The organism is Cohnella lubricantis, assembly GCF_014212015.1.
GTDB classification, from domain to species: domain Bacteria; phylum Bacillota; class Bacilli; order Paenibacillales; family Paenibacillaceae; genus Cohnella; species Cohnella lubricantis.
Window position 1 is genome coordinate 1 of record NZ_JACJVN010000052.1, and the last position, 52416, is coordinate 52416.

50 protein-coding genes, 1 tRNA gene, 1 pseudogene and 2 riboswitches are annotated in these 52416 nt (G+C 56.9%); of the genes and pseudogenes, 11 read left to right on the top strand and 41 right to left on the bottom strand.

Annotated elements, in window-relative coordinates; genetic code table 11:
• Nucleotides 1-91: 91 nt before the first annotated feature.
• Nucleotides 92-179: riboswitch (cyclic di-GMP riboswitch) on the bottom strand.
• A gap of 477 nt (nucleotides 180-656) precedes the next feature.
• The 12 genes from H4Q31_RS12920 to H4Q31_RS12975 form a co-directional block, all read right to left on the bottom strand.
• Nucleotides 657-2186, bottom strand: coding sequence for a M23 family metallopeptidase (locus tag H4Q31_RS12920; RefSeq protein WP_185179479.1), 1530 nt, complete (start codon nucleotides 2184-2186; stop codon nucleotides 657-659).
• Nucleotides 2187-2369: 183 nt separating this feature from the next.
• On the bottom strand, nucleotides 2370-3185 hold the full coding sequence (locus H4Q31_RS12925) for a hypothetical protein (protein ID WP_185179480.1): 816 nt from the start codon (nucleotides 3183-3185) through the stop codon (nucleotides 2370-2372).
• A 306-nt stretch (nucleotides 3186-3491) separates the two neighbouring features.
• Nucleotides 3492-4778, bottom strand: coding sequence for an adenylosuccinate synthase (locus tag H4Q31_RS12930; RefSeq protein ID WP_185179481.1), 1287 nt, complete (start codon nucleotides 4776-4778; stop codon nucleotides 3492-3494).
• A 171-nt stretch (nucleotides 4779-4949) separates the two neighbouring features.
• Entirely contained in the window at nucleotides 4950-6308 is a 1359-nt protein-coding gene (gene dnaB / locus H4Q31_RS12935; RefSeq protein WP_185179482.1) for a replicative DNA helicase, read from the bottom strand.
• 4 nt (nucleotides 6309-6312) lie between these two features.
• Entirely contained in the window at nucleotides 6313-6756 is a 444-nt protein-coding gene (rplI, locus tag H4Q31_RS12940) for a 50S ribosomal protein L9 (RefSeq protein ID WP_185179483.1), read from the bottom strand.
• The gene (locus tag H4Q31_RS12945; protein WP_185179484.1) at nucleotides 6753-8723 is read right to left on the bottom strand and encodes a DHH family phosphoesterase; all 1971 of its coding nucleotides are present in this window, start codon (nucleotides 8721-8723) and stop codon (nucleotides 6753-6755) included. Before H4Q31_RS12945 ends, rplI begins: the two co-directional genes overlap by 4 nt.
• Nucleotides 8724-8792: 69 nt before the next feature.
• Nucleotides 8793-9698 (bottom strand): DUF2232 domain-containing protein, encoded by a 906-nt coding sequence (locus H4Q31_RS12950; protein WP_185179485.1) that lies wholly within the window; start codon nucleotides 9696-9698, stop codon nucleotides 8793-8795.
• A 5-nt stretch (nucleotides 9699-9703) separates the two neighbouring features.
• Nucleotides 9704-10006: a MazG-like family protein gene (locus H4Q31_RS12955; RefSeq protein WP_185179486.1), complete on the bottom strand. Its 303-nt coding sequence runs from the start codon at nucleotides 10004-10006 to the stop codon at nucleotides 9704-9706.
• A 578-nt stretch (nucleotides 10007-10584) separates the two neighbouring features.
• Nucleotides 10585-12564: an amidohydrolase family protein gene (locus H4Q31_RS12960; RefSeq protein WP_245347485.1), complete on the bottom strand. Its 1980-nt coding sequence runs from the start codon at nucleotides 12562-12564 to the stop codon at nucleotides 10585-10587.
• A gap of 73 nt (nucleotides 12565-12637) precedes the next feature.
• Entirely contained in the window at nucleotides 12638-13078 is a 441-nt protein-coding gene (locus H4Q31_RS12965) for a CBS domain-containing protein (protein ID WP_185179487.1), read from the bottom strand.
• Between the two features lie 128 nt (nucleotides 13079-13206).
• Entirely contained in the window at nucleotides 13207-14265 is a 1059-nt protein-coding gene (locus tag H4Q31_RS12970) for an LCP family protein (protein ID WP_185179488.1), read from the bottom strand.
• 129 nt (nucleotides 14266-14394) lie between these two features.
• Nucleotides 14395-15162 carry a helix-turn-helix transcriptional regulator gene (locus H4Q31_RS12975; protein WP_185179489.1) on the bottom strand — a complete coding sequence of 256 codons (768 nt, stop codon included), beginning with the start codon at nucleotides 15160-15162 and terminating at the stop codon, nucleotides 14395-14397.
• Nucleotides 15163-15283: 121 nt separating this feature from the next.
• Between H4Q31_RS12975 and pyk the strand changes: the two genes are divergently transcribed.
• Complete coding sequence (gene pyk, locus H4Q31_RS12980; protein ID WP_185179490.1) at nucleotides 15284-16702, top strand: pyruvate kinase; 1419 nt, start codon at nucleotides 15284-15286, stop codon at nucleotides 16700-16702.
• Between the two features lie 70 nt (nucleotides 16703-16772).
• Here the strand turns inward: pyk and H4Q31_RS12985 are convergent, their stop codons facing one another.
• From H4Q31_RS12985 to rpsF, 12 genes are all read right to left on the bottom strand, one after another.
• Nucleotides 16773-17972, bottom strand: coding sequence for a KamA family radical SAM protein (locus H4Q31_RS12985; protein ID WP_185179491.1), 1200 nt, complete (start codon nucleotides 17970-17972; stop codon nucleotides 16773-16775).
• A gap of 192 nt (nucleotides 17973-18164) precedes the next feature.
• Nucleotides 18165-18310: riboswitch (cyclic di-AMP (ydaO/yuaA leader) on the bottom strand.
• Between the two features lie 119 nt (nucleotides 18311-18429).
• On the bottom strand, nucleotides 18430-19320 hold the full coding sequence (thpD, locus tag H4Q31_RS12990; RefSeq protein ID WP_185179492.1) for an ectoine hydroxylase: 891 nt from the start codon (nucleotides 19318-19320) through the stop codon (nucleotides 18430-18432).
• 24 nt (nucleotides 19321-19344) lie between these two features.
• Nucleotides 19345-19737, bottom strand: a complete 393-nt coding sequence (locus tag H4Q31_RS12995) for an ectoine synthase (RefSeq protein WP_185179493.1) — start codon at nucleotides 19735-19737, stop codon at nucleotides 19345-19347.
• A gap of 45 nt (nucleotides 19738-19782) precedes the next feature.
• On the bottom strand, nucleotides 19783-21081 hold the full coding sequence (gene ectB, locus H4Q31_RS13000) for a diaminobutyrate--2-oxoglutarate transaminase (RefSeq protein WP_185179494.1): 1299 nt from the start codon (nucleotides 21079-21081) through the stop codon (nucleotides 19783-19785).
• A gap of 21 nt (nucleotides 21082-21102) precedes the next feature.
• Nucleotides 21103-21615: a diaminobutyrate acetyltransferase gene (ectA, locus tag H4Q31_RS13005; RefSeq protein WP_185179495.1), complete on the bottom strand. Its 513-nt coding sequence runs from the start codon at nucleotides 21613-21615 to the stop codon at nucleotides 21103-21105.
• A complete protein-coding gene (gene ehuA, locus H4Q31_RS13010) occupies nucleotides 21612-22454 on the bottom strand; it encodes an ectoine/hydroxyectoine ABC transporter ATP-binding protein EhuA (RefSeq protein WP_221626834.1) in 843 nt (280 codons plus the stop codon). Before ehuA ends, ectA begins: the two co-directional genes overlap by 4 nt.
• On the bottom strand, nucleotides 22444-23124 hold the full coding sequence (ehuD, locus tag H4Q31_RS13015; protein ID WP_185179496.1) for an ectoine/hydroxyectoine ABC transporter permease subunit EhuD: 681 nt from the start codon (nucleotides 23122-23124) through the stop codon (nucleotides 22444-22446). The genes ehuA and ehuD overlap by 11 nt, the downstream gene beginning before the upstream one ends.
• Before the next feature lies 1 nt (nucleotide 23125).
• Nucleotides 23126-23764: an ectoine/hydroxyectoine ABC transporter permease subunit EhuC gene (ehuC, locus tag H4Q31_RS13020; RefSeq protein ID WP_185179497.1), complete on the bottom strand. Its 639-nt coding sequence runs from the start codon at nucleotides 23762-23764 to the stop codon at nucleotides 23126-23128.
• A gap of 12 nt (nucleotides 23765-23776) precedes the next feature.
• Nucleotides 23777-24697: an ectoine/hydroxyectoine ABC transporter substrate-binding protein EhuB gene (gene ehuB / locus H4Q31_RS13025; RefSeq protein WP_185179498.1), complete on the bottom strand. Its 921-nt coding sequence runs from the start codon at nucleotides 24695-24697 to the stop codon at nucleotides 23777-23779.
• 526 nt (nucleotides 24698-25223) lie between these two features.
• Nucleotides 25224-25550, bottom strand: a complete 327-nt coding sequence (gene rpsR / locus H4Q31_RS13030) for a 30S ribosomal protein S18 (protein ID WP_185179499.1) — start codon at nucleotides 25548-25550, stop codon at nucleotides 25224-25226.
• A 22-nt stretch (nucleotides 25551-25572) separates the two neighbouring features.
• Nucleotides 25573-26091, bottom strand: a complete 519-nt coding sequence (gene ssb, locus H4Q31_RS13035) for a single-stranded DNA-binding protein (RefSeq protein ID WP_185179500.1) — start codon at nucleotides 26089-26091, stop codon at nucleotides 25573-25575.
• A 70-nt stretch (nucleotides 26092-26161) separates the two neighbouring features.
• Nucleotides 26162-26449, bottom strand: a complete 288-nt coding sequence (gene rpsF / locus H4Q31_RS13040; protein ID WP_185179501.1) for a 30S ribosomal protein S6 — start codon at nucleotides 26447-26449, stop codon at nucleotides 26162-26164.
• 270 nt (nucleotides 26450-26719) lie between these two features.
• Between rpsF and H4Q31_RS13045 the strand changes: the two genes are divergently transcribed.
• Nucleotides 26720-26908 carry a YjzC family protein gene (locus H4Q31_RS13045; RefSeq protein ID WP_185179502.1) on the top strand — a complete coding sequence of 63 codons (189 nt, stop codon included), beginning with the start codon at nucleotides 26720-26722 and terminating at the stop codon, nucleotides 26906-26908.
• A gap of 416 nt (nucleotides 26909-27324) precedes the next feature.
• On the opposite strand, the gene H4Q31_RS13050 is transcribed toward H4Q31_RS13045, so the two are convergent.
• The 4 genes from H4Q31_RS13050 to H4Q31_RS13065 all read right to left on the bottom strand — a co-directional run bounded on the left by H4Q31_RS13050 (nucleotide 27325) and on the right by H4Q31_RS13065 (nucleotide 29014).
• A tRNA-Ser gene (locus tag H4Q31_RS13050) sits at nucleotides 27325-27415 on the bottom strand.
• Nucleotides 27416-27574: 159 nt separating this feature from the next.
• Complete coding sequence (locus H4Q31_RS13055) at nucleotides 27575-27820, bottom strand: DUF951 domain-containing protein (protein ID WP_185179503.1); 246 nt, start codon at nucleotides 27818-27820, stop codon at nucleotides 27575-27577.
• A 7-nt stretch (nucleotides 27821-27827) separates the two neighbouring features.
• Nucleotides 27828-28745: a mechanosensitive ion channel family protein gene (locus tag H4Q31_RS13060; RefSeq protein WP_245347486.1), complete on the bottom strand. Its 918-nt coding sequence runs from the start codon at nucleotides 28743-28745 to the stop codon at nucleotides 27828-27830.
• Nucleotides 28746-28765: 20 nt separating this feature from the next.
• On the bottom strand, nucleotides 28766-29014 hold the full coding sequence (locus H4Q31_RS13065; protein WP_185179504.1) for a putative Se/S carrier protein: 249 nt from the start codon (nucleotides 29012-29014) through the stop codon (nucleotides 28766-28768).
• A gap of 167 nt (nucleotides 29015-29181) precedes the next feature.
• Here H4Q31_RS13065 and yyaC point away from each other — a divergent pair, with 167 nt between their 5' ends.
• Nucleotides 29182-29799 carry a spore protease YyaC gene (gene yyaC, locus H4Q31_RS13070; RefSeq protein ID WP_185179505.1) on the top strand — a complete coding sequence of 206 codons (618 nt, stop codon included), beginning with the start codon at nucleotides 29182-29184 and terminating at the stop codon, nucleotides 29797-29799.
• Here yyaC and H4Q31_RS13075 read toward each other — a convergent pair.
• The 12 genes and pseudogenes from H4Q31_RS13075 to rpmH form a co-directional block, all read right to left on the bottom strand.
• Nucleotides 29774-30265 carry a DUF4446 family protein gene (locus tag H4Q31_RS13075; protein ID WP_185179506.1) on the bottom strand — a complete coding sequence of 164 codons (492 nt, stop codon included), beginning with the start codon at nucleotides 30263-30265 and terminating at the stop codon, nucleotides 29774-29776. The genes yyaC and H4Q31_RS13075 overlap by 26 nt on opposite strands.
• Before the next feature lie 50 nt (nucleotides 30266-30315).
• Entirely contained in the window at nucleotides 30316-31488 is a 1173-nt protein-coding gene (locus H4Q31_RS13080) for an aminotransferase class V-fold PLP-dependent enzyme (protein ID WP_376698244.1), read from the bottom strand.
• A gap of 99 nt (nucleotides 31489-31587) precedes the next feature.
• The gene (locus H4Q31_RS13085; protein WP_185179507.1) at nucleotides 31588-32439 is read right to left on the bottom strand and encodes a ParB/RepB/Spo0J family partition protein; all 852 of its coding nucleotides are present in this window, start codon (nucleotides 32437-32439) and stop codon (nucleotides 31588-31590) included.
• Nucleotides 32420-33193, bottom strand: a complete 774-nt coding sequence (locus H4Q31_RS13090) for a ParA family protein (protein WP_185179508.1) — start codon at nucleotides 33191-33193, stop codon at nucleotides 32420-32422. The genes H4Q31_RS13085 and H4Q31_RS13090 overlap by 20 nt, the downstream gene beginning before the upstream one ends.
• A 117-nt stretch (nucleotides 33194-33310) precedes the next feature.
• Entirely contained in the window at nucleotides 33311-34129 is an 819-nt protein-coding gene (gene noc / locus H4Q31_RS13095; RefSeq protein WP_185179509.1) for a nucleoid occlusion protein, read from the bottom strand.
• A gap of 234 nt (nucleotides 34130-34363) precedes the next feature.
• A complete protein-coding gene (gene rsmG / locus H4Q31_RS13100) occupies nucleotides 34364-35089 on the bottom strand; it encodes a 16S rRNA (guanine(527)-N(7))-methyltransferase RsmG (RefSeq protein ID WP_185179510.1) in 726 nt (241 codons plus the stop codon).
• Between the two features lies 1 nt (nucleotide 35090).
• On the bottom strand, nucleotides 35091-36989 hold the full coding sequence (gene mnmG / locus H4Q31_RS13105; RefSeq protein WP_185179511.1) for a tRNA uridine-5-carboxymethylaminomethyl(34) synthesis enzyme MnmG: 1899 nt from the start codon (nucleotides 36987-36989) through the stop codon (nucleotides 35091-35093).
• Between the two features lie 52 nt (nucleotides 36990-37041).
• On the bottom strand, nucleotides 37042-38418 hold the full coding sequence (mnmE, locus tag H4Q31_RS13110) for a tRNA uridine-5-carboxymethylaminomethyl(34) synthesis GTPase MnmE (RefSeq protein WP_185179512.1): 1377 nt from the start codon (nucleotides 38416-38418) through the stop codon (nucleotides 37042-37044).
• Between the two features lie 144 nt (nucleotides 38419-38562).
• Entirely contained in the window at nucleotides 38563-39180 is a 618-nt protein-coding gene (gene jag, locus H4Q31_RS13115) for an RNA-binding cell elongation regulator Jag/EloR (protein ID WP_185179513.1), read from the bottom strand.
• Nucleotides 39107-39913, bottom strand: coding sequence for a YidC/Oxa1 family membrane protein insertase (locus H4Q31_RS13120; protein WP_185179529.1), 807 nt, complete (start codon nucleotides 39911-39913; stop codon nucleotides 39107-39109). Before H4Q31_RS13120 ends, jag begins: the two co-directional genes overlap by 74 nt.
• A 247-nt stretch (nucleotides 39914-40160) precedes the next feature.
• A pseudogene (gene rnpA / locus H4Q31_RS13125) lies at nucleotides 40161-40502 on the bottom strand (ribonuclease P protein component); the annotation flags it as partial.
• Between the two features lie 86 nt (nucleotides 40503-40588).
• Nucleotides 40589-40723 (bottom strand): 50S ribosomal protein L34, encoded by a 135-nt coding sequence (gene rpmH / locus H4Q31_RS13130; RefSeq protein WP_185179515.1) that lies wholly within the window; start codon nucleotides 40721-40723, stop codon nucleotides 40589-40591.
• 510 nt (nucleotides 40724-41233) lie between these two features.
• Here rpmH and dnaA point away from each other — a divergent pair.
• The 6 genes from dnaA (at nucleotide 41234) to gyrB (ending at nucleotide 47546) form a co-directional block, all read left to right on the top strand.
• Nucleotides 41234-42586 (top strand): chromosomal replication initiator protein DnaA, encoded by a 1353-nt coding sequence (dnaA, locus tag H4Q31_RS13135; RefSeq protein WP_185179516.1) that lies wholly within the window; start codon nucleotides 41234-41236, stop codon nucleotides 42584-42586.
• A 180-nt stretch (nucleotides 42587-42766) separates the two neighbouring features.
• On the top strand, nucleotides 42767-43906 hold the full coding sequence (dnaN, locus tag H4Q31_RS13140) for a DNA polymerase III subunit beta (protein ID WP_185179517.1): 1140 nt from the start codon (nucleotides 42767-42769) through the stop codon (nucleotides 43904-43906).
• Between the two features lie 11 nt (nucleotides 43907-43917).
• Entirely contained in the window at nucleotides 43918-44133 is a 216-nt protein-coding gene (gene yaaA, locus H4Q31_RS13145; RefSeq protein WP_185179518.1) for a S4 domain-containing protein YaaA, read from the top strand.
• Nucleotides 44134-44154: 21 nt separating this feature from the next.
• Nucleotides 44155-45273, top strand: a complete 1119-nt coding sequence (recF, locus tag H4Q31_RS13150) for a DNA replication/repair protein RecF (protein WP_185179519.1) — start codon at nucleotides 44155-44157, stop codon at nucleotides 45271-45273.
• A gap of 22 nt (nucleotides 45274-45295) precedes the next feature.
• Complete coding sequence (gene remB / locus H4Q31_RS13155; protein ID WP_185179520.1) at nucleotides 45296-45544, top strand: extracellular matrix regulator RemB; 249 nt, start codon at nucleotides 45296-45298, stop codon at nucleotides 45542-45544.
• Between the two features lie 91 nt (nucleotides 45545-45635).
• Nucleotides 45636-47546 (top strand): DNA topoisomerase (ATP-hydrolyzing) subunit B, encoded by a 1911-nt coding sequence (gene gyrB, locus H4Q31_RS13160; protein WP_209703642.1) that lies wholly within the window; start codon nucleotides 45636-45638, stop codon nucleotides 47544-47546.
• Nucleotides 47547-47675: 129 nt separating this feature from the next.
• Here the strand turns inward: gyrB and H4Q31_RS13165 are convergent, their stop codons facing one another.
• Nucleotides 47676-48461 (bottom strand): YheC/YheD family protein, encoded by a 786-nt coding sequence (locus H4Q31_RS13165; protein WP_185179522.1) that lies wholly within the window; start codon nucleotides 48459-48461, stop codon nucleotides 47676-47678.
• 161 nt (nucleotides 48462-48622) lie between these two features.
• Here H4Q31_RS13165 and gyrA point away from each other — a divergent pair, with 161 nt between their 5' ends.
• Both gyrA and H4Q31_RS13175 read left to right on the top strand, forming a co-directional pair.
• Entirely contained in the window at nucleotides 48623-51088 is a 2466-nt protein-coding gene (gyrA, locus tag H4Q31_RS13170) for a DNA gyrase subunit A (protein ID WP_185179523.1), read from the top strand.
• Nucleotides 51089-51127: 39 nt separating this feature from the next.
• Entirely contained in the window at nucleotides 51128-52210 is a 1083-nt protein-coding gene (locus H4Q31_RS13175) for an HD-GYP domain-containing protein (protein WP_185179524.1), read from the top strand.
• Nucleotides 52211-52416: the final 206 nt, after the last annotated feature.

The window sequence follows — 52416 nt, forward strand, 5'->3', positions numbered from 1 at the left end:
TTACAGGAATAGCTCCTAATGTGACAAGCTATCTGACCGTTCCCGAAAGGAAGGCTGTAGCGGAGCAATAGGAAAAAGCTCCCCTTCATCTTCCGGCAGCTGGCTGGCGTAACGCTCTCGCGTCCATAGCCCCTGTAGCTTTGCGTCGACGGCTTTCACCGGCTTTGCCTTTATCGAGATGCAGCGGAGCCTTGCGTTCGCCGATCTGATGTCTCTCATCATAAACGGCAGCGACACGAACTTAAAATCCGACTCAAACCCCAATTATTTGAATATTTCGATATGTCATTCGGCATGTTTGACGCATAGTCCTTTGGTTCGAGGAGATTCCGCAAGACATGCCCGTCCACGTCGATTGTTGAGAACATTTACCCTAGATTGGTGGGAAAATATACATATTATCCGCGATTGCGACAGAAACCGCCATGATGGAGGCCGCTCCGCAGGTCGAGGCTGCCCGCCGATCGGCGTCCCGGATATCACCATCTATGGAACCACGCGATCTCCCCTTGCTTCAGCACTTCTCGATACCGATAACGCCTTTATTACCCATTACTTGTTAATCCTGCGACGAGATCGGCCAGAATTCGGGCACGCAAATGAAGAGAACCACCGGAGCATGCTCCGATGGTTCTCTATCTCTTCATATATATGGATTAAAGATAGCTGGTTGGGTTCTTAAGGTCGCCGTTCAAGTGGACCTCGAAGTGAAGATGCGTGCCGGTCGATTCGCCGGTGTTGCCCATAATGCCGATCTTGTCTCCCTTGGAGACGACCTGCCCCTCCTTAACGGAGAAGCTCTTCAAATGCCCGTACAGCGTCTCAAAGCCATTGTTATGATTAATGATAATAACGTTCCCGTAGCCGGTCTTCTGGCCGACGAATTCGACCGTTCCGTTGTCGGCTGCCTTGATCGTCTTGTCGCCGACCATGTCGATGCCCTTGTGCAGCTTGCCCCACCGCGTGCCCATGTAGCTGGTAATGCGGTGATTCGAGACCGGCCAAGCGAACTTGCCGGTGCCTTCGCTCGGGATGACCTTCGTTCCTTTGAGAATTATGGTCGATACCGCAGGCTCCAGCACTTGGGAAGCGATCTGCTCTTCCTCTACCATCATGCCGTTGTTCTTCACGAGGCGGTAAGTGACTTGCTTCTTGCCGTCCTTGCCCTCGCGCAGCGTCTTCGATTGGCCGACCTTCATGTCCTCGCTCTTGCGAATCTCAACGGGCGGGTCGATGACTTCAATCTCGGTGACCTCTTCTTCGGAGGTGACGTGAACCACCGGCTTCTTCACCGTAATATCAAGTTCGTCCCCCGGCTTGATCTCGTCATCCTGAATCCAAGGGTTATTGGCATAGATCACGTCGCTCGGGACGCCCGTCTTCTCTGCGATACAGCTGATGCAGTCGCCCTTCTGGACTGTGTAGGTGCGCTTGGCCGGATTGCCGGTCGTCAGCTTCTTGAAGACATCCTCCGGATCGGCCAGTTCGCTGGGGTTGATATCAGTCGGAATGATTGTGATGTCTTCTTCGAAGGAGACGGACTTCACGACCCGGGTCGGCTCTTCCGATGCCTGGGCCGTATCGAACGCTAGCGCCTTCACCTGCGTCTTGGCAGCGGCGTTCGGCACGAATTTGTCCTTGATTCGCTGAAGGATCTCGTATGCCGTCTGCTGCTTGTAAAAAAAAGCGACGGTCTTGCCGCCGACGACCAGCTTGACGCCTACCGGGTGCGACTTCAAGCCGCTGTTCAGCGCTTGCAGAGTCGCCTCGTCATCAGGACTCTTGTTGAAGGCGCTGACTTCCTCGTAAGCTACTTGATTGTCATTCAGCTGATAGGTAACATCCGCCGAGGCTAACTGTGCGGATTTGGCTTGGACTGCCTCTTCTACGAGCTGCTTGCTGCTAATCTCGCCGATCGGCTGGCCATTCAATAAGACTTTATAATAAGAGTTCGTATGAGCTTGAACATATTGCTGCGTTCCGATCAGGATGCCGACCACCGCGACAGCCGAGGCCGAGGCGATCATGATAGGTTTGCGGCGCTGCAACGCATACTTGATTGCTGGTTGGGTCTTTTGTTGGACAACTGTCATCCCTTTCAAGCACGTAGAGCGGACTTGTCGAAAGCTGCGCTTGAGAATCGCGCCCGCGCTTCGAAGCCGATCCGGTTTCTTGAAGTCGGTCATGATCTTCTCCTTTGTTCTCCCAGAAAGGTAAAGTTTGGCTAATATAGCTCAAAACCAACTCTAACTTTAGCACAACATTCAAGAGACTATCAATAAACCGAAGATGAAGATTATCTCATAAAGAAGCAAGAAAGCCGCTGATTTCCAGCGGCTCGCAAGCGTCCTCATACCTAATTATTCGACTTATGGGGCGATCGATGGTCCTCCCCCTGTCTGCGACTCCGGTTGGAGAAGCCTCATCATCTCTGCGTATTCTTCCTCGTTCAACGCGCCTTCGAGCATCGTCTGCACTTCCGTCATCTCTTCCTCGTCCAGCCCTCCGTCCAAGTAGGCGGACAGCTGCTGCAGCTGAGACGCGCTAAGCTTCGAGACGACGATCGAGTAGAGCTTCTGCCGTTCCTCTTCATCAAGCGGGTCCGATGCCGCAGCTGACCCGCTTCCCTCGCTCCAGACCGGCACGGCATCGCCTGGCGCTTCGGCTTCTCCCCCAGAGCCTGCTGCCGCGTCTCCGTCTCCGTCTCCCGGCCGGTATCCCCCGGCGCCGGCTCCCGCACCCGTCCCGGCGCTGCCGGTTGTTCCGCCGCCGCTGCTCATACCTCCGCCGGAGCCATTGCTGCCGCCAACGCCTTCTCCTGCAGCGCCGTTATCGTCCGATCCGTCCAATTCCCCATCCTGCGCCCAGCCTGGGACCGGGCTGCCGGATGGATACGGCCCAGCCGCGGACGAACCGCCTGGCAGCTCGGCCGTTTGCGCCGGCGTTCCGCCGGAAGCAGATTCGTCCTGCGCCTCGCTTGCCTCCTTCGGCCGCTCATCCGCACCCCACAGCTTGCCCCATACGCCTGACAGTGCGAACGGCTGCACGTCCAGCGGAATCTCCAGCTCCTTCAGCACCGTCTGCACGTAGCTGTTCACGATATAGCCGGTCGTCCATACGCACAAGAAGCTAAGCAGCACCGCGCTGGCCAACAGCTTGGCGCCCCATTCGATCCATCTCCACATCATGATGCCCCCTACTCACTATGTCTCATAGTTTTCAGTATGGGCAAACCTCGCGACTCTCATTCTCTTATTGGAAGAAACAATCTAAGGGAGCGTACGCAGCAAGCTCTGCTATCTGTTCCTTTCTATCTGCTAACCCTCGATCTCTTATCGCTATTCAATTCTGCAATTGTGCAGCTTCTATCCTTTTCAATAGACTCCGTTCCGATAAGCGCAAGAAAGCCTGCACATTGGCAGGCTTTCTTGCTTGTGGTTTGCTTCTAATCGCTAGCCTAGCTGGCTGCCAGGATTCTGGCTCTGCTGGCCTTACTCGTAGATCGCCGCCACTTGGTTCGTCTGCTCGCGGTTGCGGCCGACGGAGAAGATGGCGATCGGAATGCCCGTCAACTCGGACACGCGCTCCACGTAGCGGCGCGTGTTCTCCGGCAGATCCGCCAGCGTCTTCGCGCTGGAGATGTCCTCGTTCCAGCCCGGCAACTCCTCGTAGATCGCTTCGCATTCCGCGAGCATCTTCAGGTTCGCCGGATAGTGCTCGATCACTTCACCGCGGTAGCGGTAGGCGGTACAGATCTTCACCGTCTCCAGCCCGCTCAGCACGTCAAGCGAGTTGAGCGACAGGCCGGTGATGCCGCTGACGCGGCGCGCGTGGCGGACGACGACCGTATCGAACCAGCCGACGCGGCGCGGACGGCCGGTGACGGTGCCGTACTCGTGGCCCTTGTCGCGGATCCATTGGCCGAGATCGTCATGCAGCTCGGTCGGGAACGGACCGTCGCCGACGCGGGTCGTGTACGCCTTCGCCACGCCGATGACTTGGCGAATCTTCGACGGACCGACGCCCGACCCGATGCAGACGCCGCCAGCGGACGGGTTCGAGCTCGTGACGAACGGGTACGTGCCTTGGTCGAGGTCGAGCATGACGCCTTGCGCGCCTTCGAACAGCACCTTCTTGCCTTCGTCGATCGCGTCGTTCAGCACGACGGACGTATCCGTCACGAACGGGCGAAGCTTCTCGGCCAGCTCGAGATAATCCTTGATGATCTGGTCCGCATCCAGCGGCTCGCCGCCATACACCTGTGCGATCATCTGGTTCTTCTCCTCGACCATGCGGCGGGCCTTGGAAGCGAACTCCTCCGGATCCATCAGATCGGCGATGCGAATGCCGCTCCGCGCGGCCTTGTCCATGTAGCACGGTCCGATACCCTTGCGCGTCGTGCCGATCTTGTTGTCGGCCTTGCGGTCTTCCTCCAGTGCATCCAGCACGAGGTGGTAAGGCATGATGACATGCGCGCGGTCGCTGACGCGCAGGTTGTCCACGCTGAAGCCGTTATCGATAATGTATTGAATCTCTTCCCACAGCGCCGCGGGATTGATGACCATCCCGTTGCCGATGACGCACACTTTGTTCTGATTGAAGATGCCTGACGGAATCATCGTCAGCTTATATTTCTTATTCTGAATGAGAATCGTATGGCCGGCATTGTTGCCGCCCTGGTAACGGGCTACGACATCCGCCTTCTCCGCGAGATAGTCCGTAATCTTCCCCTTGCCCTCGTCTCCCCATTGCGTTCCCACGACTACAACTGTAGACAAAGCAATCCCTCCACCCGGCTGATTCGCTCATGCCGGCATGATATGGCCTCCAACAGCCAAAAAGGCCGCAAGGCGGCATGATTAGTGTAGCAAGCGGCATCCAAGAAGTCAATAAAAAGCCGAACGATTACATATACACCTATGTAATCGTTCGGAAATTTTCCTTATATATTAAGCGCTAACTTCATGAGTTCGGTCCAAACTGACGAATTTATTAAAGTTCTTCAAGAACACCAGCTCAACGGTACCAACGGGTCCGTTCCGCTGCTTGGCAATAATGATCTCGATAATATTCTTCTTCTCTGTATCCTGATTATAATAATCGTCCCGATACAGGAACGCGACGATGTCGGCGTCCTGCTCGATCGAGCCCGATTCCCGCAGGTCGGACATCATCGGACGCTTGTCCTGACGCTGCTCGACGCCCCGCGACAGCTGCGATAACGCGATGACCGGCACTTCCAGCTCGCGGGCGATCTGCTTCAGCGTACGCGAGATCTCCGAGACCTCCTGCTGCCGGTTCTCGCCGGCCTTGCCGCGGCCTTGAATGAGCTGCAGGTAATCGATCAGGATCATCCCGAGCCCCTTCTCCTTCTTCAACCGCCGGCACTTGGCGCGAATATCGGCGACCGTGATGCCCGGCGTATCGTCGATGAACACCTGCGCCTCGGACAGTGCACCGATCGCCATCGTCAGCTTCTCCCAGTCGTCGCCTTCGAGATAGCCTGTCCGCATCCGGCCCGCATCGACGTTCGATTCGGCGCACAGCATCCGCTGCACGAGCTGGGCGGCGGACATCTCGAGGCTGAAGATCGCGACGGTCTCGCCGGCGCGCACGGCGACGTTCTGCGCGACATTCAGCGCGAACGCGGTCTTGCCTACGGACGGCCGCGCGGCGACGATGATAAGGTCGCTGCGCTGGAAGCCAGCCGTCATCTTGTCAAGATCGCGGAAGCCGGACGGAATGCCCGTCGTGCCGCCTTTGTTGGTATAGAGGAACTCAACCTTGTCGAAGACCTCCATCAGAACGTCGCGAATGCTGATGAAGCCGGAGGAGGAGCGGCGGTTCGAGATCTCCATGATCCGCTGCTCGGCGTCGTTGATCAGTACCGCGACGTCGTCTTCCGCTGCGAAGCCGTTCGAGACGATCTGCGTCGCAGTTCGGATCAGCCGCCGCATCATCGACTTCTCTTCGACGATCTGCGCGTAATACTCAACGTTCGCCGCCGTCGGCACTGCATTAGCCAGCTTCGTCAAATAGGTGACGCCGCCGATCTCCTCCAGTTGGTTCTTGTCCTGAAGACGAGCCGTCAGCGTCACGAGATCGAGCGGCTGGTTGTCGTCGTTCAGATCGGTCATCGCTTCGTAGATGCGCTGGTGCGCCACGCTGTAGAAGTCCTCGGCCCGAATACGCTCCATCGCCGTAATCAACGCTTCGGTCTCGAGCAGAATCGCGCCCAGCACCGCCTGCTCCGCCTCCAGATTCTGAGGCGGTATTCGTCCTTCCAGCATCGGTTCGGTGACGCTCATCCGATTATTCCTCCACGACTTGCACGTTTAGGGTACCCTTCACATCGGGATACAATTTAAGCGGCACCTTGGTCGTGCCGAGCGTCCGGATCGGATCGTGCAATTCGATCTTCCGCTTGTCGACCGTAATCTTCTGCTTCTCCAACGCCTCGGCGATCTGCTTGCTCGTGATCGCGCCGAACAGCCTGCCGCCTTCGCCAGCCTTCGCCTTGATGACGATCGTCATCTCCGACAGCTTCGCGGCGAGCGCCTGCGCGTCTTCCTTCTCGCGCTCCTTCTTCTTCGCGGCCGATGCCGCCATCTGATCGAGCGTCTTCTTCGCGCCGTCGGTCGCGATCTGGACATATCCCTTCGGCAGCAGGAAGTTGCGCGCATAGCCCTCCGACACTTCCTTGACTTCGCCCTTCTTGCCTTGTCCCTTCACGTCTTGAAGAAAAATGACCTTCATTCCGGCAGCCCCTCTTCCCCTTGGATTTCTTTAAGAACCTGCTTCAGCCGTTCCGCCGCTTCCAGCGGCGTCACGCCTTGCAATTGTGCGGCGGCATTGGTAAGATGCCCCCCGCCTCCCATGCGTTCCATGACGACTTGCACGTTGATCTGCCCGAGCGAACGGGCGCTAATGCCGACGAGTCCGTCCGGACGCTCGGCGATGACGAACGACGCTCGAATCCCGGTCATGTTCAGCAGCGTATCCGCCGCTTGCGCGATCAAGAGCTGCGGCACGGTCTTGCCCGAATCCGCGACTGCGAGCGCGATGTGGCTGTCGAGCGTCTCCGCATGCTGAATGATCGCGGCCTTCTTGATGTATTCTTCCAGGTCCTCCTTCAGCATCCGCTGAATGAGGGCCGGATCGGCTCCGTTGCGTCTCAGGAACGAAGCCGCTTCGAACGTCCGTGAGCCCGTGCGCAGCGCGAAGCTCTTCGTGTCCACCGTGATGCCGGCGAGCAGCGCCGTCGCTTCGCGGACGTCCAGCACGACCCGCTCCTGAATGTATTGCAGTACCTCCGTCACCAGCTCGCAGGTGGAGGAAGCGTACGGCTCCATGTAGATGAGCACCGCTTCGTCGATGAATTCCTCGCTGCGCCGGTGGTGGTCGATGACGACGATGCGGTCGGTCTGCTGCAGCAGCTTCGGCTCCGCCACCATCGAAGCGCGGTGCGTATCGACGACGACGGCCAGCGATCGCCGGTTCGTCACGAGCAGCGCCTGCTCCGGCGTAATGAACCGCTTGATCAGCTTCTCGTCCTCGCGGATCATCTCCATCAGCCGCCCGATGGACGGGTTGATGCCTTCGAGGACGACGTACGATTCCTTGCCGAACTGGTTCGCCGCTTTCACGACGCCGATCGCGGCGCCGATGGCGTCCATGTCCGGCATCTTGTGGCCCATGATGACGATGTTGTCGCTCTCCTTGATCAGATCCCGCAGCGCATGCGAGATGACCCGCGCGCGCACGCGCGTCCGCTTCTCGACCGCGTTGCTCTTGCCGCCGTAGAAGCTCTGGCGCTGCCCGAACTTCACGACCGCTTGGTCGCCGCCGCGGCCGAGCGCGATATCGAGGCTGCCCTGGGCCAGATGGCCGAGCTCGATGATATCGTCCGTTCCGGAAGCGAAGCCGATGGAGAGCGTCATCGGCAGCTTCAGGTTCATCGTGATCTCCCGGACCTCATCGAGGAGATCGAACCGGGATTGCTCCAGCTGGCGCAGCGCCAGCTGATTGGCGACGACCATGTATTTGTCCGACGAGAGGCGGCGTAGGAACAAGCCATATTTTTGCGACCATTCGTTGATCTCGCCCGTCACCTTCGAGAGCAGAATCGCGCGCTGCTGCTCGTCCATCCCTTGGCTGATCTCCTCGAGATTGTCCATCATGACGATCCCGAGCGCCAGCTTCTCGTCCTCGTAACGCTTGGACAGCGTCCAACTGCTGGTGATGTCCGTCACGTAGAGCATGCGCTCCTGCTGGCGGAAGACGGCCTCGTACACGCGGTCGTTCAGCTTGATCTCCACCGTATGGGCGTCCTTCTCCTTGGACGGAACCTGCAGCGACGGGAACAGCTCCGACAACGGAACGCCGACGGCCGAATGGCGGCCGGTTACAGCGGCGATATAAGCATTATGCCATTGGACTTCCTTCTCTTCATTATACAAAATAATGCCAAACGGCAGCGTGCCGATCACGTCGTTGCTCACGCCTTTGATCCGATGCGACAGCGTCAGCACGTAATCGTTCAGATCCTTGCGGAACGCCCGTTCCGCCAGCATGGCGTAGGCGCCAACCGCGCCTCCGAGCAGAAGGCCGGCCAAGCCGAGCGCCCACTGGTACCAGGCTAGCGCGACCGTGAGAAGGAGAATAAGTACGAGCGCCCATATATTGTGCATGCCGTGCCATCGATGAACGAGAAACTTGGGCATGTGAAGCTTCGCTCCCTTGGTGATGACCTCTTAAGCGCCGGCATGGGCTTGAAGCGGTCCGGATAGGCCTTACTTCGAGAAATATCGCCGCAGCGGGAACGCCACGTCGATCAGCCCGATCAAGTACAAAGGAGAGATCAGAAATACCGGAATCGCAATGGCGATCGGCGCAATCCGCGGCCACTTCTTCATATCTGCGAGATAGAAGAAGAAGGCGATCGCCTGAATTCGGAATGCGAATTGGAGAATCGGCACGGCATTCGCCGCAACCGTGTTCCAGAATCCCTCATAATCCGGCGAGAGTGCATAGCTGAGGATCAAAGCGACGAAGTAGTAGAAGACTAAGCTGCGCGGCAGCATCCAGTTCTTCATCGGCGACATGGCCGGCACGACGATTCCCATCGAACGCAGCGAGAGTCTGGATAGATAATGCGTAATAATTGCGAACAAGAACGAAGACAGCAGCAGCAGCGAAGGCAGCGCCGTCACGATAGCGTCGCCGAGCGAATCGGCGGTTGTGGCCGCCCAATCCGAAGGCAGCAGCGCGCCGCTCTGCACCTGCGCGAGCGTCTCCTCCAGCAGGCTGGACATCTGCCCCGCCAGATCCATATCGTATTGAGTCGAGAATATCGCCAGTTCAATAATTAATTGTGCGATCAAGATGAGAATAATAGTCGTCACGACGGTGCGCGCCGGCCGATGCTTCTTGTACATATGCCCCATTACCGCTGACGGTATAAGGAAGAAGAAGCCGAGCGACAGCGGAATAACCGCATAGGTGCCGAGCAGCAAGACCGTCACAAGTCCGACGCCGACCAGATGCAAGAGGAACGGAATCGGCTTCAATATGGTATAGAGCACAACTATAGGAACCATGAGCAGGAACATGGTAACGACGATCAGGTTCGTCGGAATGCTAAGCAGCAGAACCAGCGCCGCAGCGCTCCACGCCACGGATTTCCAGCCGATGTTCAACAGGGTCACCTCTTGCGAATATGTTCTTCCAACGCTGATAGATCGCGGTAATGATCCTCCAGCTGATGTCCTTCTTGCTTCAACTTGGCGAGCTTATCGGCCACGGCTGCGTCCAGCTCCCGGTAAGAGATGCCCAGGCGGCGCCCCAGAATGTAGACTCCGGCGATGAGCCCTGCCATGCTGTCCACGATTCGGACGGTGCTGCCGTCCCACATCGCTTTGAACAGCCGGGATACTTGGTCGATGATCTCCGTCTTCAGCCATTCAATCGTCTTGGCTCTCGTAGCGACATCCACATCTCGTTCCATCGCTTGAACCATCCTCTCCCAGCAATGATCCTAGAAAGCTGCAACCCTCATTATATCACACATTCGCCTGCGGTCCGCAATGTACAAATCAAGGGCGAGAGCCTTCTCCAGCGCCGTCTTGTCGAACCTTCGCCGCGATCCGCTCGCGTTCGAAGCCATCCGTCCCGTGACGACAGCGCACACTGTCGGAGCCCGGCGATCTACCCAGATCCGCAAGTGTGAAAAATGGTGCTTTAGCCGCCCCCGATTCCGGCAGCGGCTCTGTTCCGGCGCTTCGTTCGCCAGCGGCGGGCAACACGAATAAGGCCCCGCTCTACTTGCCGGCGGGACCTTCATGGCGCGCAACATGTGGTCTTCCTAATTCATGCACATTAGCCGACCCTCATGGAGCACGGCCTCCAACTTTGTGAGGCGAAGTGTAGATATGCAACTAGCTGACCGCTCATTGAAGCATCACGCGGTGGCCGCCTTGGTGCGCCGCACGCATAGACGGCGGTTGCGGCACGGCCGTACGCATCAGCGGCGGTTGCGGTGTGCCGCACGCCTAAGCGCCCTGCGCAGCTTCTTCGCACCCGGCCTCATGCCGCGCTTGCCTCGGCGCGCCAGTTGCCGGCTTCGCCTGGCGTCAGCGTCCAGCCGAGCGCTTGCAGCGTCTCCAGCGACACGTAGCTGCGGTCGCCGATCGACAGCAGCTCCGCTTCGCCGCCTTCCCAGAGCAGGCGGTGGCCCCGCTCCAGCATCAGCTCGCCGTCCGGCGGCGGCGGCAGCAACGTGTTCGCCGCCGGCGCGCGCGCGGCCGCGGCCAGCTTGTACGCGCGGTCGGGCTTGCTCCAGCGCAGCTCGCAGCCTTGGGCTTCCAGCACCGCGGCGTCCACGTAGCGCTCGCCGCGGTACGCCACAAGCGCCGCTCGCGCGCGGCCGGCCGTCAGCGTCCCGACGCTTCCGCGCACGCGCACGAACTCGCTGCGAATCGGCTGCCCGAGCCGGACGCCGCGGTGCAGCCCTTGGCCGTCCAGCGCGACTTGGCCGCCAACGAGCACGTACTTAATGCCCGCCGACGTCAGATTCGGCTTCTCCACTGTAGAACGGTCGCTGATCGTGCCGTAATCGAACACGACAATATCGGCGTCCATGCCGCGGGCGATGCGCCCCTTCTTCTGCAGCGCAGGCGCTTGGCGCTCCAGCCGTTGCGCGGGCATTAGCGTCATCTTCGCGATCGCGTCGATGAGCGGCAGCACCTCATGCTCCCGCACATAGAGCCCGACCGTGCGCGCGAACGTGCCGGACGCCCGCGGATGGTTGTTGTAGCCGGGCTCGAGAATCGCGTCGCTGCCGATCATGACGAACGGCGCGCGCAGCGAGTCCATGATGTCCTGCTCCGGAATGGCGTAAGCGACGGCGAGCTTGCCCTGCCGCTTATACACCTTGAACGTCTCCTCCGTCAGCCGCTCCGGCGTGCCCGCGATCTGCAAGTCGTGATACGAGATGCGGAAGCGCTCCTGCCAGCCTTCATCGAAGCGCGCGGAATTCAGATACGTCCCCCAATAGTCATAAGGATACGTGCAGGCGGTCATGTCGAGCCCCTCCCGGCGCGCCTCCTCGAGCATGCCGAGCGACTGCTTCATCGAGAACGTGCCGCCCGTGCTGTTGATATGATCGACATGCACCGAAGCGCCCGTCGACTTCGCGTAGCCGATCAGCTCGTTCACCGCTTCGAGGTTCGTCCCCGGCTCTTCCATATCGGAGTAGCGCGCGTGGAAGTAGACCGGCACGTTATACTTGTACGCCAGCCGCATCATCGGCAGAATCTCCGGCGCCCGGATGCCGGGCACGTACTCCAGGCTGAACGAGATGCCGAGCGCGCCGTCGTTCAGCGCCTTCTCCGCCTGCGCGAGCAGAATGGCGGTCTCCGCCGGCGTCGCGGAATCGTACCGGCTGAGCGCGAACTGGTTACGCGCTTGCGAGTAGAAGAAGGAAGCGCCGAAGTGGATCGGCAGCTTGCTGCGGGTGTAATAGGCATACCACTTGTCAGGGTGAGCCGTGCCGCCGTGCATGGCGATGTTGCTCGTCACGCCGTCGGCCAGCTTGTTCCAGACGCCGAGCGGATTCGGATCGTACGAGAGGTTGTCGATGAAGCCCGGCGCGACGACGAGGCCGGAGGCGTCGATCTCGCGCCGGCCGTGCACGCGCTTGTCGGTGACGAGCGCGATGCGGCCGTCCTCGATCGCGACACTCAGCCCCTCGCGGTCGAGCCTCGTCTCGGGATTGATGACGCGCCCGCCCCGGATGACGATGTCGTAGGTGCGGGCGAGCTCCTCAGGCGTCGGCGTATCGACGCCGTCGCCCGCGGGAGCCGCGGCGGCCTCGCGTGACGGCGAGTTCACGCCGCCCATGGCAACGCGAAGAGCCGCTCCCTTCGCTTGCGCGGAAGGAGCGGCAGTGTTCGGCTGGCCGAGCGCCGGAACGGCCAGCCAGAGTATGACAGCGGTAGCGATCGCCGCCGCTTCGCCTAGGGCAATTGTTACTTTCTTCATGCCGCTGTGTCGTCTTGAAGCCATGAATCCTATCCTCCAGCACGGATATGACCGCCGCGAGACTCGCGCAAGCGTCATTTCCATTGTTTGCTAAAGATTAGGCTTCCCTGCGGGCGGGCTTCTCATCCATCGTGGCCGGAAGCAATACGCGTTCGCAATAATCGATAATATCGCTGCGGCGGACGATGCCGATGAAGCTGCCCATATCGTCGATGACGGGCACGAAATTCTGCGTCTTCGCCAACGTGATCAAGTCTTCCATATTCGCTTCAATCTGTACCGGGCGAATCTCCACGCGGAACGGCACTTCCGACAGCTGCACGCGGTGCGCATTGTCGAATCCGATATCCGGGCGGCTCTTCAGGAACCAGAGCAGGTCTCCTTCGGTCACCGTGCCGACATATTTGCCATCGTCGGTTAGAACCGGAACAGCCGTGTACCGGTGGCGTTCCATTCGCTCCAGTGTCTGCCTCAGCGTCGCGCTCTCCGGCAGACAGACAACCTCCTGCTTCGGAAGAAGGAAAAAGGCGATGTTCAAATCTATTCCTCTCCTCTGTCGTTCATAGGTCTAGCTATCGCTGTTCGCGCAAGAGCGGCCGAGTCTCTTCACGGCTCTCGGCCGCTTCTATTATACCATGCCGGCATCGCATTCGGCACGGCGAAGCGTCAAGACGCAAGCGCATCCGTTGCGTTCGCGGAATAGGCGGCGTTCGTCCCGCCATTCGCCTCAGCCTTCGCGCCGGGCGTCGTCAACTGCGGCTCCGGCGTGCTCGGGTTCAGCCAAGCCGCGATCGTCTGCCGCACGTTCGCCAGGTCCTCTTCGTCCAGCACCATATACCACAGGTTGCTCTTGCCCATTCTCGCGCCGGTGCCCTTCAGGGTGTAGCTCTGAATGCGATGGTCCGTCTGCAGGAATTGCTTGGCCAGATCCGTCAGCGACGAAGGCGGCAGATCGGTCCGGAAGTTGTCGCCGGCAATGCCGAGCAGCTCCGGAATCTTATCCCACTCGTTCAGGGACGACGCCTTGTGGATGATCGACTCCAAGAACACGCGGTTGCGCTCCGTCCGCGCGACGTCCCCGCCCGCGTCCTCGCGATAGCGCACGTAGTCGAGCGCCTCCTCGCCGGAGTAGCTCTCTTGGTTCGCCTTGATCGTGAACTTCTCGTGATCCGCGCCCTTGTTGACGATATCCTCCGTGATCGGCAGCGGGATGCCCCCCAGCGTATCGACCACCTGAACGAACCCTTCGAAGTTAATCGATGCATAATGGTCGATATGGGCGTCCAGCAGCTTCTCCACGCTGTTCACCGCCATCTCGGGACCGCCGTAGGCGTAAGCGTGCGTAATCTTATCCTTCTTGTTCTTCCCGACGATGTCGGCGTACGCGTCGCGCGGAATGGAGATCATCAGCACGTTGCCGTCCTGCGGACGAACGACCGTATAGATGAGCGTATCGGAGCGGCCGGCGAGTTCGCCGGGACGGGCATCGACGCCCATGAGCAGCAGGGCGAACGGCTCCGTTACCGCCGGCGCCTCGGACGGCGCCGGGCGATCCTCCAGCGGCTGATAGGAATCGGCCAGCTTGGCTTCTACCTTTTTGGACAGGAACATATCGAAGCCCCAAGCAGCCAGCGCCCCCCGGTTGACATAGCCGAGGCCCGAAGCAATGACTAGCACAGCAACTATAGCAATAGCAATCTTGAATCCTCTGTGTTGTTTATTCATGGTGTGATCGCTGAAGTCCTTTCTCTTGTGAATCGCCTGACACTTAATAGACGAGCAGGCGGGCAACAGGGTTCCATCTCGAAGCTGCTAATTTTCTTCCAATCCCGGCAGGCGCAGGTGAGGCGAGCCTTATCTATCCTTCATGAATTCGGAAGGATTCTTGCCGGTCGAGCGCTTGAACAGCCGGTGAAAATATGAGACATCCCGATAGCCGAGCAGATCCGAGATCTCTCCTACGGTCAACAGCGAATCGGCCAGCAGATAGATCGCCTTCTTGATTCGCGTCGCGTGCACATATTCGCTGATCGTCTGGCCCGTCGCCCGCCGGAACAGCGCCGCCGCGTAATTCGGGCTGACGCCGATGTATTCGCCGAGCGACTCCTTCGTCACTCTCTCGCGGTAATGCTCGAGAATATAGTCCTTCATCCGCTGCGCATGATAATCGGCAGTCTGGGTGACCGGCCCTTCGCTCCATTGCCGGTGCCACAACGCGAGCAGCTCGGTCACGATCGCCTGACCGCGAATGTCCGCGAACGCGGCTCTGTCCCGCCATTCGTCAGCCATAAGGCGCAGCCGCTCCGCCGACCATTCGAACATGGCCGGCTTCAGATGGATCCACTTGCCCGACGCCAGCCACGGCAGCCGATTCGCATCTTCTCCAGGCGTGAAGCGCACCTCGTACTTCTCATGGAAGACGGACGGCACGCTCTTCGCGTAATAGTTCATTCCCCGGGGAATAAACAAGACGTCGCCCTTCTCCAGGATCACTTTGGCATGGTTAATCCAGTAGACGCATTTGCCGTAGTTCAGCAGAATGATCGTATGCCATGGCCGTGCGCCTTCCTCTTCGAACCATTCCATCAGCCGGTCGTGCCGGATCTCCTGTATCGCCATCATCGCTTATCGCCGCCCGTCCCTGGACTGTGTACTATATTGCATACAGCATACTATATTGCATGTTTAAATTCTAGATTAAGGATTACAATAGGGGCATCCATTCGTTGGGGGGAATCATTCGATGAGGAAGACCAAAATTATTTGTACCATGGGGCCCGCTTGCGACTCCGTCGATATATTGAAGCAAATGATTGAGGCCGGCATGAACGTGGCGCGGCTGAATATGGCTCACGGCGAGTTAAGCGACCATAGCGCGCGCATCGAACGCATTCGCCAGGCGGCTCGCGAGACGGGCGCGATTGTCTCGATTCTGATGGACATCAAGGGCCCGGAGGTGCGCATTGGCAAGCTGAAGGAGCCTTCCTATGAGCTGAAGGCCGGCGACCTGCTGACGCTGACGACGGAGATGCAGCCCGGCGACGCCGAGACGATCGCCGTCAACTACGCGGAGCTGCCGCTCGTCGTGAAGTCCGGGAACACGATTCTGATCGACGACGGGCTCATTCAATTGACCGTCGAATCGGTGACGGACAAGACGGTCGTCTGCCGCATCGTCAGCGGCGGCGTCATCAAGCCGAACAAGGGCGTGAACCTGCCGGGCATCCATACGACGCTGCCGGGCGTAACGGAGCGCGACGTACGCCACATCGCCTTCGGCGTGGAGCAAGGCGTCGACATCATCGCCGCTTCCTTCGTCCGCAAGGCGGACGACGTGCGGGAGATCCGCCGATTGCTAGAGGAGCAGAACGCGGGGCATATTCAGATCATCTCGAAGATCGAGAATGAGGAAGGCGTGGACAATCTGGACGCGATCATCGAAGCGTCCGACGGCATTATGGTCGCGCGCGGCGACCTCGGCGTCGAGATTCCGGTCGAGGAAGTGCCGATGATCCAGCGCGAGATGATCGAGAAGTGCAACCTGGCGGCCAAGCCGGTCATCGTCGCGACGCACATGCTCGACTCGATGCAGGTGAATCCGCGTCCGACGCGCGCCGAAGTGAGCGATACCGCCAACGCGGTGCTGCAAGGCTCCGACGCGATCATGCTGTCCGGCGAATCCGCCGCCGGCAAGTATCCGGTGCAGTCGGTCGCTACGATGGCGTCCATCGCGGTGCGCGCCGAGTCGGTCTATGACAGCGGCACGAGCGCCAGCAACCGGCTGAAGGAGCATCTCGAAGAGTCCGTCACCGAGATCATCAGCGAAGCGGTCGTCAGCTCGGCCGGCAAGCTGAACGCGAAGGCGATCCTCACCCCGACGGTGAGCGGCTTCACCGCACGTATGGTGTCCAAGTATCGCCCGAAGGCGCCGATCATTGCCATCACGCCGGACGAGCGTGTGCTGGCTCGGCTATCGCTGCTATGGGGCGTCATCCCGGTCAAAGGCGAGGCCACCGAATCGACCGACGAGATGATTCAGTCGGCGGTCGCAGGCGGCAGCGCCACAGGCCTGCTGCAATCCGGCGACTTCGTCGTCATCTCCGCCGGTACGCCGGCTGGCGTGGCGGGCGTCACGAACCTCATTAAGATTCAGCAGGTGTGAACGAGGCTGAATACCAGAAGGCTTGCTCGGCAATTTGCGAGCAAGCCTTTTCCTATGCTTTTCGAACAGGCTATGAGGTGACCGTCTGCGTCTCCTTCCGTGTCCGCGCCTGCTTGCCCGAAGGCAAATCCGGCAGTTCATTCACGGAGACGACGGCGTCCGTGCGCTTCTTCGGCTTCGTCCAATGCTGTTCGCTGCCGGGCAGATCGTCGAACCAGGAGGCGTCCGGCGGGCAATCCAGCATCATGAACTTGCCGTATTGGCCGTCCCGCGATTGATGATATTTCAAGTAGGCTTTGCCATTCTCGATAGCCAATATCTCGATCTTCCCGGACGTGTGGCTCATGGACAAGCGAACCCGCTTGCCTAGTCCGGACGTAAGCGCCTTCGCTTCCTCTACGATCCGGTACACCCGCTCCAGCGGCAGCACGAAGTCGCGGTTGCCTGCGACCGGGCGATTAACGAAGAAGTAGTAGGGCGTCACTCCCGCCCAGGACAGCCTGTCGAGCAGCTCGCCGAGCACCTTCGGATCGTCGTTGATTCCTCGGAGTATCGGCGTTTGGTTCACCACGACGACGCCTGCCTTATGAAGAGCCTCGAACCCGCGAACGGCTTCGGGCGTTATTTCCCTCGGATGATTGATATGCGCCATGACGTAGATCCGGTTGTCCGGCGTCGAGTAAGTCTGGAGCGTCTCGAGCAGCTCCTCGTCCTCATAGATGCGCATCGGGTTGAACACCGGAATCTTGGATCCCAGCCGGATGATCTTCACGTGTTCGATCCCGCGCAGACGCGCCAGAATCGCCTTCAGCTTCGGCGTGCCGAGAATTAAGCTGTCTCCGCCGGTTAGCAGCACATTGTTGATCTGCGGCTGACCCGCGATATATTGCAGGCCGGGCTCCACATCTGTCGTCGCTTCCTTCACGTCGTTGCGGAACAACCGCTTGCGGAAGCAATAGCGGCAATAGGCCCCGCACACCTCCGAGACGATCAAGAGCGCGGTCGAGTCGTACTTGTGCTGGCAGCCGGGCACGACGTAGTTCGTATCCTCGTCGGAAGCGTCCCAGCGGCCGTATTCCTGCAGCTCTCCTTCGTTCGGAATGACGAGCTTGCGGATCGGATCGTTCGGATCGTTCCAATTGATCAGATTCAAGTAATAGTCGTTCACGCGAAACACGAATTTGTCTGTAATCGGCTTCAGTCTCTCCCGTTCCGCCTCTGACAGCTGCTCGATCTTCCCGATATCGGTCCGGTATTTGGGTTGCGGCATTGTTTTCTCCTCCTCAAGAGATATGATCGATCTTCAGATCGGCCCCCCGGATGGTTCTCCCCTCCTTCCCTCCAAACAGCAAAAGACCCTGTTCCCGAGGATACGGATATCCGGCCGGGAGAGGGTCCCTTAAAAAACGCAAAAAGACCCTCTGAAAGGGTCAAGTCCTGTCTGTGTCATCTTGCTTCTTCTGTTTGACCCATCCACAGCTGACGAGGTTAGCTGACGGGCTCGGGATAGATGGTTCCCTACCTTCCGATCGGAAGGATACGCCCCGGAATACTTGGTTCCCCCGCTTCCCAGCGCATGCGGCGCCGGAAACTAAGCTTAGTATCAGCATAGTTTAATTGGATTGATTTGTCAATTTTCCCTAGAGATCATCAACCGGCACCGCAACGAAGAACGGCACCGGCGCCTGGCCGATGCCGCTTCAGCGGAAGGCGGAAGAGGGATCGCCTTACTCCGAACGCGTCGCGATGAAGTCAGGTCTCGGCTGCGCGGCGGAGAACGGTTCCTCCAAGCGGTTCTCTACGCTGTTGAACACGCAGAAGACGTTGCTGCGCGGGAGCGGCGAGATGTTCCCGCTGGAGCCGTGCATCAGGTTGCAGTCGAACAGCAGCAGCGACCCCGCCTTGCCGACCGGCATCTTCAGCCCATATTGCTCCACCAGCTTCGTTAAGCTCTCCTGGTCGGGCACGCCAATCTCCTGCTTGCGCAGCGAATCCCGGTAATGATTGTCCGGCGTCGCCCCTACGCAGCTGACGAAGACGCGGTGAGAGCCCGGCACAACCATTAGCGATCCGTTGAAAATGGTGTTGTCCTCCAGCGCAAGCGAGCAGCTGAGCGCGCGCATGCGGGGCATTCCGTCTTCGGCGTGCCACGTCTCGAAGTCGGAATGCCAATAGAATTCCTTGCCGGTGAAGCCCGGCTTGAAGTTGATCCGCGACTGGTGCACGTATACCGGACCGCCGAGAATCTGCTGCACGACCGCCTGCAATCTCGGGTGCGCAGTCAGCTCGCGGAACACCTCGTTGCTGCGGTGCACGGCGAATACCGAGCGCACCTCGTCGCTTCCCGGCTCGCGGACGATCTCGGGCCGGTCGGTATTGCGGCTGTCTTCGAGCAGCTGCTTCAGCTCCGACTTGTAAGCCGCAACCTCCCCATCCGTGAAGAACGATTCGAAGAACAGATAGCCGTTCTCTTCATAGAAAGCGAGCTGCTCCTTGTCGATGACCTCCTGGTTCAGCACCTGATTGTACACAACCGGGTCCTGGCGCTCCAGCCATTGCGGCCGGTCGGCCTTGCGCGTTGGGTAAGCGTCGACTCCTACTCTCATGGCTTCCGTCATCTCGTATCCCTTCCTCTCTCCAATTTAATTGGCGGAAGAGGCGACATAAGCCCCTTCTTCATCGTGAACTTCCCTGCCCGTGCAAGGCGGGTTGAACACGCACACCACTCGCATATCTGTCTTGCCTCCGCGCAGCAGATGGCGCTCGTGGCCGTTCAGCACGTACATCGTGCCCGGCACGATCTTGTACTTCTCGCCGCTTCCCGTCAGCTCGACTTCTCCTTCCCCTTCGATGCAGTAGACGGCCTCGATATGATGCTTATACCAGATGAGCGTCTCGGTTCCGGCTTTGATCACCGTGTCGTGAAGCGAGAAGCCGACGCCGTCATCCTTCAGCAGCAGCCGGCGGCTGCTCCAGTTCGGCGTATCCACGTCGAATTCCGTTCCGATTCTCTCTTCTAAGGTTCTGACGATCATGGCAGTTGATCGCTCCTCTCGTTATGGATCTCGTTACAGATCTCGTTATTGAATAACTGCCGCTTCCATCGAGCCGGCTGCCGCCTTGACGCTGTCGTCCAGAATCCGCAGCCCTTCCGATAAGCCCTCCGAATCGATGATGAGCGGCGGCATCGCCTTGATCACTTCGCTGTCCGTTCCCGACGTCTCGATGACAAGGCCGCGCTTGAACGCTTCCTGGCTGATCCGCTCGGCTATTCCTGCTTCGAACGCGATGCCCTGCATGAGCCCGCGTCCCCGCACTTCCGCCTGGAGCGCGGGATAGCGGCTGGCGATAATATTGAGCGCGTTCCGCAATTGCTTCGCCTTGCGGGAGATGTCCGCCTCGAATTCGCCGTTCTCCCAGTGGCGAAGCGCTTCGGCCGCGGTCACGAACGCCAGGTTGTTCCCGCGGAAGGTGCCGTTGTGCTCTCCCGGCGACCAGAGATCCAGCTCCGGCTTGAACAGCGTAAGAGCCATCGGGAGCCCATAGCCGCCGATCGACTTGGACAGGCAGACGATGTCCGGCTTCAGTCCGAACGGCTCGAAGCTGAAGAATGGTCCCGTCCGTCCGCAGCCCATCTGGATATCGTCGACGATCAGCAGCATGCCGTACCGCCGGCATAGCTCCGCCAGTCCGCGAAGCCAAGGCTCGCTCGCCGCGTTAAGCCCTCCTTCGCCCTGCAGCGTCTCGAGTATGACCGCCGCCGGCAGCGAGATCCCGCTTCCGCTGTCCTTCAGGAAATTCTCAATGTACGTGAGCGTATTGACGTTCGGGCCCATATACCCGTCATACGGGAACGTCACCGCATGATGAAGCGGAACGCCGGCGCCTTTGCGCTTGAACTTGTTGCCCGTGACGGCGAGCGCGCCTAGCGTCATGCCGTGGAACGCATTCGTGAAGCCGATAACCGTCTGCCGGCCGGTCGCCTTGCGAGCCAGCTTGAGCGCGCTCTCGACGGCGTTCGTGCCGGTCGGGCCGGGGAACATGACTTTGTAGGACAGGCCTCGAGGCTTCAAGATAGCGTCTCTGAACCGCTGCAGGAACCGTTCCTTGGCCTCCGTCGCCATGTCCAAGCTGTGAGAGATGCCGTCTTCTTGCAGATAGTCGATCAGCTTGCGCTTCATATCCGTTGGGTTATGTCCGTAATTCAAGGCTCCCGCCCCGGAGAAAAAATCGATGTACTCCTTCCCGTCGGTGTCCCACAGCCGATAGCCGGAAGCCTTGCGGAACACTGCGGGGAAGGAACGAATGTAGCTTCTCACTTCGGATTCCATCTCTTCGAATACGTTCAGCGCACCAGAGCCTTGTTCTAACGGGAACATGTCCTGTCATCCCTCCATTTCTTAGTCGCTCTCCAGGTCCCGTACGATCGGTCCGATCCGGAATAGCTCTTCTCGCTCATGATCCATCCCCGGGAAGTGGTCTTCCCGGAAGCCCTCCGTTACCGTCAGGGCCGTCCGAAGCGAGTCCGCCCACTTCTGGAACAGCCTCCGCGATGCCGAATTGCCAGGAGAGATCGTCGTCTCGACATAGCGCACGTCCAATTCGGCAGTCAGCTCGTTCAACATAGCCAAGGCGACTCCTCGTCCCCGGCAGGAAGCGTCCACCGCGACTTGCCAGATGAACAGTGTCTGGGGATCCGCAGGCATTCGGAAGCCCGTGATGAAGCCGACCTCCCGGCCGTCCTCCTTCCGCTCGGCGATGAGACAGGTATCGGAGAGCCACTTGCCCATCATGACGTATGCGTAGGGAGAATTCAGATCCAGCCGTCCGCTGTTGGCCGCCAGTCTCCACATTCGCTTGCCGTCCTCCGTCGTCGGGGATCGGAATCTCAAGCTGCCCAGATAGCTGCTCATTCGAGCCCCACCGCCGTCATGACGTCCGCGGAATCGCCGAAGTGCCTGCGGAATCGCGCGAGGAACAGCTTCAATCGTTCGCTTCGCGGATGTTCGAGAATTTGTTCCGGCGGGCCCTGCTCCACGATCCTGCCGCCATCGGTGAACAGGACGCGGTCCGCGATATCGCGGGCGAAGTCCATCTCGTGCGTGATCAGCATCATCGCCATCTCGCCTTCCGATGCGACATTCTTAATCACATCTAACACTTCGCCGACCAGCTCGGGGTCCAGCGCGGACGTTACCTCGTCGAACAGCATGATTCGCGGCTGCATCACTAGCGCTCTAGCGATCGCTACCCGCTGCTTCTGCCCGCCCGACAGCTGGGACGGATAATGATGCGTTCGATCCTTCAGACCGACCCGCTCCAGCATCTCGAGCGAACGGGCTTCGGCCTCCGCCTTGGGCAGCTTCTGCACATGAACCAGCGCCTCCATGACATTGCGGATAATATTCATGTGCGGGAACAGATTGAAGTGCTGGAACACCATGCCGATCTGCCCCCGAACCCGGTGCAGATGCTTCTCGTCCGCTTCGACGAGCTTGCCCTTCCGTTCCATGTGCCACAGCTGCTCTCCGTTCACTTCGATCGTGCCGGACGTTGGCTTCTCCAGCGTCATCAGCAGCCGAGCCAGCGTCGTCTTGCCCGATCCGCTCGGCCCGATCAGCGCGATCTTCTCGCCGGGCCGAATGTCCAGATCGATATGGTCCAGCACTTGATGATCGCCGTAGGCCTTCGAGATTCCCTTGTAGCGAACGATCGGCGGAGCGGACTCCTCGACTTTCCGTTTAACGTCCATGGGACGCAGCCCTCCTCTCCCTTCTGCCCAGATGAACCTCCAGCTTGCGAACAAGCCAAGCGGATGGATAGCTCATGATTAGGAATAGAATCCCGACCAGCGTGAAGGCTTCCAAATATCGGAATGATTGCGAGCCTATGTTCTTGGCCGTCGTCAACAATTCCACTAACGTAATGGCCGATAGAGTCGGCGTCTCCTTGAACATGACGATCAGGTAGTTGCCCATGACCGGAATCGTCGGCGGTACGGATTGCGGCAGCACGATTCGCAGCCAGGTATGCCCTCGGCTGAAGTTGAGCGCCCGGGAAGCTTCCCATTGCCCTCTCGGAACCGAATCAATGCCCGACCGGTACACCTCGGCCAAGTACGTGCTGTAATGGAGCCCTAGGCCAATGACCCCCGTCGTCATTGCCGACATGACAATGCCGAAGGACGGAAGCGCGTAGTAGTAGAAGAACAGCTGGATAATGAGCGGCGTGCAGCGGATGAATTCCGCGATTGCCGTGACGGGCCATGACAGCCAGCGCAGCTGCGAGCGTTTGGCCAAAGCCATGGGCAGTCCCAGCAGACAAGCCAGCACGAAGCCCTCCAGCGTCGCGGCCAAGGTAATGGGAATCGCACGCAGCAGTTCTGGCACGATGCTCCACGCATAGTTCCAATCCCACCACATTCTATCCCCTCCCTACGGCAGCTCTTCGCTCAAAGTAACGAATGAGCAAGACTAGCGCATAAGCGACCACGAAGTAGATCACCAGCATCCAGGCAAATATAAGAGATTGCTGCGAGATATTCGCCGACCGCAGAATCATGCCTTTGTAGGTGATGTCGGCCAGCGTAATCAGATAGACAAGAGAGGTGCCCTTCAGCAGTTCGATCTGCAGATTGCCGAACCCCGGCAGCATCATTCGCCACGCCTGCGGCAGAATGATCCGGCGCATTCGAAGCGGATACGTCATGTTAAGCGCAATAGACGCTTCCGTCTGTCCCTTTGGCACGGCCAGCAGGCAGCTCCGAACGACCTCCGAACCGTAAGCCCCGTAATTCAATCCGAGGGCGATAATCGCGGCAGCCATGGCGGACACGTTCACATGCATCGCCGGCAGCGCGAAGTACATCCAGAACAGCTGCACGAGCAGCGACGTCCCGCGGAATACCTCAACGTATACTAGCGTTATTCCTCGAACCACACGATACTTCGCTAGTCTGCCGAATCCGGCTAAGAACGCCATGAGGAAGGCCAACAATGTGCTGACGACCAATATCTCCAGATTAACCTTTAACCCTTCAAGCAGCGGCGTCACGAATTGCATGTCGGTCACCCGCTATTGGGACAGCTGATCTGCTGTCATATCTCCCGGAAGCTCCTGCTCCGTGAATCCGAAGGGCTTCAGAATCTCCAGCAGCTCGCCGGAATCCTTCAGCTTCTGCAGCTCCGCGTTGAACGCCTCGCGGAAGTCGTCGTCCTCTTGGCGGAATGCCGCCGCCCCATAGCCGCGAACGCTCACGCCATCGATAACAGGCTGCTCGAACTCCATGACCCGCTCGATCCCATCGTCCGCTGCGGATTCCAGCACCGCCTGCAGCGATGGACCCGTCATCGTGATCGCGTCCGCGCGTCCCGCCTGCAGCGCCGCGATTGCCGACGGCTGATCCGGCACCTGCACAATTTGGTCGTCTCCGACCCCTGAGCCCTTAAGATAGTCCAGCTCCACGGCGCCGGTCATCACCGCGATCTTGGCTTTCCCGTTATCCGCGATATCCTTGTAGCTGTGCAAGTCCAGCGGGTTGCCCTTCTTCACGGCAATCGCCTCACCGATGCTATACTCCGGATTGGCGAAGTCCACTTCCTTCGCGCGATCCGGATTGATGAACATCCCGGCCGTAATGATATCGAACCGATTGGCTTTGAGACCCGGAATCAGCGAACCGAATTCGGTCAGGACGCCGTCCATCTCCGGGATTCCCATATTAGCCAGCACCTTGCGCGCCACTTCCACCGCTTCGCCCGTTAGCTTCCCGTCCGCTGTCGCATAGGCGTACGGATTCTCGTTGGCGAACCCTACTTTGACATAACCCTCCCGTTGGGCTTTGGCTAGCGTCGTTTCCTTCTCCGGTTGCACGCTTGTATTCGTGCTGTTGCTAGCGCTCGCGTTAACGCCATTGTTCTCGTTCCCGCCTGAGCCGCATCCAACCATCAAAGTGAACAACACCAGGCAAAGTCCAGCGATGTACCATTTCCGCATTCTCGATCTCCCTTCCAATTAATAGTAAACTTCCGTGTAAGGTTAACATGAACTGGCCTATCGTTCACCCTTGATATGCCCCCCTCTCACTTGCTGAGGGGAAGTTACCCGGAATATCCTCCCATATCCTCCCACATACTCCTTAATCCTTCCATATACGTGCCGATAGGCGGCGTCAAAAAATCGCTTCCTATTAAGCGACGATGTGCATTGCTTCAAAAACATTCGAAAACTAATAATAATTCGCCTTATTTGAATGAAATTGAACGATTTCGGCTGTTTTCGACAAAAAAATATACAGAGAGAGCACCCTTCGGGCCTTCGGGGTGCTCTCTTTATTGCTTGCCCATTTACATCTTGGCCCATGCCGGCCGATATCCAAGATCAATTCGTCTGGACCTCGATGCTAAAGTATAGTATAGGCGGATCGATCGCCGATCTTGCCGATTATAATCGCATGATTTGCTAAAATATACAACAAAAAGCCTCTTCGGAAGAACCGAAGAGGCTTCTGTTTGAGCTTTGCTTACTCCGTCGTGTAAGGCAGCAGCGCCATTTGGCGCGCGCGCTTAACGGCAACAGTCAGCATACGCTGATATTTCGCCTTCGTGCCGGTTACGCGGCGCGGCAGGATCTTGCCACGCTCGCTGATGAACTTGCGGAGCAAGTCCAGATCCTTGTAATCGACATGCGAGATCTTGTTCACGGTGAAATAGCATACTTTGCGGCGCTTGTTGCGGCCGCGGCGGAACTTGCGAGGCTCGCGTTGCTCACGGCCTTCGCCGCCGCCCTCACGAGGTCCGCGAGGACCACGCTCAGCTGCTGCTGGAGCTGCTTGTTGTTGTTCGCTCATTTATTCTCCGTCCTTCCTGTGTTTAGAATGGCAAATCATCGTCCGATATATCGATCGGCTTGCCGTCATCGGCGAACGGGTCCACGTTGCTTCCGCTGCTGCGCGATCCGGAGCTTCGGCTTCCGCCTCCGCTGTAACCGCCGCCGCTTCCTCCGCTGAATCCGCCGCCTCCGAAGTCGTTCGATCCTTGTCCTTGCCCGCCGCCATCGCGGTTAGCAGATTCAAGGAATCGCACGTTGTCGGCGATCACTTCCGTTACGTAGATGCGGCGACCTTCGTTGTTCTCGTAGTTGCGCACTTGAATGCGCCCTTCCACGGCGGCCAGACGGCCCTTCCGAAGGTAATTCGCACAGGTCTCGGCCAATTGGCGCCAAGTGACGACAGGAATGAAGTCCGCCTCGCGTTCGCGTTCTCCTCCGTTATCGCGGGAGAAGGGGCGGTCGACAGCCAGCGTGAATTGGGCCACGGCTACGCCTGCAGGCGTATAACGAAGCTCAGGATCGCGGGTCAAGCGTCCGATCAGAATAACACGGTTCAACATGGTTGGTTCCCTCCCAACAATGACGACTCACGGCGGGCTACCCGCCGGGCTGCTGCGTTGTTCCCGTCGCTTAGGCGACAACGTCTCTAACGATCATGTGGCGAATGACTTCGTCCGTAATCTTCAGGACGCGTTCCAGCTCGTTCACGATCTCGCTAGATGCTTTGAATTGGACCAACACATACGTCCCTTCGCGGTGCTTGTTGATCTCGTAAGCAAGGCGGCGTTTGCCTTGAACATCTTGCTTCACGATCTCTCCGCCGTTCACGATGATGCCTTGGAATTTCTCCACGACAGCTTGAACGGTTTCTTGTTCCACGTCCGGACGGATGATGTACATCAACTCGTAGTTGCGCATCTTCCGTTCACCTCCTTTTGGTCTTTGGCCCCCCGTTTCTCATACCGCTGGACATGTCCATGCGGCCGAGGAGCAAGGAGTATGCTTCTTTATGGCATACCAATATACTTTAACACAGTTCGAAATACCGGTCAATGCAACACCGCTGCGGCTTGTCCTGCCAAATGATCCCCTGCTGACTGTCAGGCGGGAATTGACTTGCATAGCCGCGCGCCTTTTCCCAGACAATATCGAGGATTCCGCTCACGGTTAGCTTAGGGGGTGATCAGAATGGGAGAGCAGAGCGAATTCCAGCCCGGCCAGCGCGCGCCGAACGAAGGAGAATACATTGAGATCGGCGAAGCAGACTTCCACACGGGAATCAATAATCCGAAGCGCGTCTATCTGCATAAGGGCGAACGATTCCCGGAGACGTCCAATCACCGGCGCAAGTGGAAGAGATTTAACAATCACGGCTAACTTGATGTATAAGCAGCCGGATTCCGGGACATTCTAGATCTCGGCGACAAACAGAGAGGTGTGGTTCCATTGAACCCTGCAGGCAACAAGCCGAAGGAAGTGCCGTACCAAACGGAGTAGGAACGGAGGGTTGTGCCAAAGACACCAAGTCTGTAACACAACGGATCGAGAAGTAGTGACCCGTTAGACCGAAGCGCTGGAATGCTACAGCAACGTTAGGCAACGACTTCAACTCCCATTAATGTCGCCCGATAAGAACCCCGCGAGGGGTTCTTTCGCTTTATCTAGAGGCAATGCCGTTCACGTCTCGAGATCGTTCGGGTCATGACATTGGCGACTTCACGCCGGGGAATGCGCCATATTCACAAAAAAACCGATCCCTGTCATACAGGAATCGGTTGGACGTTTTTGTTCTATGGCGGAGAGGGTGGGATTCGAACCCACGCACGCCTTGCGACGCCTAGTTGATTTCGAGTCAACCCCCTTGGGCCTCTTGGGTACCTCTCCGCAGCAAGAAGTATCATATCACATTTGGGACGGGCTTGCAACAGATTCGCCCATTAATTGAGTATGCCTTTTTATTCCGCTATATTGCGATTGCGCCTTATCCGCCGCTATGACAGCCCCAAAGCTAGCTCCTCGCTCTAATCCGCCGTCTAAGGCGTCTTAAGCATCCGCCGAGCCCTCCGCTCCCCTTGCAGCCTCCGAGCCGCTATCCGGATTCGCCGACCGCAGCACCTTCTTCATGCTCTTCTCGAACTTGGCGCGCGGAAGCAGAATGCTATGCTTGCACTTGACGCACTTGATGCGGATGTCCATCCCCATGCGGATGACTTCCATCTCGTTCGTGCCGCACGGGTGCGGCTTCTTCATCTGCACGATATCGCCTAATTGGAATACCTTCGGCTCCATTCCGATCTCACCCTCCCGTCCGTTCCAGCGCCGGCGCGTACCGCGGATCTCCGGCCGCTTCCAGTCCCTTCTTCAGCTCCGCATACAGCCTCCGGGACAATAATGCCTGTGTATTCGGCCGGCAGACTGCCGTAATCCGCAGCACCACGTCTGATGCCGTTAGCGTCTGCACGCCAAGCAGCTCCGGAGTCCCAATGAGATTCAGATCCTCGAACTTTAGCAGCGTGCCGCGAATGCGGTCCATCGCCTCGTCTAACTGCTGGGTTGCCGCGATGGAGATGTCGACGACCGCCAGCGATTCGTTCACCGAGTAGTTGGTCACGTCGATGATCGAGCCGTTCGGGATGATAAATACCTCGCCCGTCCAGCTCTTCAGCCGGGTGGAGCGAAGGCCGATCATCTCCACCGTCCCTTTGAACTTGCCTGTCTCGATCACGTCGCCAACCGAGAAGTGATCCTCCAGGATAATGAAGAATCCCGAGATGATGTCCTTCACGAGGCTCTGTGCGCCGAAGCCGATCGCCAGACCGATCACGCCCGCCCCTGCCAGCAGCGGTGCCAGTTGAATATGGAACTCGCCAAGAATCAGCAAGATGACGATAAAGTTAAGTACATAGGATGCCGCATTCTTGAGCAGCTTGCCGACCGTTTGGACCCGGCGCGAGCGTAGCTTATAAAGCTTGGAAGACTTCGGATTGGCGAAGTGATCAATGAGACGATAGAGAATAACCTTCGCGATCCGGCTGAATAGGAAGATGAGAATGACCCTAATGGCGACATTAACGACAGCCACCCATGTCGATGGATCGTTCACCATGTCCCAGTAGTCGTTCGTTAAACTCTGCCAGAAGTTTAGATTATCCGCAATTGCGGTTTGAATCGTATCTCCTTCTAACAGCATCGATCGCAACTCTAGGAATCCCATGACACTGCCCTCCGTTATCTCTACAAGATTTGTTCGTACTGTCCCGGGCCGGCGATCCGGAACAAGCCGCGGATCTCCACCTTCTCCGAGACGATAACGCCTTGGACAGCCTCGAGCGCCTCTCCGGGGAATTCGATGGAGAGCGCGCAGCCCGCCGTTATCTCCTTAGGCGTCGGACGAATGTCGATATCCACCTCTGCGTATTCCAGCAGCATCTCCGCTCGAAGCGCCTGTTGTGTTGAATCGAAGGCAATCAAGCAGGCTTCCATTCGCTGCAGCCCCCTTCCAATTATCGGCCGCCCCTCTGCCCCATTACGTCTCTCTACCCGCCACGTCCTCTATCCATATCTCCGCAAGACTTGTGCCGCTAAGAGTATAAAAGAACGCTGCCATCCATATACTAGTAACATTCCTTGGGAGGAGGCGAAGCAGACGAATGAACGGCGCTTGGGAGAAGAAGTCCGGTTCGGCAGGAGACGCGGCCGCGCACTCTTTGAAAATCCCTTACAACGATCCTTCGGTCGCGAACCGGCTGGCCATGAGGCTTGAGAGCCACCTTGAACCGCTCCCCGCCTCTAGGCGCATCGCCGTCGTCTGCGTCGGCACTGACCGTTCGACCGGCGACTCGCTCGGGCCGTTGGTCGGCAGCTCATTGGCCCGTGAAGCCAATCCGCAATTCGACCTGTACGGGACGCTTGACGATCCCGTGCACGCCATGAATTTGACAGAGACACTACTGCGCATCTCGCGGAAAGCCGAGAACCCGTACATTATCGCTGTGGACGCTTGTCTCGGACAAGTATCCAGCGTCGGCTGCATCCAGTTCGGCATTGGGCCTGTCCGGCCCGGCGCGGGTGTCAACAAAGATCTGCCGCCCGTCGGCGATATTCATCTGACGGGCATTGTTAACGTGGGCGGATTCATGGAGTATTTCGTGCTGCAGAACACCCGGCTTAACCTGGTGATGAAGATGGCGGATATCATCTCTCAGAGCTTGCTGCTTGCCATCCGCAGCGCCCGCAGTCCAGCTATTCCTTTTGCGATGCCTGACTGATGGCGGTCTTCTCTTCCGGCGACAGCATGTAGGCGGATTGTCCCTTATCCAGCGGCTTCGCGTACAGGAACGTCTGTTCCCTTCCGTGTATGCCGGTGATGACCACACCGTCTTGCTCGTCGTTCACGATCGCCACCGAGAAGCTCAGATCGCTGCCGGAATCGGCGAACGCATTGAAACGATGTACGCCTACTCGCCCTTTGAGCGTAGTCAGGCGTTTTTCCTGTTTGGCGAGACGCTGCTCCTGCTCTTCGCTTCTGTCTTCCAACTCGCCAATCTTGTTATGAAGAGCAAGCAGAACGCCTTCCAGATCGGGCACCCCCGTCTCGCCGACAAGACGCTTGTGCGCCTTCTTCAGCTTGCTCAACTTGCCGGTAATCGCGACAACCCATATCAAAGCCACAATCGTTAATACGCCTTCGCCTGCGACAATTGCAAGCCAAACGTTATCGTCCAACCCGTTCATGCCTTCTCCCCCATGCTAGCCAATCTCTGTTGGTGCTGTCCCCTAAAAATTTATCGGATTCTGCGGTTTGTCTTCGCGATATCGCATACAGCGTCAATCAAGGATACGATTTCCGATTCGGTTGTAAAATATCCCGGACTCGCACGCACAGCGCCCGTGTCCGTCGTCCCCGCGCTCTCATGTCCGAGCGGCGTGCAATGATAGCCCGACCGAACGGCGATGCCATACTCGCGGTCGAGCAGGAACGCTGTCTCCGACGGATCCGCGCCGTCCAGCAAGAACGAGACGATCGCCGTCCGCTCCGTCTCCGGTCCCGGCCCGAGCAGCCGCAGGCCTGGCACCGCCCGCAAGCCCTCCATAAGCTGCACAGTAAGCGACCTCTCCCGCTGATGAATCCGCTGCGTCGTCTCCGCAAGAACGTACTTCACGCCTTCGGTTAGGCCCGCGACGCCGACCGTGTTCGGCGTTCCCGCCTCGTACCGGTCCGGCCGCACGATTGGCTGCTCCGTCGACTCCGAACTGCTCCCCGTCCCTCCGGAGAGGATCGGTTCCAATTCGATGTCTGGATGGATATACAAGCCTCCTGTGCCTTGCGGCCCCATAAGCCCTTTGTGGCCAGGGAAGGCGAGCAAGTCGATTCCCATCGCCTCGACGTCCAGCTCCAGCACACCGGCGCTCTGCGCAGCGTCGATCAGCAGCCTGACGCCTCTCTGCTTGGCGACCGCGCCGATCTCCTCAACCGGGTGAATCGTGCCGAGCAGATTCGAGCTGTGCGTCACGGCAACTAGCTTCGTCGAAGGCCGGAACGCTTCCCTTAGCTCGCTTAGATCAATCGTCCCCAGCCCGTTCGTCTTTAAATAAGTAACTTCGATTCCAATCTTTCTTCTCAGCGTCTCCAGCGGACGCCGGATGGAATTATGTTCAAGCATCGTCGTGATGACATGGTCTCCAGACTTCAGCCAGCCTAGCAATGCTAGATTCAGAGCGTGCGTCGTGTTCAGCGTGAACGCAATATCGTTCGGGTTCCGAACCCGGAACAGCTTGGCGAGCGCCTTGCGTCCTTCGAACAGCACTCGACTCGCCTTCACCGCCATCTCGTGACTCCCGCGTCCTGGATTGGCTGCCGCCTCACGCATGCACCTCTCCATTGCCTCGATCACTCCAGGCGGCTTCGGCCACGAAGTTGCTGCATTATCCATGTAGATAGGCGTTCTCATGTTCATCGGATTCCTCCGCTGCGTCGTCCTGACGCAAGGATAGCATACCTAAGTTTAATCCTTCCCCTGAAAGATTACAACTTGGGTATGCTATCGATCCGCTCCTTATGCGAGCGCTTTAAGAATCTCAAGCAGCCGCTCCAAATCGCCTTTGCCGAAGTAGGCAAATTCGATGCTGCCCTTATCTTTGTTCGGTTTAATCTTAACGGTCGTCTGGAATCTCTCGCGGAGCTCGCTCTCAATCGCCACGAGATAAGGATCGCGCTTCTCCGTCTTGTTCTTCGACTTCGCCTGCTTCCCTTTGGCCTCCGGCTGCTGAACCGCATCCTCCAGTTCGCGTACGCTCCAGCCGTTCGCTACTGTCAGCTTCGCCAGCTCTTTCTTCTTCGCATCGTCCTTAATGCCGGCTATCGCCCTCGCATGCCCCATTGATAATGTTCCACGTGAAACATAGTCTTTGATCTCCTCAGGCAGCGACAGCAACCGCAGGAAGTTGGCGATATGCGACCGTGACTTTCCTACCTTCAGGGACAATTCTTCTTGCGTTAAGGAGAATTGATCCATAATCGCTTGATAGGCAACCGCGATCTCGATCGCGTTCAGATCCTCACGCTGCACGTTCTCGATCAGCGCTATCTCCATCACCTGCTGATCGGTGTACGAACGCACGACAGCCGGGATCGTCGGATTCCCCAGCAACTGCGAAGCACGGAATCTCCGTTCCCCCGCGATAATCTCGAAGCCGCGCAGCGCCGTGCGAACGACGATCGGCTGAATGACGCCGTGCTCACGGATCGACTCCGCCAGTTCCTTAATCGCGTCGTCATCGAACGTCTTGCGAGGCTGATACGGATTGGCCCGCAGTTGGGCTAATGGAATCTCGACTACTTTATCATCTTCTTTAACAGATAAAGAAGTAATCAGTGCATCCAAACCTTTACCTAGCCGCTTGCTCATACGTCAGCACTTCCTTCGCCAGCTCGAGATAAACCTCGGCGCCTTTGGATTTGGGATCGTACGTGATGATCGATTGACCGTGGGAAGGCGCCTCGCTTAGCCGCACATTGCGCGGAATGACGGTCTGGTAGACCTTCTGTTGAAAATATTTCTTGACCTCTTCAATCACCTGAATGCCCAAATTCGTTCTCGCATCGAACATCGTTAACAGAACGCCTTCGATCTGAAGGGACGTATTCAGATGCTTCTGCACCAGCCGGATCGTATTCAGCAACTGGCTCAGTCCCTCCAACGCATAGAATTCACATTGAATCGGGATCAGAACAGAGTCCGCTGCCGTCAACGAATTAATCGTCAGCAGTCCAAGCGACGGCGGACAATCGATTAGAATATAATCGAATTCATTGCGAATCAATCCGAGCGACTTCTTCAGTCGAATCTCTCGGGAGATCGTCGGAACGAGCTCAATCTCGGCACCGGCCAACTGAATGGTGGCGGGGATCATCTTCAAATTCGGAAGCCCCGTCTCTACGATCGCTTGCTTCGGATGTACGTCGTTAATCAGAATGTCATAGATGCAATACTCAACATCCGCTTTACTGATCCCAATACCGCTTGTCGTGTTGCCTTGGGGATCAATGTCGACGATGAGCACCTTGCGCCCCAGCGTCGATAAGCAGGCGCCCAGATTGACGGCGGTAGTCGTCTTCCCGACACCACCCTTTTGGTTGGCAACCGCAATTATCTTAGACAAAACCCTTCACCTCATTGTTCGCTGCCTATACAGAATGCCTATAAATTCTACAACATCCGATAGGTTTTCTAAACCTCTTAAACACTGGAAACGAGGATTCGCCAGCGCTTCTGCCCGTTACTTCCGCTTTGGAATCTGAATGACGATCTCGATATGATCATCCATATCCCGTTCACTCGACTTGATCGGAATCCCCGATCCCGTCACCATATCGACAGACTGCCGAATCGTATTGATCGCCAGGCGAATATCCTTCGTGAACGACACCCGGCGCGTCTTCGGCTTCTTCGTCGCCTCTAAGAAGAAGGCGATCCGCGTCTCCGTCTGCTTGACGTTCAATTCCTTCTCGATAATCTCCTGCAAAATCTTGTTCTGCGTCTCCTCATCAGGCAAGGATAGCAATGCGCGCGCATGCCGCTCCGTAATCTTGCGCTCCAGCAGCGCGTTCTTCACTTCTTCCCCTAACTGCAACAGCCGAATCTTGTTGGCGATCGTCGACTGGCTCTTGCCGAGGCGTTGAGCCAGGCTCTCCTGCGTCAGTTGGTGAAGCTCCATCAGCTTATGATAGGCAACCGCCTCTTCGATCGCGGTCAGCCCTTCTCGCTGCAGATTCTCGATCAACGCAATAGATGCTGCCTGCGAATCATTGATCTCTCTAACGATGGCTGGAATTTGCTCCATCCCAAGCCGTGTCACCGCACGCCAACGGCGTTCGCCTGCGATGATCTCATGCTTGCCATTGCGAATGCGTACGACGATCGGTTGAATAACCCCGTGCGTCTTGATCGTCTGGCATAACTCTTCAATCCGTTCGTCGTCAAATACTGTACGCGGCTGATATGGGCTGGGTACGATGTCTGCAACCGAGATTTGTCTAACTTCCTCTTGACCGCCACGTTCCGATAAGCCAAAAATGCGCGACAACGGTTCTCTCATTTTCTCTGAACCACCACGTTCTTATATTGTTCAATCATGTGCCATTCGACGAAAAAGCGCCGCCAAACTACGCCGGCGGCGTATATGCGGCACGTCTCTTTGCTTTATCTATTAATATTCGCTGTCGAGGCTTCATTTCCTCCCCGTGAAAAAACTTTCATAAGCAAAAATGTTCCACGTGAAACATAATGGAGAGCATCGTCTCTATGTTTCACGTGGAACATTCCATACCTGCTAGATAAGAAGCGGCGTCTTTAAAGGCAGTCCCGCTTTGCGAGGATAAGCTTTAGGCGTCGGGCCGTTCTTGCGGAGTATGACAAGATGGCGTTCGGAATGCTCGAGCGGCAGCTCCAGCCGTTTCACTTCTTCTAGCTGGGCATTCAGCTTCTGAAGGCTAAATCGGCTCTCCTCAACCTCTTCCGTCACACCAGAACCCTTCATCGCTATGAAGCAACCGTCTGGCCGCGCGAACGGCAGGCAAAGCTCGTTCAGGCCTGCCAGCCGCGCTACCGCGCGGGCTGTTACGATCGCATAACGGTCGCGGTGCGCCGGAAGCCGGGCAATGTCTTCCGCCCTGCCGTGTATGTTCACGACATCATTAAGCTGCAGTTGCCCTGCTACCTCCTCCAAGAAGCGAATCCGCTTCGCCAGCGAATCAACGATTGTTAGTCGGAGGTGGGGAAATGCGATTTTCAGCGGCAATCCCGGGAAGCCCGCGCCAGAGCCGATATCGGCCAACGAATCGGCTCCCTTCATATCCACTGCGAGCGAGACCGTCAGCGAATCGTAGAAATGCTTCTCATACACCGCTTCCCGTTCCGTAATGCCCGTTAAATTCATCTTCTCGTTCCATTCGACCAGCAGCTTATAATAAGTCTCGAATTGATCCAACTGCCGCTCCGACAGCGCGATCCCGATCCCTTCCGCCTGCTGCTGGAACCATTGCTGTACGCTGTCCATGTTAACCCCCGCTCGCCGCCTTCGTCCGATTGAATTGCTCCAGATGAACGAGCAGAATCGACAAGTCGGACGGTGTAACGCCCGAGATTCGCGACGCTTGGCCTAGCGAGAGTGGACGAACCTTGTCGAGCTTCTGCTTCGCTTCTGTCGCAAGTCCGTGAATGATGCTGTAATCGATGTTTTCGGGGATACGCTTCTTCTCCATTTTCGCCAGTCGTTCGACTTGTTGGAGCTGCTTGTCGATATAACCCGCATACTTAATTTGAATCTCAACCTGTTCCTTTATATCATCCGTCAGTTCTACTGGTGAAGGCGAGAGCTTCTCCAGATCGGCATACGTGATCTCCGGCCGGCGAAGCAGCGTGACGCCATCCACCGTATTCTGAATTGGAGCGGATTCCCGAGAAGCGAGCAGACCCAGCACCTGCTCGTCCGGCTTGAACCTCGTCTCCTTCAAGCGCTCGATCTCCGCTTCAACCTTCGCCTTCTTCTCCAAGAACCGGGCGTAGCGTTCCTCCGGAATAAGCCCAATCGCATGACCAAGCGGCGTCAGCCGCAGATCGGCGTTGTCATGTCGAAGCAGCAGACGGTATTCAGCGCGGGAAGTGAGCAGACGGTAAGGCTCGTTCGTCCCCTTCGTCACGAGGTCGTCGATCATGACGCCGATGTAACCGGCCGAGCGCTCGATGATGACGGGCTCCTCGCCCTTCACCTTCCGGGCCGCATTAATGCCGGCCATGATGCCTTGGCCCGCCGCTTCCTCATAACCGGAAGTGCCGTTGATTTGACCCGCTGTGAACAGGCCGGACACGATCTTCGTCTCCAGAGACGGCCATAGCTGCGTCGGCACGACAGCATCGTACTCGATCGCGTAGCCGGTACGCATCATCTCCACCTTTTCCAGACCCGGAATCGAACGAAGAATATTCAATTGCACATCCTCCGGCATACTCGTGGACAGTCCTTGGACGTAATACTCCTTCGTATTCCGGCCCTCCGGCTCCAGGAAGATCTGGTGCTTCGGCTTATCCGCGAAGCGGACGATCTTATCCTCGATCGACGGGCAATAGCGCGGTCCCGTTCCTTCGATCTGGCCGGAGAACATCGGCGCGCGATGCAGGTTATCGTTGATAATCTTGTGCGTCTCCTCCGACGTATACGTCAGCCAGCAAGGAATCTGATCGTTCGCTTGCTCCGCATAGATCGTCTCGAATGAGAAATATTTCGGATTGTCGTCGCCCGGCTGAATCTCCGTCTTGCTGAAGTCGATCGTATCCTGATGCACGCGAGGAGGCGTGCCCGTCTTGAAGCGCGCCAGCTCCAGTCCGATTCGGCGCAGCGTCTCGGACAGTTTAATGGACGGCTGCTGGTTGTTCGGTCCGCTCTCGTACATCAGCTCGCCAATGATGACTTTGCCGCGCAGATAAGTGCCGGTCGTCAGCACGACAGCCTTCGCCCGGTATTCCGCGCCCGTCTTCGTAATGACGCCTCTGCACACGCCATCCTCAACGATGAGATCCTCGGCCATCCCCTGGCGCAGCGTCAGGTGCTCCGTCTTCTCAATCGTCTCCTTCATCGTATGCTGATACAAGAACTTATCCGCCTGCGCGCGCAGCGCATGAACCGCCGGACCCTTGCCCGTGTTCAGCATCCGCATCTGAATGAACGTCTTGTCGATGTTGCGTCCCATCTCGCCGCCGAGCGCATCAATCTCGCGTACAACATGGCCCTTCGCCGGACCGCCGATCGACGGATTGCACGGCATGAACGCCACCATATCCAAGTTTATCGTCAGCAGCAGCGTCTCGCAGCCCATTCGAGCCGAAGCGAGCGCAGCCTCGCAGCCTGCATGGCCCGCGCCGATGACGATTACATCATAGTCGCCTCCAAGATACCCCATACCCGTATATTCCCTCCTCATCGCGACTCCCGCCGCGCCTTTGCTTCCTCTTTTATTTCCCCAGACAGAATTGGGAGAAAATTTGGTCCAGCAGCGATTCCGAAGCGGTATCGCCGACAATCTCGCCAAGCCTCTCCCACGCCGAAGCCAGATCGATCTGAATGAGATCGATCGGAATGCCTTCATCGGATGACGCCATCGCATCCTTCAGCGATTGGCCGGCTTGATGAAGCAGAGCTATGTGTCTCGCATTGCTGACATACGTCAGGTCCTCGCTCTCGATCCCTCCGCCGAAGAACAGCTTCGATACGGCCTTCTCCAGCGCCTCAATCCCCGCGCCTTCCTTCGCCGAGATGCGAACGATCCGATCCTCATCGAACCGCTTCCTCACCTCATCCAGCTCCAAGTCACCAGCCAAGTCCATCTTGTTCACTACGACGATGGCCGGCCGATCCGCCAGCTCCTCCAGCAGCTGCCGTTCGTCCTCGTGCAGCGGTTCCGCATGGTTCAGCACCAGCAGGATCAAATCTGCTTCATTCAGCGCTCCGCGCGAGCGCTCCACGCCGATTCGCTCCACGACGTCGCTCGTCTCCCGGATGCCCGCCGTATCGAGCAGTCGCAGCGGAATGCCGGCGAGCGACACTGTCTCTTCGATAATATCGCGCGTCGTGCCCGGAATATCGGTCACGATCGCTTTGTTCTCCTGCGCCAGCGCGTTCAGCAGCGACGACTTGCCGGCATTCGGCCGGCCGACGATCGCCGTCACGATACCCTCTCGCAATATTTTGCCTTCCGCCGCCGTTTTTAGCAGCTCCTCTACCGTCTTCAGCGCTTCTCCGCACGTCTCCTTAATGGAAGCGGCCGTCATATCGGCCACATCATGCTCCGGATAGTCGATATTCACTTCGACATGCGCGAGCAATTCCAACAGCTTCTGCCTTAGCGGCACGATCCGCTTCGACAATGCGCCTTCCGACTGCTTCTGCGCAATTTGGAATGCCCGGTTCGACTTTGAACGAATCAAGTCGATGACTGCTTCCGCCTGCGCTAGATCGATCCGGCCGTTGAGGAACGCCCGCTTCGTGAATTCGCCTGGCTCCGCCATCCGAATGCCGCTTCGCAGCACCAGCTCCAGCACCGCCTGAACAGCCACGATCCCGCCGTGCGTGCTGATCTCCACCACATCTTCGGCCGTGAACGAACGCGGCCCCTTCATCACCGTCACCAGCACTTCATCGAGCACGGCGCCGTTCACCGGGTCAACCATCCATCCGTAATTCACCGTATGCGTTGGCGCCTGGCGCAGATCGGTCTTCGACCGGAACAGCGGAGCGATCTTCTCCACCGCCTCCGGACCGCTGATCCGAACGACCGCGATGCTGCCTTCACCCAGCGCTGTCGCCACCGCCGCAATTGTATCTTCCGTCATGGTGCTCCCTCTTTTTTCTACCATATATTCATCATCCCGCGCCCATTCAACATTCAACAACCATCGCCATCGTCACTTCTCTAGATATGCAAAAAACGCAATGACCCGCGAAACTTGCGGGAGCCATTGCGTGATTGCGACAAATTACTTCAGGGCAATGACGATCGAGCGGTGCGGTTCATCGCCTTGGCTGTAGGTCTTCACTTGCGGATGCGTCTGCAAGCGCGCATGAATAATCTTCCGCTCCTGTGAAGACATCGGCTCCAGCACGACTTCCTTCCTCGTTCGAACGACGCGCCCCGCCATCCGATCCGACAGCGACTCCAGCGTCTGCCGTCGGCGCTCGCGGAATTGCTCCGCATCCAGCACGATTCTCAGATGCCGGTCGGAATGGCGATTCGCCACGATGTTTACCAGGTATTGCAAGGAATCGAGGGTTTGTCCCCTTCGTCCTATCAAGATGCCCAGATCGCCGCCGGTCATATGAAGCAATAATTGCTCGCGGTCACTCTTGCGGTCGATCTGAACCTGCAGCCCCATCGCTTCGGTCACTTCGCGAAGGAAGTTCACCGCCTCTTCCTCGCCATCGGGAAGCAGTTCAATCTCAACCTTCGCATTCTTCGCTCCGATCAGGCCGAACAATCCTTTGCTCGGCTGCTCGAGAACGGATACGGTCACGCGATCCTGATCAACGCCGAGTTGACTTAGCCCGTTTCTTACCGCTTCCTCCACTGTTCTTCCGATTGCCACCAGCTTTTTCATTGGATATGGCCTCCTTGCCTGTACCTTCCGGTTTCGGCGAACGTCCATACATGAAATAGTTCTGTACAATGGTGTAAATGTTCGTGTAAATCCAGTAGAGAGGCAGCGCCGCCGGGAACGAGAGCGCCATGACGAAGATCAGGATCGGGAAGACGAACATAAGCGCCTTCATCGGCCCCATCTGCGAATTAGGCTGCATCTTGATCATCATGTACGACTGCACGAAAGTCGTAATCGCCGCAATGATGGGCAGTATATGATAATGATCGGGTTCGCCAAGCTTTAGCCACAAGAAGGAGTGCGTGCTGACATCCACGTTAACCGTAATCGAACGGTACAACGCGATAAAGATCGGCATCTGAATAATGAGCGGAAGACAGCCGGCCAGCGGATTGACTTGATGCTCCTGGTAGAGCTTCATCATCTCTTCCTGCTGTTTGCGGGGATCTTCCTTGTGCTTCTCCCGAATCTTCGCCATCTCAGGCTGCAGCTTCTGCATCGCCTTAGAGTTCTTAAATTGTTTGATGCTAAGCGGAAGAATGATCGTTCTGACGATGATCGTAAGGACGAGAATCGCCAGTCCATATTCACCGTTAAACCAATCTGCGAATTTCTCAAGCATCAGCGAGAACCAGTAGACGATATTGCTGTCCCACCAGCCGCCTTCCGTCCGCATCTCCTCTGGCGTCCACTTCGGCGTATTAGCAGAAGTACACCCGGATAACAGCACCATTACCGTAGTCAGAAGACCCAGTAACAACCATAACTTGCGATTGCGCAACAGCGTCACACCCAAACTCCTCTCTAGCCGTAAAAAAGCGTTTTGTTTACGTTTGCAAACCCGTTTAACTCATTGGCTGCTTGTCCAAGTCAACTATACCATAATATTATAAGCAAATAAATGCGCGCGGCAATGCCCCCGCCGACTTCGGACGACCGCCCCCGGGGCCCCTCTTGCCAGGGGACCGATCGGACGGATTCGAGCCCTTCAGCAGGCCGGCTTTGCGCAGCACATGAAGCACGCTCCGCTCCATCTCTATATAAGGAAGCGTTAGCGCCGGTTTGCGCACAATGAGGATCAGATCGATCCCCTCGTTCAGCTTGTGCGCATTGTGCCGAACGATCTCCTTCAGCATTCGGCGCAGCCGATTGCGCACGACCGCGCCGCCGAGCTTGCTGCTGGCTGATATGCCTAGGCGGAATTGCTCGGTCTGCGGGTACTTCCGCCAGTAGACGACGAACTGCGAATTGGCGAACGAACGCCCATGCCGGTAGATCCGGCTGAAATCCTCTCTATTGCGAAGGCGCAGCTTCCTCTGCATCCGGCACCATCCTTGCATCCACCATCATCATTCTCATTGTTGCCCCTTAATAAAGAAAAAAGACCACCATCGTGGTCTCTTTATCTTTAAGCGGACAGCACTTTACGTCCCTTTTGACGGCGAGCCTTCAGAACTCTACGTCCGTTCTTCGAGCTCATGCGGCTGCGGAATCCATGAACCTTCTTGCGCTTGCTTACATTCGGTTTAAATGTAGGACCCACTGTTCAAACCCCCTAACTCTTTAAAACTCAGGTCCTCTTATTTAAGCATAGCATTGCCCAAAAGTCAACGAAGTCTATCCGATCCGCCGGCTAGGAAAAGCTGGGGACAACACCTTCGCGTTCTCCCGACATTATTCACATGTGAATAAAATATTGACGGAAATTCAGATATGCTGGAGCCTTGTCGAATTGTCGCACAATTTATCAACAATATCTAGTGTTGTGCACAATTCTAGTCCACAAGTTCTTGAATTTGTGGATAACGGGGCTAAATCCGTTGAATTCAGCGGGTTCATCTGCTATGATTAGAACGATCTTTTCCAGTGGATATCCTCCAAACGGATGCATTTTATTAACAGGCTGTGTATAACTTTGTGAACAACGCCCTCTTTTAGTGGACAGTCCCATAAAGAATTCAGGGAATTATGTGGATAACTTGTCGTCGTTGCACATTTCGACAATTCCGCCGCCCCTGTTCCGCCTGAATGGGTTTAAAGGAGTGACTTTCAGATGGACAGCCGCAGCAGCGAGATCTGGCAGCAGGTATTGTCGGTCATCCAAACCAAATTAAGCAAACCTAGTTACGATACCTGGTTCAAAGCAACCAAAGCTTCTTTTCTTGATGAAGACTCGGTCATTGTAACCGCTCCCACAATGTTTGCTGCCGAATGGCTGGAGACCCGATATACGAAGCTGGTGTCAACTGCGCTTTCCGATTATTTAGGCCGATCGGTGAACGTCAAATTCGCCATTGAAGAAGCTCGTCCTGCGGAGTTCCCGACTCCGGCTGCGCCCGTTCCGGTCGTCAAGCCGGCCGCTCCCGAGGAGAGCGTCTCCCATATGCTCAACCCGAAGTATACGTTCGACACGTTCGTCATCGGCGCAGGCAACCGGTTCGCCCATGCGGCGTCGCTAGCCGTAGCCGAAGCGCCGGCCAAAGCCTACAATCCGCTGTTCTTGTACGGCGGCGTCGGGCTTGGCAAGACTCACCTAATGCACGCGATCGGACACTATATTCTCGAGCACAACCCCGATACGAAGGTTCTGTATATTTCCTCCGAGAAATTTACGAACGAGTTCATCAACGCCATTCGCGATAATCGCGGCGAGAGCTTCCGTAATAAGTATCGCAATATCGACGTCCTGCTCATCGACGATATTCAGTTCCTAGCCGGCAAGGACGGAACGCAGGAAGAATTCTTCCATACGTTCAACGCATTGCACGAAGAACACAAGCAGATTATTATCTCCAGCGACCGCACGCCGAAGGAGATTCCAACGCTGGAGGAACGGCTGAGATCCCGGTTCGAATGGGGCCTCATTACCGATATTCAACCGCCGGATCTGGAGACGCGGATTGCGATTCTCCGGAAGAAAGCGAAGGCGGAGAACCTCGATATACCGAACGAAGCGATGGTCTACATCGCCAACATGATCGATTCGAACATTCGCGAGCTGGAAGGCGCCTTGATCCGGATCGTCGCCTATTCCTCGCTGACGAACCAAGATGTCTCGACGCATCTGGCGGCCGAAGCGCTCAAGGATATCCTGCCGACTGGACGCAACAGGCTGATCACCATCCAAGATATCCAGCAGCGGGTCGGCGAGTTCTATGGGCTTAAGCTGGAGGACTTCAAAGCGCGCAAACGGACCAAAGCAGTCGCTTATCCGCGCCAAATCGCCATGTATCTCTCCCGGGAGCTAACCGACTATTCCCTGCCGAAGATTGGCGAAGCATTCGGCGGACGCGACCATACGACAGTCATCCACGCGCATGAGAAGATCACGCAGCAGCTCAAGCAGGACCAAGAGCTCTACAAGATCATTCAGAACTTGACGGAGAAAATCAAAAATCTGACTTAAACAGCGCAAACCGCCGTTATCCACGGAGGATAAACGCAAAGCCTATGCACAAAGCATGCACATGTGGATAGGCTTTCGTTTTCTCGCTTTTTGGGACTTATCCACATATCCACCGTCCCTACTACTACTTCTTTAAGATTTAAAGCTAATACTATAAGGTGTATTCGACGAGGTGAGCCCATGAAACTGACGATATCCCGCAACGATTTGAACGAGGCCGTTCAGCATGTAGCCAAAGCGGTGTCGGCGCGGACAACAATCCCGATCTTGAGCGGAATCAAGATCGAAACCAGTGAGCTTGGCGTAACGATGACGGCAAGCGACACCGACATTTCGATCCAAAGCTTCATTCCCCTCGAGACAGCCGACAAGCGGATCGTCACGATCCATCGCGGCGGAAGCGTAGTGCTACCTGCCAAGTTTTTCGTAGAGATTATTCGTAAATTGCCTAACGATGAAGTTCATCTGGAGGTTGGCGAGCGATTCCAGACGCAGATCACGTCGGGATCGATCGATATTGAGCTTGTAGGCTTGGATCCTGAGGAATTCCCAGTTCTTCCTCACTTGGAAGAAGATCGGATGTTCTCGATTCCCGGCGATCTGCTGAAGTCGATGATTCGCCAGACGGTATTCTCCGTCTCCACCAATGAATCGACTCCGATTCTGACTGGCGTTCTCTGGAGCCTGCAGGACGGTGTCTTCAAGTTCGTCGCGACGGACCGGCACCGGCTGGCTACTTGCCAGATCAAGTCGGACGCCGGCGACCAGCTTCGCTTCTCGAATGTCGTCATCTCCGGCAAGACGCTGAACGAGCTGTCAAAGATCATTCCGGACCAGAACCTACTTGTCGACATCGTCGTAGCGGACAACCAGGTACTGTTTAAGCTGGGCAACGTTCTGTTCTTCAGCCGCATGCTGGACGGCACATTCCCGGACACTACTAAGATTATTCCGACAAGCTTCCGGACAGAACTGATTCTGAATACTAAAGCGCTAAGCGACGCGATCGACCGCGCTTATCTGCTCTCCCGCGAAGAGAAGACGAACATCGTTCGCCTCTCCACCACCGAATCCGGCAGCGTTGAGATCTCTTCGAGCTCATCTGAATTGGGCCGGGTGCAGGAGCAGCTCGAAGTGGCAGAGCTCCGCGGCGAGCAGCTGCGCATCGCGTTTAACTCTAAATATATGCTTGACGTGCTGAAGGTCGTGGACAGCGAGCAGCTGTTCATCGGCTTCACGGGCGCGATGAGTCCGATTATTATTAAGCCGGATCACGAGAACAGCCTTCATCTCATTCTTCCTTATCGAACGACGAACTGAGGTGAATTGAAGTGAGAGAAGTGGCAATCTCGACCGAGTACATCACACTGGGGCAAGTGCTTAAGCTGGCCGACGTCGTCGGTTCCGGCGGCGAAGTGAAGGCCTTCCTGCAAGAGGCCAGCGTGAAGGTGAACGGAGAGCCGGAGAATCGCCGCGGCCGCAAGCTTGTGCCTGGCGATACCGTCGACGTGACCGGCTTCGGGACAATCGTCGTGAAGGCCCGTTAAATTCGGGAAAGGAAACCGAACATGCAGCTGAAACGGTTAGAGCTTCAGGGCTACCGCAATTACGAGCAGGTGACGCTGGAGACCGGAGCCGGCGTCAATATCTTGATCGGGCCGAATGCGCAAGGCAAGACCAATCTGCTCGAAGCGATCCATGTTCTGGCGCTCACGAAGTCGCACCGGACTTCGAAGGACAAGGAACTAATCGGCTGGAACGAGCCTTCCGCCCGAATCCGTGCGGAGCTCGAACGCAAGCTGGGGCCGGTGACGCTCGAACTGCAAATAACCAGCCAAGGCAAACGGGCGAAGGTGAACGGACTTGAACAACGGAAGCTGAGCGGGTTCGTCGGCACGGTGAATGTTGTGCTGTTCGCGCCGGAAGATTTGGATATCGTTAAGGGAGCGCCGGGCGTGCGCCGCCGGTTCATGGACATGGAGATCGGTCAGGTGCACCCCGGTTATTTGTACGATTCGCAGCAGTATCAACGCATCATGCATCAGCGCAACAACTACTTGAAGTCGACCGATTCTGCCCGCGCATCGCAAGAGATGCTGGATATTTGGAATGAGCAGTTGGCTGCCTCTGGTGTTAAAATGATGCAGAGAAGGCAAAACTTTATTCTAAAGCTGCAGCAATGGGCTGAGAAAATCCACGAAGGCATTACCAACGGAACCGAACAATTATCCGTTGAGTATCGGCCTTCGTTCGATATCGGGCTTGGCAGCCATTCCCAAGATGAATCTTCTTTATTTGATCAATTTATGTTAAAGTTAACACAGGGAAGAGAGCAGGAATTCCGTCGAGGAACGACGTTAACAGGTCCTCATCGGGATGATTTGTCTTTCTTCATCAACGGCAAAGACGTTCAATCGTTCGGCTCTCAGGGGCAGCAGCGCACGACCGCTCTGTCACTGAAGCTAGCGGAGCTCGAGCTGATGCGGGAAGAGATCGGAGAGTATCCGCTGCTGCTGCTCGATGACGTATTGTCGGAGTTAGACCAAATGCGGCAGACGCAGCTCATCGAGACGTTCCAGAGCCGGGTGCAGACGTTCATCACGACGACTGGTCTGGAGAGCGTCAATATGAGCCGTTTGAAGGATGCCGCGGTCTATCACGTCCGGCAGGGAACAGTGCTGCCGTAGGAGACGGCACGGGAGGCACGCCATGTATATTCATCTCGGAGGAGAGAAGATCATTCGAACCTCGCAGGTTGTGGCCATCTTTGATATATCCATCGAGCAATCTTCCAAGCTCTCGCGGCAATTCGTGGCGGAAGCCCGCAAGAACCGCGAGGTGGAGACGATTGGCGAAGAAGATTCCAAATCGATCGTTGTTACGGATGAACGCATCTATTACTCGCCCATTTCCTCTTCGACGTTAAAGAAAAGGGCACATCATCTGATCGATCTATAGCGGAAGGGTGCGGCTCATGGGCTCCAATCGCCAAGCCGACCCCATGATTTAGCAACGCGTCAACGCAAAGAAGGCGGTGGAGGGTTTGTCCGTGGATTCGCAACAGCAAACGTACGACGAGAGTCAGATACAGGTGTTGGAAGGCTTGGAAGCGGTTCGCAAGCGTCCAGGCATGTACATCGGCTCGACGAGCGGCAAGGGGCTTCACCATCTTGTATGGGAAGTCGTGGACAATAGTATTGACGAAGCTTTGGCAGGTTATTGCGATACGATTCAAGTGATTATTCATCAGGATAATAGCATAACCGTCATTGATAATGGCCGCGGCATTCCCGTCGGCGAGCATCCGAAGCTAAAAAAGTCGACGCTGGAAGTCGTCATGACGGTCCTGCACGCCGGCGGCAAGTTCGGAGGCGAAGGGTACAAAGTATCCGGCGGCCTTCACGGCGTCGGCATCTCTGTTGTGAACGCCTTGTCCGAGAGTGTGCTCGTACATGTTAAGCGCGACGGGCATATCTATGAGCAAGAGTATCGCCGAGGCGCGCCGCTGTATGACATCCGGATTATTGGCGATACGGATGAGACAGGCACGGAGACGACGTTTAAGCCGGATTCGGAGATCTTCACGGAGACGACCGTCTACGAATACGACACGCTGGTTGATCGTATTCGCGAGCTGGCTTTTCTGAACAAAGGCATTAAGATCTCGATTACCGACGAGAGAACGGGCGTTGGCGAGACGTTCAAATACGACGGCGGCATCATCGAGTTCGTCCAGTACTTGAATCGGACGCGGGAAGCGATGCACGAGCAGCCGATCTACGTAGAAGGCACCAAGGATTACATCCAGTGCGAGATCGCGATGCAGTATAACGACGGTTATACGGAGAATATCTACTCATTCGCTAATAATATTCATACGCACGAAGGCGGAACCCATGAATCCGGCTTCAAGAGCGCATTGACAAGGATCATCAACGACTATGCGCGCAAGGCCGGTCTCGTGAAGGAGAGCGAGTCGAACCTGACGGGCGACGACGTTCGGGAAGGCTTGACCGCGATCATCTCGGTCAAGATTCCGGATCCGCAGTTCGAAGGCCAGACGAAGACGAAGCTGGGCAACAGCGAAGTGCGCGGCATCGTCGAATCGCTGCTGTCCGAGAAGTTCATGGAATTCATGAACGAGAATCCGTCTGTTGCCCGCAAGGTTGTAGAGAAGTCGCTGTCGGCATCCCGCGCACGGGAAGCAGCCCGCAAGGCGCGCGAGCTGACGCGGCGCAAGAGCGCGCTTGAAGTGAGCTCGCTGCCGGGCAAGCTGGCGGACTGCTCCTCCAAGGACGCATCCATTAGCGAATTGTTCATCGTCGAAGGCGACTCCGCAGGCGGTTCGGCCAAGTCCGGCCGGGATCGGCATTTCCAAGCGATTCTGCCGCTGCGGGGCAAGATTCTGAACGTGGAGAAGGCCCGCCTGGACCGCATTCTGTCCAACGCAGAGATTCGAGCGATCATCACGGCGCTCGGCACGGGCATCGGCGACGACTTCGATCTGGAGAAGGCTCGTTACCACAAGATCGTCATTATGACGGATGCCGACGTTGACGGTGCCCATATTCGGACGCTGCTGTTGACCTTCTTCTATCGCTATATGCGCCAGTTGATCGAAGCAGGCTACGTCTATATCGCCCAGCCGCCGCTATACAAAGTCGAACGCGGCAAATCGATCCGCTATGCACAGACAGAACAAGAGCGAGACGCTATCATAGCTGAATTTGGCGAGGGAGCCAAGATCAACGTTGCGCGTTACAAAGGTCTGGGCGAGATGAACGCGGAGCAGCTGTGGGAGACGACGATGGATCCTTCGACTCGAACGATGCTGCAAGTACGGATCGAAGATGGGATGAGAGCCGATCTGATGTTCGATACGCTGATGGGTGACAATGTTGAGCCCCGCCGCGAGTTCATTCAGCAATATGCCAATTCCGTTAGAGATCTGGACGTCTAATCGCCTGATAGAGTCCGCATTATAGCAGGGGCATTCGAGCCACCCGCCGCGGCAACGCCAATTGAGGAAGACGATACCCAAAGGGGATTCGTGTCTTCCGACAGGGGTTGCGGGAACGGCGGGTGGTTGCTATTTGGGCGCGAGTTTGCGACGCTTGCGCGGGAATCTGCCATACGCAACGGCATACTCGTAGATCCGCCGGAAGATGGCGGGGTCGTTCAGCTTGCGGAACAAATAGGGATCGGGCAAAGTGTTTACCTCCAGAATCCAAGGGTTCAGTTCACTGTCGACCGCCACATCGATCCCGATCTCCTGGAGTCGCGGGAATCGCTGTTCCAACGTTCGGGCGACTTCAACGCCGAGCGCTTCGAGCTCGCCGCGGTATGCTTGGAGGGCTGGTTCGTCGCCCAGATACGGCAACAGCAGCGTCTCCGCAGGCATCGGTGTGCCGCCGCTGTGGTAGTTCGTGACGATCTTGCGTGGATGGGCGAGGCGTCCGATGATACCGGTCGTCTCCCAGATTCCTTGCGGGCTTCGCTGCACCATAACGCGGAAGTCGAATCGGCGGTCCTCGTGCCTAAGCAGCTCGATGCCTTGCTGGGCCAAGTAGCTTTGTGTCCGCTTGACAGTAAGCAGTTTGGCGTACATCGCCTCGAAGGTACGGAAGCGATATTGACGCAGAGATGATTGGAACCAATAGGGATGCGCTCGATTCGCGCGCCACTCCAGGCGGATGACGCCGCGGCCGAACGTGCCGTTCACCGGCTTCACGTAGATCATGCCGTACTGTTGGAGCATCTCCCGAACCGATTGACGGTTCATTGGCCGGGTCTGCGGCACGTGGAGCGCCATCTCGGGATTCGCGAGCAGCGCCTTGGTCTTCGCCGACTTGCTGCGAACGCGTTGGATCGTCACTTGGCCATCATCCCTTCCCGTCAACATTATGCTATAATGGAATTATTCATCCTAATTAGGGTATGACGGCAGCCGTCTTGCGGTGTACGAAGGCAGGACAGCAGATAAGCGGCAATCGATATTGTCGGATATACGCTTTGCAACGATGAAGGAGGATCTTCATGTCGGAAGAGCAACGCATCTCCATCCGGGATAAGGAAATCAGTCTCGAGATGCGGGAATCGTTTATGAGTTATGCAATGAGCACGATCGTCAGCCGCGCTTTGCCGGACGTAAGAGACGGCATGAAGCCAGTGCACCGCCGCATTCTGTATGGCATGTCCGAACTCGGCATGGCGCCGGACAAGCCGTTCAAGAAGTCGGCGCGGATCGTCGGGGAAGTTATGGGTAAATATCATCCCCATGGAGACTCTTCGATCTACGAAGCGATGGTGCGGATGGCGCAGGACTTCTCTATGCGCAATATGCTGGTTGAAGGCCAAGGCAACTTCGGCTCGATCGACGGCGACTTCGCTGCCGCGATGCGGTACACGGAAGCGCGGCTGTCCAAGATCGCCATGGAGCTGCTTCGCGACATCAACAAGGAGACCGTCGACTTCAAGCCGAACTACGACGGTGAAGAGCTGGAGCCCGAAGTGCTGCCGGCACGGTTCCCGAATTTGCTCGTTAACGGAACGACCGGCATCGCCGTCGGGATGGCGACCAATATTCCTCCGCATAACCTGCGGGAGGTTATTGAAGGCGCTCAGGCGCTCATTCGCGATCCTGATCTGACGCCGCTCGATCTGATGGAATATATCAAAGGCCCGGACTTCCCGACGGCCGGCTACATTCTCGGACGCGAGGGCATTCGGCAGGCGTACAGCACCGGCCGGGGCTCCATTACGATGCGCGCCCGCGCGGAGATCGAGGAGACTGGCAGCAAGGCACGGATTATCGTGCACGAGCTGCCGTATCAGGTAATTAAGGCGCGCCTGGTTGAGAAGATCGCCGAACTCGTTCGTGAGAAGAAGATCGACGGTATCACCGATCTGCGCGACGAATCGGACCGCAACGGTATGCGTATCGTCATCGAGCTGCGCCGTGACGTGAATCCGAGCGTCGTGCTTAACAATCTTTATAAGCATACGGCGATGCAATCGACGTTCGGCATTAACATGCTGGCGATCGTTAACAAGGAACCGAAGGTTCTGAACTTGAAGGAAGTGCTCTACTACTATCTGGAGCACCAGAAGGAAGTCATTCGCCGCAGAACCGAGTATGACTTGAAGAAGGCGGAAGCCCGCGCGCATATTCTGCAGGGCCTGCGCATCGCGCTGGATCATCTGGATGAAGTCATCGCGCTCATCCGCTCGTCGCAATCCGACGAGGAAGCACGCAACGGCTTGATCGAACGCTTCGGCCTGTCGTTCGACCAGGCGCAAGCGATTCTGGACATGCGTCTTCGCCGGTTGACCGGCCTGGAACGCGAGAAGCTTGAAGATGAATACAACGAGCTGATCCAGAAGATCGCCGAGTACAAAGCGATTCTGGCTGATGAGCAGTTGGTGCTGAACATCATCAATGAAGAGCTGGAAGAGATCAAAGAGCGCTTCGGCGACGACCGCCGCACGGAGATTACAATCGGCGACAACGAGATTCTCGACGAGGACCTCATTCCGCGCGAAGACGTGATCATTACGATGACGCATACCGGTTACGTTAAGCGCCTGCCGGTCTCCACTTATCGGAGCCAGAAGCGCGGCGGACGCGGCGTCGTGGGTATGGACACGAAGGATGACGATTTTATCGAACATCTGTTCATCTCCAACACACACCACTACCTGCTGTTCTTCACGAACAAAGGACGCGTATTCCGACTCAAAGCTTACGAGGTTCCGGAATTGGGCCGCACCGCGCGGGGAACGCCGGTCATCAACCTGATCCAGATTGAACAGGGCGAGACAATCCATGCAGTCATTCCGGTCGAAGCATTCGAGCCGAATCAATATCTGTTCTTTGCGACTCGCAACGGCGTCGTCAAGAAGACACCGCTGGATGACTACTCGAATATTCGTAAAGTCGGCTTGATTGCCATCTCGCTGCGCGAAGACGACGACCTGATCGGCGTGAAGCTGACGGACGGCGAGCGGGAGATCGTCATGGGGACGAGCGAAGGCATGTCGATTCGCTTCTCCGAGCAGGATGTTCGCCCAATGGGGCGTTCCGCGACTGGCGTTAAGGGCATCCAACTGGACGACAACGACAAAGTTATCGATATGGACATCGTCGATCCTGACCGCGACGTGCTGATCGTGACGGCCAAAGGCTACGGCAAGCGTACGCCGATGTCGGAGTACCGCACGCAGACGCGCGGCGGGAAAGGCATCAAGACGCTAAACGTTACGGATAAGAACGGTTCAATCGTCAGCTTGAAGGTAGTACGAGACGACGAGGACCTGATGATCATGACCTCTTCGGGCACACTGATTCGGACGAGCATGTCCGGCATCAATACGATGGGACGGATCACGCAGGGCGTCAAGCTGATCAACATCAAGGACGAAGACTTTGTGGCTACTGTAACGCGAGCGCCTAGCAGCGAAGATGAAGAGGAAGATGCGGGCGAAGAGCAATTCGAAGATTAGAAAATCGATCTCGCAGGGTAGACGGGGAGGAATAACGCCATGCCGGTATTGCCTGTCTCGCAAGTTCGACCCGGCGACTGTCTGGCGGTCGATGTTCATACGACGTTAGGGAGCGTTCTGCTGCAAGAAGGCAAGTCGTTGACGGCACGCGATTTGGAGATCCTTCAGGCGTTTCTTGTACCGAGCGTCGACATTCGCCGAAGCGGTGTTGAGGCATCCGCATCCGCGGCAACAAATCAAGAGACAGCGGCTTCGGCCGCGGCTTCGGAAGTTGCCCTGACATCGTTGCAGCAGAAGTTCGTGGAGATGGAGATGCTTCTGACTAAGGCATTCGCATCGATCGGCCCTGGACAGAAGCTGATGATTCTAGAGATTCGCAACGGGCTAAGGGAACTGCTAGAGCTTATTAACGACTACAGTATCCTGATGTTCATTCCGCCGTTAGATCGAGAGAAGAATGACCGTTGGATTCGCAAAAGCGTGCTAATGGCCCTCACCTCCTATCAATTGGCCCGTTGGTGCAAGTTCCCGGAGAAAGACTGGACGGCTGTCGCTTTGGCTGCTCTGCTTCACGATATTGGCAACACCAGAGTAGACTCAACTATGTTCCGCAAGCCCTCTGGCCTTACCCCGGCCGAGTTGAACGAGATGAGGCAGCACACCGTCTATGGCTTCCGATTGCTCGAAGGAGTGCCGTCGCTTAACCAGGGTGTCTCACTGGCTGCTCTGCAGCATCACGAACGCATTGACGGAAGCGGGTACCCGATGAAGGTCGCCGGTGACAAGATCCATCCGTATGCCAAGATCGTCGCGATCGCGGACATGTATCATGCGATGACGTCTGCTCGCAGCCATCGCAAGGCGGAATCGCCCTATCTGGTGCTAGAGCGGCTGCAGTCTGAGGCATTCGGCAAGCTGGATCCGTTCTATGTGCAGACGTTCATCGACCGCACGACGCAGTTCCATAACGGAATGCTCGTACAATTAAACGATAACCGGGTAGGGGAGATCGTATTCACCGACCGCAGCCACCCGACTCGGCCGATGGTGTCGGTGAACGGGGAGATTATTAATCTGGCTAAGCAGAGAGATCTCTATATCTGCTCCATCTATGCCATGTGATGGAGGCAAGGGAAGACCGGAGAACGGCGAACAGCGCCGCGACTCCGGTCCTTTTATTTTGCTGCTTAGGCAGGATTCAAAAAGATCCGATCTTTTTTTAATAAAAGAGTTGCATTCACTTATCGGACGTGATATATTATTCAAGTCGCCGCTGAACGGCAGCGATGAACGAGGTAAGAAATAAGTAACGAACTTGTTCCTTGAAA

Excerpts from the sequence above, each read along its gene's own strand:
- H4Q31_RS12920 (WP_185179479.1), bottom strand. The coding sequence starts at position 2,186 with ATGACCGACTTCAAGAAACCGGATCGGCTTCGAAGCGCGGGCGCGATT.
- H4Q31_RS12925 (WP_185179480.1), bottom strand. The coding sequence starts at position 3,185 with ATGTGGAGATGGATCGAATGGGGCGCCAAGCTGTTGGCCAGCGCGGTG.
- dnaB (WP_185179482.1), bottom strand. The coding sequence starts at position 6,308 with ATGAGCGTCACCGAACCGATGCTGGAAGGACGAATACCGCCTCAGAAT.
- rplI (WP_185179483.1), bottom strand. The coding sequence starts at position 6,756 with ATGAAGGTCATTTTTCTTCAAGACGTGAAGGGACAAGGCAAGAAGGGC.
- H4Q31_RS12945 (WP_185179484.1), bottom strand. The coding sequence starts at position 8,723 with ATGCCCAAGTTTCTCGTTCATCGATGGCACGGCATGCACAATATATGG.
- H4Q31_RS12955 (WP_185179486.1), bottom strand. The coding sequence starts at position 10,006 with ATGGAACGAGATGTGGATGTCGCTACGAGAGCCAAGACGATTGAATGG.
- H4Q31_RS12960 (WP_245347485.1), bottom strand. The coding sequence starts at position 12,564 with ATGGCTTCAAGACGACACAGCGGCATGAAGAAAGTAACAATTGCCCTA.
- H4Q31_RS12970 (WP_185179488.1), bottom strand. The coding sequence starts at position 14,265 with ATGAATAAACAACACAGAGGATTCAAGATTGCTATTGCTATAGTTGCT.
- H4Q31_RS12975 (WP_185179489.1), bottom strand. The coding sequence starts at position 15,162 with ATGATGGCGATACAGGAGATCCGGCACGACCGGCTGATGGAATGGTTC.
- pyk (WP_185179490.1), top strand. The coding sequence starts at position 15,284 with ATGAGGAAGACCAAAATTATTTGTACCATGGGGCCCGCTTGCGACTCC.
- H4Q31_RS12985 (WP_185179491.1), bottom strand. The coding sequence starts at position 17,972 with ATGCCGCAACCCAAATACCGGACCGATATCGGGAAGATCGAGCAGCTG.
- thpD (WP_185179492.1), bottom strand. The coding sequence starts at position 19,320 with ATGACGGAAGCCATGAGAGTAGGAGTCGACGCTTACCCAACGCGCAAG.
- H4Q31_RS12995 (WP_185179493.1), bottom strand. The coding sequence starts at position 19,737 with ATGATCGTCAGAACCTTAGAAGAGAGAATCGGAACGGAATTCGACGTG.
- ectB (WP_185179494.1), bottom strand. The coding sequence starts at position 21,081 with ATGTTCCCGTTAGAACAAGGCTCTGGTGCGCTGAACGTATTCGAAGAG.
- ectA (WP_185179495.1), bottom strand. The coding sequence starts at position 21,615 with ATGAGCAGCTATCTGGGCAGCTTGAGATTCCGATCCCCGACGACGGAG.
- ehuA (WP_221626834.1), bottom strand. The coding sequence starts at position 22,454 with ATGGACGTTAAACGGAAAGTCGAGGAGTCCGCTCCGCCGATCGTTCGC.
- ehuD (WP_185179496.1), bottom strand. The coding sequence starts at position 23,124 with ATGTGGTGGGATTGGAACTATGCGTGGAGCATCGTGCCAGAACTGCTG.
- ehuC (WP_185179497.1), bottom strand. The coding sequence starts at position 23,764 with ATGCAATTCGTGACGCCGCTGCTTGAAGGGTTAAAGGTTAATCTGGAG.
- ehuB (WP_185179498.1), bottom strand. The coding sequence starts at position 24,697 with ATGCGGAAATGGTACATCGCTGGACTTTGCCTGGTGTTGTTCACTTTG.
- rpsR (WP_185179499.1), bottom strand. The coding sequence starts at position 25,550 with ATGAGCGAACAACAACAAGCAGCTCCAGCAGCAGCTGAGCGTGGTCCT.
- ssb (WP_185179500.1), bottom strand. The coding sequence starts at position 26,091 with ATGTTGAACCGTGTTATTCTGATCGGACGCTTGACCCGCGATCCTGAG.
- rpsF (WP_185179501.1), bottom strand. The coding sequence starts at position 26,449 with ATGCGCAACTACGAGTTGATGTACATCATCCGTCCGGACGTGGAACAA.
- H4Q31_RS13045 (WP_185179502.1), top strand. The coding sequence starts at position 26,720 with ATGGGAGAGCAGAGCGAATTCCAGCCCGGCCAGCGCGCGCCGAACGAA.
- H4Q31_RS13055 (WP_185179503.1), bottom strand. The coding sequence starts at position 27,820 with ATGGAGCCGAAGGTATTCCAATTAGGCGATATCGTGCAGATGAAGAAG.
- H4Q31_RS13060 (WP_245347486.1), bottom strand. The coding sequence starts at position 28,745 with ATGGGATTCCTAGAGTTGCGATCGATGCTGTTAGAAGGAGATACGATT.
- H4Q31_RS13065 (WP_185179504.1), bottom strand. The coding sequence starts at position 29,014 with ATGGAAGCCTGCTTGATTGCCTTCGATTCAACACAACAGGCGCTTCGA.
- yyaC (WP_185179505.1), top strand. The coding sequence starts at position 29,182 with ATGAACGGCGCTTGGGAGAAGAAGTCCGGTTCGGCAGGAGACGCGGCC.
- H4Q31_RS13075 (WP_185179506.1), bottom strand. The coding sequence starts at position 30,265 with ATGAACGGGTTGGACGATAACGTTTGGCTTGCAATTGTCGCAGGCGAA.
- H4Q31_RS13080 (WP_376698244.1), bottom strand. The coding sequence starts at position 31,488 with ATGAACATGAGAACGCCTATCTACATGGATAATGCAGCAACTTCGTGG.
- H4Q31_RS13085 (WP_185179507.1), bottom strand. The coding sequence starts at position 32,439 with ATGAGCAAGCGGCTAGGTAAAGGTTTGGATGCACTGATTACTTCTTTA.
- noc (WP_185179509.1), bottom strand. The coding sequence starts at position 34,129 with ATGAGAGAACCGTTGTCGCGCATTTTTGGCTTATCGGAACGTGGCGGT.
- rsmG (WP_185179510.1), bottom strand. The coding sequence starts at position 35,089 with ATGGACAGCGTACAGCAATGGTTCCAGCAGCAGGCGGAAGGGATCGGG.
- mnmG (WP_185179511.1), bottom strand. The coding sequence starts at position 36,989 with ATGGGGTATCTTGGAGGCGACTATGATGTAATCGTCATCGGCGCGGGC.
- mnmE (WP_185179512.1), bottom strand. The coding sequence starts at position 38,418 with ATGACGGAAGATACAATTGCGGCGGTGGCGACAGCGCTGGGTGAAGGC.
- jag (WP_185179513.1), bottom strand. The coding sequence starts at position 39,180 with ATGAAAAAGCTGGTGGCAATCGGAAGAACAGTGGAGGAAGCGGTAAGA.
- H4Q31_RS13120 (WP_185179529.1), bottom strand. The coding sequence starts at position 39,913 with ATGGTGCTGTTATCCGGGTGTACTTCTGCTAATACGCCGAAGTGGACG.
- dnaA (WP_185179516.1), top strand. The coding sequence starts at position 41,234 with ATGGACAGCCGCAGCAGCGAGATCTGGCAGCAGGTATTGTCGGTCATC.
- dnaN (WP_185179517.1), top strand. The coding sequence starts at position 42,767 with ATGAAACTGACGATATCCCGCAACGATTTGAACGAGGCCGTTCAGCAT.
- recF (WP_185179519.1), top strand. The coding sequence starts at position 44,155 with ATGCAGCTGAAACGGTTAGAGCTTCAGGGCTACCGCAATTACGAGCAG.
- remB (WP_185179520.1), top strand. The coding sequence starts at position 45,296 with ATGTATATTCATCTCGGAGGAGAGAAGATCATTCGAACCTCGCAGGTT.
- gyrA (WP_185179523.1), top strand. The coding sequence starts at position 48,623 with ATGTCGGAAGAGCAACGCATCTCCATCCGGGATAAGGAAATCAGTCTC.
- H4Q31_RS13175 (WP_185179524.1), top strand. The coding sequence starts at position 51,128 with ATGCCGGTATTGCCTGTCTCGCAAGTTCGACCCGGCGACTGTCTGGCG.